Consider the following 57,671-nt stretch of genomic DNA (forward strand, 5'->3'; position numbering starts at 1 on the left):
GTCCGCAACATGGATGTTGCGGTCTAGGCCCCATGGAAGGGTTTACGCCGACCCCGGACAGGTACACCCGGTGCCTGGCACGGACCACCGGCAACATTGCAAACCCGAACTCCGAAACTTGAGTTACTGAACCGGCAACCATTGAGACAAGGCCAGCAGCGGTGGAGTCCGGCCGGGGTTTCGTGGATAATGCCCAGCATTCAAATTGCCTCCACCGCCCAGCCGGGTGAGCGCCCTCTGTACTGCCTACGACACAAACGGGAGTTTCGCACATAATGAAAGATCAGGTTGCCGAGTTACTGAACCAGGCTGTCAGCCAGTTGAAGTCCAGCGGCGTTATCCCCGAGCAACACCCGGTGCGCATCATGGTCGACAACACGCGCGACAAATCGCACGGTGACCTGGCCAGCAACATTGCCCTGACCCTGGCCAAGCCCTGCGGCCAGCCGCCGCGCGCCATGGCCGAACAGATCATTGCAGCGATTCCGGAGAATACCCTGATCGACAAGGTCGAAATCGCCGGGCCCGGTTTTATCAACGTCTTTTTGGCTGGTGCTTCAAGCGCTGAAATTGTGGCTGATATTCTGAACCAGGGATCCGACTTCGGCCGAAACAACACTGGCCAGGGCGAGAAAGTCCAGGTCGAGTTCGTGTCAGCCAACCCGACCGGCCCGTTGCACGTCGGCCACGGGCGCGGTGCCGCTGTGGGCGATTCGCTGTGCCGCCTGCTGGCCGCCAACGGCTGGGATGTGACCCGGGAATTCTATTACAACGACGCCGGTGCCCAAATCAAGAATCTGGCGCTGTCGGTGCAGGCCCGTGCCCAGGGTCTCGGGCCGGACGATCCGAACTGGCCGGCCGACGGTTACAACGGCAACTATATTACCGACGTCGCAACCAGCTATATGAACGGCGACACCATCCATGCAGACGACCAGCATGTCACCGGGGTAGCCGATGCTGATGATCTGGACGCCATCCAGCATTTTGCGGTCGCCTATCTGCGTCGTGAGCAGGATTTGGACCTGAAATCCTTCGGTGTGCATTTTGATGTCTTCTTTTTGGAATCCTCGCTGTACCGCGACGGCAAAGTCGACGCCACCGTTCAGCAACTGATCGACCGAGGCTTCACTTACGAATCCGAGGGTGCGCTTTGGCTGAAAACCACGGAATTTGGGGACGACAAAGATCGCGTCATGCGCAAACAGGATGGCGGCTACACCTACTTTCTGCCCGATGTTGCCTACCATAAAGACAAGTTCGACCGGGGCTTTGAACGCGTCATCAATGAACAGGGCGCTGACCATCACAGCACCGTAACCCGCGTGCGCGCTGGGCTGCAGGCGCTGCAACAGGGCATCCCCGCAGGCTACCCGGACTACGTGCTGCACCAGATGGTCTTGGTTACCAAGGGAGGGGAGGAGGTCAAACTATCCAAGCGGGCCGGTGACTACGTCACCCTGCGCGATCTCATCGACGAAGTCGGTTGCGATGCTACCCGGTATTTCCTGGTCTCCCGCCGCGCCGATTCGCAACTGACCTTCGATATCGATCTGGCTCGCAGCCAGAGCAACGACAACCCGGTCTATTACATTCAATACGCCCATGCCCGGGTTCAGGCTTTGCTGCGCAAGCTGGAGCAGGATGGTCACAGCTACAACCGGCAACAGGGTATCGACGCCCTGAGCCAGCTGGAACTGGACGATGAACGGGCATTGATGACCCAGCTACGGCGCTATCCGGATGTGGTTGCCCATGCTGGCCAGGCCCTGGAACCGGCGGGTATTGCGACCTTCCTGAAAGATCTGGCCAGCCAATTTCACGCCTATTACAACAACAACCGCATGCTGGTGGACGAGGCCGAGTTGCGCAACGGTCGCGTCGCCCTGGCCGTTGCGGTTGGGCAGGTGCTGGCCAATGGCCTGGATCTGCTCGGCGTCAGTGCACCGGAGAGCATGTAACCATGGCGCGCGATTTCGCCAACAAACCGCCACCGCAGCAGCCGGAACGCAGCCGCATTCCGCGCTGGGTGTGGGTATTCACTACTCTGGCCTCGGTGGCGTTTGTCGGCTTTCTAACCTATCTCAGTCAGATTCCGGCCGATAACCAGGGCGCGCAGGCGGTGCGCGACAGCGTGCAAAGTATTCCTATTCCGGCACGGCCCAAGCCCATACCGGAAGCAGAACCGGCCCCGAAAGAGCAGCCATCTAACAGCCCGGTGCCCTCACTTGAGCAGGCATTTGAATTCTATAAATTGCTGCGGGATGACGAAGTCCCAATTCAGCTACCTAAGCCTACAAATCCGGGCTCGAACTCCGATGCACCGACTGAAAACCGGACACCTTCGAATCCGCCTGCGGGCGAACGCTGGATCATTCAAGTCGCGTCCTTTTCCAAAGTAGCGGATGCCGATCGCCTGCGTGCCGAACTGATCATCAATGGCCTGACCGAAGCGCACCTGACCACGGTTGATCTCGGCGACCGTGGAACCTATCACCGCGTCATGGTTGGCCCGTTCGACAATCGTTCACGTCTGAACCGGGCTCAGGACGCACTGGTCGAGCTTGATCATCAGGTGATGGTGCGCAACCTCAACTGAGGCAGCAAATGCCAAAACGTCGACCCCGATGCCCATCGGGGTGGTCTGACTTTACGCCCCACTAACACTTTGAAATCCGCGGCCCGCCCCCACATACCCGACAAAGCCTCAATGGATGTAGAGATGACGACGATTGTTTCCGTGCGTCGCGACAACACCGTAGTGATCGGTGGCGACGGCCAGGTCTCCCTGGGTAATACCGTAATGAAAGGCAACGCCCGCAAAGTACGCCGCCTGTATCACGATAAAGTGATCGCCGGCTTTGCCGGCGGCACTGCCGATGCCTTCACCCTGTTTGAAAAGTTCGAAGGCCACCTGCAGCAGCACAGTGGCCACCTGACCCGTTCAGCCGTTGAACTGGCCAAAGAATGGCGCAGCGACCGTGCGCTGCGGCGCCTGGAAGCCATGCTGGTGGTCGCCGACAAAGAAACTACCCTGATCATTTCCGGCACCGGCGATGTGGTCGAACCGGAGCATGGCATCGTGGCCATCGGATCTGGCGGAAACTATGCCCTCGCTGCAGCGCGAGCCCTGCACGAAAACACCGAACTGGACGCTGACGCCATCGCGCGGCGGGCGCTGGATATCGCAGCCGATATCTGCGTATTCACCAACCACAACGCCGTTTTTGAAGCGCTGTAACGAGGTATTCGATGTCAACCATGACCCCGCGCGAAATCGTTCATGAACTGGACAAATACATCATCGGCCAGGACCAGGCGAAACGTTCTGTCGCCATCGCCCTGCGCAATCGCTGGCGCCGGATGCAATTGGACGAGCGCATGCGCGAAGAAATCTCGCCCAAAAATATTCTGATGATTGGCCCCACCGGGGTCGGTAAAACCGAGATCGCCCGTCGCCTGGCCAAACTGGCCAACGCGCCCTTTATCAAGGTCGAAGCCACCAAGTTCACCGAAGTCGGCTACGTCGGCCGCGATGTCGAGAGCATCGTTCGCGACCTGGCGGAGACCGGCATTAAAATGTTCCGCGAACAAGCGATGCTCAGTGCCCGACCCCGCGCCGAAGACGCCGCTGAAGACCGCATTCTGGACATTCTGCTGCCACCCGCCCGGGGCGGTTACAACGAAGACGAAGAGAAAGAAGCCCCTAAAACCGATTCCAGCACCCGCCAGGTTTTCCGCAAAAAGATTCGCCAGGGCGAACTGGACGACAAGGAGATTGAGCTGGAAGTCGCCGAGCAATCGGGCGGCGTTGAGATTATGGCGCCTCCGGGCATGGAAGAAATGACCAGCCAGTTGCAAAACATGTTTTCCAACATGGGCAAGCAACGCACCAAAAAGCGCAAAATGAAACTAAAAGACGCCATGCGCGTGCTGACCGATGAGGAAGCCGCCAAACTGGTGAATGAAGACGAACTGCGCCAACAAGCGGTGCAAGCGGTCGAACAAAACGGCATTGTCTTCCTCGATGAGATCGACAAGATCGCCAAGACCGAAAACCGCGGCGGCGGTGACGTCAGTCGTGAAGGTGTACAACGCGATTTGCTGCCGTTGATTGAGGGCAGCACCGTGACCACCAAATACGGCATGATCCGCACCGATCACATTCTGTTCATCGGCAGCGGCGCCTTCCACTTCGCCAAACCAAGCGATCTGATTCCAGAACTGCAGGGCCGCCTGCCGATTCGGGTCGAACTGAATGCCCTGACGCCAGAAGACTTCAAACGCATCCTGACCGAGCCGGACTACTGCATCACAGAGCAATACCGGGAGCTGATGCAGGCCGAAGGTCTGAACATCGAGTTCACCGACGATGCTATCGAAGCCCTGGCCAATACGGCCTACCAGGTCAACGAGAACACCGAAAACATCGGTGCTCGTCGCCTGCACACCATTATGGAACGCTTGTTCGAGGACCTGTCTTATCGCGCCAGCGAAATGGGTGGCGAGAAAGTCACCATCGACGCCGCCTATGTCGACAAATACCTGGGCGAGCTGTCGAAAAACGAAGACCTGAGCCGCTTCATCCTCTGACCGTCCGGCGGCGGAGCCCCACTCCGCCGCTCTGGAGACCCCGCCATGAGTACGGCCCCCAAACGCATCACCTACCACAAAGACGCTGCCGAACTCGAGCTCGGCTGGGCCGACGGCACCGAACACCGGCTCAGTGCCGAATTCCTGCGAGTTCACTCACCCTCAGCCGAGGTTCGCGGACACGGCGTCGGCCAGGAAGTCCTTCAAGTCGGCAAGCGCTACGTCGCCATCACCGGCATCGAACCCACCGGCCGCTACGCCATCAAAATTACTTTCGACGACGGCCACGACTCTGGCCTCTTCGACTGGGCCTACCTGCGCACACTGGGCGACAAGCAAGCCAACTACTGGCAAACCTACCTCGACAGACTGACCAAAGCCGGTGCCAGCCGCGAGCCCCAGTTCATTCAGGCCAAGCAGTTGTAATAAAGTCTGTGGTTGAACGTTGGGTTGGGCTGGTATCAAGCGTCCGTGCCGGATACCGGGTGAGCCTATCCGGGGTCGGCGTGGACCCATCCATGGGGCCTAGATCGCAGCATCCATGCTGCGAACTTCCCCGGATAGGCTCACCCGGTACCCGTCACTAAGCAGTGTGCAACCTCCCAATTCAGTGTTCTGAGTTAGAAATTCGCGCAGATTTAACCTCGGGTTACCCTGGGAGTGTTGGGTGCGCCTACTGGAGGTCGTTAGACAGCATGGATGCTGTCTTCGAGCCCCCATGGATGGGTTTACGGCGTACCTCCAGTAGGCGTACCCGACACTCCCTTTGGCACAACAGTGAGGGAAACCTCCTCAGCAAATTGATCACCGAATTTCTAACTCAGAACACGGACCCACCCACCGAATTCGTCATCCAGCCGCCAATGCATTAGCATTCGGTCTTTCCTTTTTAGCAGGCAATCCGGATCCGATGAAATACCGAGACCTCCGAGACTTTCTCGCCGGGCTGGAAGCGCGCGGTGAATTGCGCCGCGTGACTCAGCCGGTCAGTCCCCATCTTGAAATGACCGATCTTTGTGATCGGGTATTGCGCCAGAAGGGCCCTGCCCTGTTGTTTGAAAACCCGACGGGCTACTCCACACCGGTGCTTGGCAATCTGTTTGGTACGCCAGAGCGGGTGGCCATGGGGATGGGGGCCGAGTCGCTGGCTGACCTGCGTGAAATTGGCAAGGTGCTGGCCTATTTGAAAGAGCCGGACCCGCCCAAGGGGCTGAAAGACGCCTGGGACAAATTGCCCCTGGTCAGGAAAGTACTGTCAATGGCGCCGAAAACCGTTAAAAAAGCCGTTTGCCAGGAAGTGGTACTTGAAGGGCCCGATGTCGACTTGTCGCAATGGCCGATCTGGACCTGCTGGCCCGAAGACGCCGCGCCGTTGGTGACCTGGCCGCTGGTAATCACTCAGGGCCCCAATGGCGGGCGCACCAACCTGGGCATTTATCGCCAGCAGGTAATCGGCAAGAACAAACTGATCATGCGCTGGTTGTCGCATCGCGGCGGCGCTCTTGATTTTCAGGCCTGGAGAAAAGAGCGGCCGGGCGAGCCCTTCCCCATAGCCGTCGCACTGGGTGCCGACCCGGCAACCATTCTTGGCGCGGTGACTCCGGTGCCCGATTCACTGTCGGAATATGCGTTTGCCGGTTTACTGCGCGACAGCCGAACTGAGCTGGTGAAATGCAAAACGCACGATCTTATGGTGCCCGCCAGTGCCGAGATTATTCTGGAAGGTTTTTTATACCCTGACGATATGGCCGATGAAGGCCCCTACGGGGACCACACGGGTTATTACAACGAAGTGGAACGCTTTCCTGTGTTTACCGTTGAACGGCTGACGCATCGTACCGATCCCATCTATCACAGCACCTTTACCGGCAGGCCGCCGGATGAGCCAGCGGTGCTGGGTGTGGCCTTGAACGAAGTGTTCGTGCCGATCCTGCAGAAGCAGTTTCCGGAGATCGTCGACTTTTATCTGCCGCCCGAAGGCTGCTCTTATCGTATGGCCATCATCAGCATGAAGAAGCAGTACCCTGGTCACGCCAAGCGGGTGATGATGGGGGCCTGGTCGTTTCTGCGGCAGTTCATGTACACCAAATACGTTATTGTCGTTGACGACGACGTTAATGCCCGTGACTGGAACGACGTTATCTGGGCCATCACCACGCGCATGGACCCAAGCCGGGACACGGTGATGATTAACAACACGCCCATCGATTACCTCGACTTTGCCAGCCCGGTTGCGGGCCTCGGCTCGAAGATGGGGATGGATGCGACCAATAAATGGCCAGGCGAGACCGACCGTGAATGGGGCCGAGCCATCGTTAAGGATCCGGAGGTGTCTGCCCGGGTTGATACTCTGATGCAGGAATTAGGCTTTTAGCGCCGATTATTGAACACAGTGTTTCAGCCTGATCCCTTGGATCTTGCGTCAACTGCCTTTATAATCCTGACCATTAAGTCAACTTTATAATCTAAGGCACATTGATGAACGGTTTCGAACTGAACTGGCTGGAGCTCTACGGCTACCTGGGATCGGCGTTAATTGCCATTTCCCTGATGATGAGCGACATTCGCAAGCTGCGCTGGATCAATCTGGTCGGGGCGGGCTCTTTTGCCAGTTATGGTTTGCTGATCAACGCCTGGCCGGTGACCATTTTGAATGGCTTCATCGTATTGATCGATGTTGTGCACCTCTGGCAACTGTCGCGCCAGTCTACGGTGAGCCGTTCCATCGAGTTTGCTGCCAGTGATACCTATGTTCAAACGGTGCTCGCCGATGTCTGGCCGCAGCTTCACGAACTGCCTGATTCGCAGCGCCTGTGCGTCGAATTCGGCGGGGCACAGCCCAAGGCTTTTACTCTGATTACCCAACAGGAAAGCGCATCGGAACCCCGACTGGCAGCCTGATAGCCAGGGTTCCACCGGGGTTGATCCACTGTGTATAATGTCCATTGACATTAACCAAACGGAGCCGCCCTGTGCCCCAAGCGTCTGCTACCACCACCGCCACCCTGCACGATCTGAAAAAGCTCAGCGGTGGTGTCTGGATGGTTCAACTCAAGCCGCTCACCCCCTACTCCTATTGTGCCGGTCAGTTTACCGAGCTCAAAGTGCCCGGTTTTTCATCGCTTTACTACACCATTGCCAGCAGCCCGAGTAACCCTTGTGTGGAGCTGCACATCCAGACTGGCACCGATCAGGCAGACGCTCTGGTCGACTATCTGAAAGACGCTGACTCGGTTGAGCTCGCCGCTGCCGGTGGCGACTGTCGGCTTGAAGTGCTGCCGTACGAGTCGGGCCCGCTGCTGCTCATTGCCTCCGGTACGGGGTTCAGCCAGGTAAAGTCTATCGTTGAAGATCTGCTCTCCCAGCACAGTCGGCGTGCCATCCACCTGTATTGGTCGGGTCACCGGCTGAGTCAGTTGTATATGCTGCAAAAAGCCGAGAACTGGGCTGACCTGCACGACAATATCCACACCTCAGCACTGATTTCCGAACACAGTCACTGGGACGACAAACACCAGATGCTGGTGCACAGCATTCTTGGCGACCACAGTGATCTGAACCAGTGCCAGGCCATTTGCTGCGGCTCTCCGGCCATGGTTTATACCGTGTTCGACAGTCTGTGCAGCAAGGGGTTCCGGCGCGATGCCATGCTCAGTGATGTGTTTATGTTTGCCCCGCGGGAAGCACCATGAATACCGCCGATGTTCTGCAGATTTTCGGCCTCGAACCCCGGGAAACCCGGCTGTATCTGGCGCTATTACAATCCGGCCCGGCGTCGATCCGGGACATTGCCGATCGCGCGGGCATCAACCGGGGCACCACCCATGAACTGCTCAAGCGCATGCAGCAAAAAGGGGTGGTCAGTTACTTCCCCAAAGGCAAACGCAGGCACTTCAGTGCCGAACCGCCGCAACGCCTCAGGGAGCTCGCGCTCAGTCACCAGCAACAGGTTACCGAAGCACTGGAGCTGCTCGACGACAAAGTCATTCCCGAACTAAGCCATTTACGACCGGCGACCGGCAATGCCGATGTGCACTACTACGAAGGGGATGACGGCATCGAGCTGGTACTGAAAGACATACTCTCAACCGTCAGCGAGCAGGAAAACCGCAGCTACTGCATCTATTCGGCCAAGGCGATTCGAAAATATCTGTATCGGCCTTTCCCCAACTACACCCGCCAGCGGGTCAAGATGGGCATTAAGGTAAAGGTGATCGCCATCGGTGAAGGCGGTGAGGAAGCGGCCCTGGCTGATCGGAAATGGATCAACGAACCCTCCAGTGACCGGGCCGGCAGTTACATTGCCATCTACCCGCCCAAAATGGCTATGATCTCACTGAGTCACGGTGACTTGCCGACGGCCGTGGTGATTAATTCCCCGACCATCGCCAATACACAGCAGGTTATTTTCAATACGTTGTGGGAAAGTTTGTAGGGTGGACCGGCCGTTAACTCAAGTTGTGGAGTTTGCACAATGTGAGCGGCGGATGCCGGTGGTGCCTCTGCGGGGGAGTCCGCAACATGGATGTTGCGGTCTAGGCTCCATGGATGGATTCACGCCGACCCCGCAGAGGCACCACCGGTAGCCGAAGCGGACGATGGCCACTCGGATAACCTGAACTCCAAAACTTGAGTTATAAGCCCTAAACCGGCCTCACAACCCCTCGAAACTAAACCCGTCCGGCAGCAATTCCGCCACTGTCCAGCGCTTGTAGGCTTCGCCGTCATTCGTTGCCCAAACCACACCATCAGCTGGCATGAACTCGGCAATCACCTGACGGCAGCCGCCGCAGGGCGAAAACAAATGATCGCCCGGCATAAAGACCACCAGCTCATTGATGTCGCCAGGGCGCACGCCCGTAGCAGCCGCTGTGTTAATGGCGTTACGTTCACCACACATACCCAGAGGGTAAGAGCGATTTTCAATGTTGCACCCGGAGAATATATCCCCGCTGCGGGTTCGCAGGGCCGCGCCCACCGGGAACTGGCTATAGGGGACATAGGCATGGGCCGCGACCGCTTTGGCGGCGGCCTTCAAGTTAACAGCGGGCTGGCTCATTCGTCGATGCTCAGGGTGGCTTCCAGCGTCAGTTTGATCATGTCGTTGAAAGTGGTCTGGCGCTCTTCCGCCGACGTCGCTTCACCGCGAATGATGTGATCGCTCACCGTCATCACCGTCAGCGCCTTCGCACCGTATTCGGCCGCAACGCCATAGAGCCCTGCCGCTTCCATATCGACGGCCAGGATGTTCATTTTTTCCAGAGCAGGCATCAGTTCGCTGTCGGGTGAATAGAACAGGTCTGATGTAAACACATTGCCGACACGCACCGGAATGCTGGCTGCACTCGCTGCGGCAACCGCCTTTTCCATCAGCCCGAAATCGGCCAGGGCGGCAAAATCATAGCCGCGCAGGCGCAGCCGGTTGACGCCCGAATCGGTGCTGGCACCCATCGCGATAATAACGTCGCGCAGCTTGATATCCGCCGCGACGCCGCCGCAGGTGCCAACGCGAATGATGTTTTTCACGCCGTAATCGGTAATCAACTCCTTGGCATAAATCGACATCGACGGTACGCCCATGCCCGACCCCATGATGGAGATCGCCTTGCCTTTGTAGGTGCCAGTATAGCCATACATATTGCGCACATCAGCGACCCGGCGGGCATCCTCCAGGAATGTCTCGGCGATGTACTGGGCGCGCAGCGGATCGCCCGGCATCAGCAGGGTTTCGGCAAAATCGCCCGGTTTGGCGTTAATGTGGGGAGTGGACATGAGCACCTCTTGTAATCTGACCAATCGTTCAAGTTCTGTGACTATAGCCAATTGAAGCCGCCAAGCCAAGCTTGTGTTCGCTCTTGATCTCTCACCGGCGCGGCAGCAGCACCGCCGCCTCAAGGCCTGAACCGATGCGGTTGCGCAGGCGCAGCTGGCCACCGTGGGCGTGGGCAATGTTCCGTGCGATGCTCAGCCCCAGCCCGGCCCCGCCGGTATTGCGGTTGCGGGATGTCTCCAGCCGCACATAAGGCTCGAACACGCTGTCGAGCTTTTCCTCGGGAATGCCTGGCCCATTATCCACAATGTACAACTTCAATTCGTGACGACTGTCGACAATATCAATCCCCACCTGGGTTCCATAAAAGGCCGCGTTGTGAGCCAGGTTGGATAAACAGCGTTTCAATGCCAGCGGCTTACCGTAGTAGGGGTGCCGGGCTTCACCCCGGATCTCGGGGCTGTACCCGAGCAACTCAAGATCTTCGGCCAGCTCTCGCACCAGCTGATTGATGTCGATCGGCTGGGTATCCTCATGCACATCGGTGCTGCGCCCCAGATCCAAAGCGCCTTTAACCATGGCCTCAAGCTCGTCGAGGTCTTTAATCATGCGCGGTTTGGCGTCGGATTCCTCCATCATTTCAGCGCGCAGACGCAAGCGGGTTATGGGTGTTTTAAGGTCGTGCGAGATGGCCGAGAACATGCGCTCCCGGTCATCAACAAAACGCAGCACCCGTTCCTGCATCAAATTGAAAGCACGCGCCGTCTCCTTGACCTCACGGGTACCGGTTTCAGCCAGAGGCGCCAGGTGGATATCGGTGCCCAGCTCCCGGGCAGCCGCCGCCAGATTCGACAACGGTCGTGTCAGCCAGCGCACCACCACCCACAGAATCACCACCAGGATCACCATCAGAATTACCAAAAACAATAACTGTCCGCGATCCAGATATTCGGTTTGATCAAAAAAGAACGGATCCGGCAGTAACCCGGCCAGATACAGCCATTCCTGTTCACCAATAGGTACCTGGGCAACAATAACCTGGGGAGGGTCGGGCTCCAGTATCAGGGTGTTTTGCGCCCAGCGAGGCGGCAATTCCACCAGTAAAACGTCGTTTTTGTAGACGTTCAGCAGTCGCGGGTCGGCAAAGGTGACGCTCAGTTCCGACAACCGCTGACCCAGCTTCTCCTCAATGGCGAGATTGAAAGTCGCCAGAAAGCGGTCTTTGGCGCCGGAAGGTCGAACCGGATTAACGTCAATAAAAACGTCGTTGACCGAGACCAAAAACCGGGAACCGCCCATATCCCTGAGCTGATTGATGATCAGATGGCGGTATTCAGTCGGATAGGCGCGGATAAACTCGATGGTTGAGCCCATGGAAAACGCCAGGTCCCGAGCCATGGATTCGGCCTGGGACTCACGCTGATGCTCAAGGTAATACAACCAGACATAGTTACTGATGGCAAAGGCGCTGATCAGACCCATCACCATCAACACCAGCAGACGACTGTACAATGAGGTAAAACCCAGCATCAACCGTTGTCCACGACGACCGACACCGTAAGAATGTAGCCCGCTCCGCGTACCGTTTTGATCACCTGAGGGGATTTTCCATCGTCATTCAAGCGTCCGCGCAGACGGCTGATCTGTACATCAATAGACCGGTCAAACGGGCTGGCATCACGGCCGCGCAGGTGCAGGCTGAGGTCATCCCGGCTGAGCACTTCACCGGGGCGGGACAAAAACAGCTGCAGCAAATTGTAATCGGCACCGTTCAGAGACTGAATATCGCCTTCGGGGCTCGTCAGTTCACGGTTGGTCACATCCAGCGACCAGTTACCAAAACGCAAACGCTGCTGCCCATCCAGACCCGGCCGATGCTCAGCGCCTTCTTCGTAGCGACGCAGCACCGCTTTTATACGGGCCAGTAACTCGCGAGGATTAAAGGGTTTGCCCACGTAATCATCAGCGCCCAGTTCCAGGCCAATGATGCGGTCGGTCTCATCGGAGCCAGCCGTCAGCATGATGACCGGCACCCGTGAACGGGCACGAATCTCCTTGCACAGAGTAAAGCCATCGTCTCCGGGCATCATGATGTCCAGTACGATCAGATCGAGCCGCTGAGCTGGCCAGAACTGGCGCATAGCCTGTCCATCAGCGGCAGTAATTACCGAAAATCCGTTTTTTTCAAGGTACTCTTTCAACAGGTCGCGGATGTCTTCATCGTCGTCCACAACCAGGATGCGCTTTTGTTGTTCTGTCTGCATCTCTGATCCACTTCCCCGGCAAGACTGGGTTCAATCAATGCGCCCGCCGACTAGCGGTCGCCGCGCATCGGCGCTCGTTGACGCAGGCCAGAGTGTACCCCCTCAGCCTGGTCACCTTTGTAACAAAGTATAACAGCTGAGACGACAAACCGGAGTCCATCCCTTTAGGAAAACACCCGGTTTCGGCTAGACTGGAACCTATCTGCCGACAACCCTGCAGACCAGATGATTGGCAACGAGGAAGCCAACACTGCATTACATGCGCGCCAAACTGTGCCTCGAACAGCGCATTAACGATGCCATGCGACTTCTCTGAGCCAGCTGCGGGCTTAGTAAATTAATTGACCCTAGCGACCAGACCTTCCAGATATTCCAGATCGGGAATGCTGGCTTTGCCCAGCTGGGTGATTACCGCCATTTTCTCAGCCTCGGCCAGCGCCGCCTGGCTGTCTTCACGCACATCGGCTTCACCAAGTTTTACCATGCGCGGAATCCCCTGAATCAGCAGGCCGAAAAAACGATTGCGTGCCTGGTTCGACACCGCGTTAAACACGGCAATACGGGCATCCCGTGCGTCTTGCCCACGCACCTGACTGTTGGCAACTTCGAAACTGATGACCGGAATGCGTTCACCACGCCAGTGCATATGTCCCAGATGCCAGGGGGGGGCATTGTCGGCCTGGTCCAGCTCGGTGCGAGGAACCACCTCGGCAATGGAGACGTTGGGCACCAGCAGATTCTTTTGCTGCATGGGCACCAGAAGACTGGCGACAATGACGTCCTGATCGGTTTGCGCTACTGTTTTCATCGTTGTTCACCTTGTGGCCACGCCTGCGGCACTGTCTTCAGGCTATCTGAGTTACACGCTCAGCCAGCCAGATCAAAAGTTTTTCGGCCAGTTCCACTGGCGTTCCCTGCGCCTCGGCGGCCCCGACTTGCAGCACCGAATCAGGCATAGAGCTTTGTACGCAACTGTCGGATGACTGTACCCAGACCGTTCCTCCAGCCGCCCTGATATCTGCAGCGCCAATGGCACCATCGCTGCCCATACCACTGAAGACAATGGCATGCGCCCGGGCGCCAAATTGGGCCGCGACGTTGGTCAGCAAATGATCCAGACCGGGGCCATAGGGTCCAGACCAGGCATTGTTCTGCCAAACAATGCCATGGTTGTCGGTAAACCGGATTTCGTGATGCACCGGCACCAGATACACATGGCCGTTTTCCAGCTGACGGCCGTGTTCGGCATGCACCAGACTCAATTGGGTGTGTCGGCCGATGGATTGTTGCAAGGCATCCACACAGCCGGCATCAATGTGCTGGGCGTACAGAAAACTGGCGGGTACCTTTGCGGGCAACGCATCCAGAAACTCTTTGACCGACTCGGGGCCTCCCAGAGACGCGCACAATACCCAGATTGGGCCAAGCTCTGTTTTAGGAGCATTCTGCAACGATTCCGGTAACAAATATACCGGTGGTGGCCGGGTCGCCCGTAATCGCTCCAGATCAAACGTCGGGGCCGGAGCCGTTGGCTGGGCAGCCGGGGCCAGAGCGCGCAGTTTTTCCTGCATACGCCGCTGCCAGCGCGGGTAATCTTCATGGTTCCGGGCGGGAATGACCCCATCTCCGAACAGGATCGGAGATTCTGTGCTTTCCAGCAACGACTGCACAAAATCATCCCACTGATCGTGGCCTTCCAGTTCAACCACCCAGACCCGAATGGTTTCGTTGTGCATCAAGGCTGGCTTTAGGCGGTCCGGATCAGTATTGACGGCAACGTCATAACCAGCGCCGACCACTACATCCTGCAACAGATGCTGGACCAGAGGCGTGTCGGCAATGATACCGACCCGGCTATGCTGCGACGCAGTCCCGGACCCCACCACCACACTCATGGCCTGATCATGCCTCAATGCCCAGCAGACGCTTGATGGCATCGACCAGGGGCCCTTCCTGGAAGGGTTTGCCCATGTATTCATTGACGCCGATCGACAATGCCCGCTCGCGGTGTTTGGTACCGGTTCTGGAAGTAATCATGATGATCGGGATCTGTTTTAGTCGGCTGTCGTGCCGCACCCGCGAGGCCACTTCGAAACCGTCCATATAAGGCATTTCGATGTCGAGCAGCATGATATCTGGCACCCGGTCCTGCAACTGGGCTACGGCATCGGCACCGTGTTTGGCCAGAATCACTTCCATGCCCTGGCGTTCCAGCAAACGGCTGGTGACTTTACGCACCGTCACCGAATCGTCTACCACCATGACGGTGTAGGGGCTGTCTTTGTCGCGGACCTGTTTTTCCGGCGCTGATATTGCCTTTTTCGGTGCTGGCAGCGTGGTAACCCGGGAATGTTCGATGGCCAGCGTGCTGCGAATCAGAGCGGCAAGGTCGAGAATCACTACCACAGAACCATCACCTAGGATGGTCGCACCGGACACCCCTGGTACGGTGCTGAACTGGGGCCCGAGGGTTTTCACCACGATCTCACGACTGCCCATCAACCGATCGACGTGCAAGGCCATGGAGTGGTGTTCGTCACTGCCTTTCACCAGCACCAGCGGCACTGGCGCAGTCAGACCCTCGACGTTGGGTGTGGCCCCGGTACGCAGCAGGCCGCCCATATACTCCAGACGGTAACGCCCACCGGCGTATTCGAACGACGGCGCATCCGGCCGGTAATATTCCGCCAGTTGCTTGGGCGTTACCCGCACAATACCTTCGATGGAACTGAGCGGAATGGCGTAATGGTCTTCTTCAATGTTGACCATCAGCGCCCGGTTGACCGACACGGTGAACGGCAGACGAATGGTAAACTGGGACCCTTCACCCAGCCGCGAATCGATGGCCATATTGCCACCAAGCTGCTTCACTTCGGAGTTGACCACATCCATGCCGACGCCCCGGCCTGAAATCTGGGTCACTTTCTCGGCGGTACTGAAGCCAGCGTCGAGAATATACTGCAGAATTTCACGATCGTTCAGATCGGCATCGGCGGCCATCAAGCCACGCTCGATAGCCTTGTTGCGGATGCGGTCAACATTCATACCGGCCCCGTCGTCAGACAATCGCAGTACGATGTCACCGCCTTCGCGGGACAGATCCAGACGCACCGAGCCCTTGACCGTCTTGCCGGATTGCAAGCGCTGATCCGCATCTTCAATACCGTGATCCACCGCGTTACGCAGCATGTGCTCAAGCGGAGAAATCATGCGTTCCAGTACGGTACGGTCCACTTCGCCTTCGGCGTTGCCGACGATAAAATCGACCTGTTTACCCAGTTCACCGGCAACCTGACGCACAATTCTGCGCAATCGCGGTACCAGGCGGTTGAAAGGCACCATACGCGTTTGCATCAGGCCTTCCTGCAGCTCAGTGTTGATACGGCTTTGCTGCAGCAACAGAGTTTCCGCATCCCGGGTTTTGTCGGACAGTGAACCTTTCAACTCGGTCAAGTCGTAGGTCGCTTCCATCAAGGATCGAGACAGCTGCTGGATCTGGGAATAACGGTCCATTTCCAGAGGGTCGAAGTCTTCGTAGTTGGTTTCCTCGGCACGCTCCTGACGAAACAGAATTTGGGCTTCGGTTTCCATATCGAGGCGGCGCACTTGTTCGCGCAACCGGTCAATGGTGGAATCCATTTCCCCGAGGGTAAAACCAAAATCACTGACTTCCTGCTCCAGTCGGGCGCGGGCGATAGAGGTTTCACCGGCGAGATTCACCAACCCTTCCAACAGGTTCGCGTTGACTTTGACGGTCTCCTGAGGCTGGGCCCGGCGGCTGTCTGCCTTGTTGCGCTCGGCTTGCTTGCGTTTGAACGGCAAGACATTGTTGCCTGCTTCCGGGGCATCGGTGGCTGGCAGAGAGCTACCTTCGGCCGGAGCATCGGACACGCTGGGCGTTTCAGCAGCGTTTTGCCCGGTGCCGTCACCTGTATCGACCTGATCAGGGTCGTCCCAGGCATTTTCTTCCAGATCCCGGGCCATTTGAATAACGCTTGGACCAAACCCGGCACCGCTGCTGGCTTGACCATCGAGCAGCGCATTCATGGCGTCAACGCCCTGAACCAGTTGATCCTGGCGTGCCAGAATGTTGTTAAAGAAGGTTTCGTCCAGTGCCTCTTTGCTCTGTTGAGCACGCACGATAAAGGTTTCGAATTCGTGGCTCTGGTCACCCAAATCCTTCAACCGCGCCAGCCGGGCACCCCCTTTGAGCGTATGCAAAACCCGCTTCATTTCATCCGCATGGGTTTCGTTGCCAGGCTCTGCCTGCCAGTCTTCGATCGCCTGTTCGAGCTCATTGAGCAATTCACCGGCCTCATCGATGAAGATCTCCAGAATATCGAGATCAACATCGGCCGCCAGTTCAATCGCCGGTGACGGGTCCGGCACGTCTGTATCCGAATCGGTGTCGGGCTCAGCCGCGAGCTCCCCGGATACTTCAGTCGCTTCGCTCTCAAGGATCGAAGGCGCCGGGTTACTGGCGTTGGCGCCTTGCGTCATGTCTACCGGTTGCGCGGGCGCTCCCGGGTGCTTGCGAAAGTGATTGATCGCTGCTACCAGGTCCGGCGCCGACTCACAACTCATGCTGGATTCAATATCCTGCACCATTACCGCAAGACGGTCATGACACTGCTGGATCAGTTCAAGCAAGCCTGCTGATGCCTCGTACTTACCCTGTGCCAGACCTTCATATAGAAACTCAAGCTCGTGCGCCAGATCGCCCAGTGGCGATATCTCAGCCATGCGGGCACCCCCTTTCAGGGTGTGCAGATCCCGCTGCAAGCCTTCCACTTCGAGCGTGTTATTGGTGTCTTCACGCCATTTTTCCATCGATGACTGAATACTGTCGAGGATGTCATTGGCCTCTTCCAGGAAGATGTCCACCAACTCGGCGTCGCCTTCAACCCGGTACCGTTGCGCAGCTTCGACCTCAGGCATAGTCACCGCGTCCGGTGTAGCTGGCGGCTCGCCTGATTCAAGATCCTGACGAATCATGGAGTCGACCTGATCTTTGCCCGAGGCAGCCGGCTCGAGGGGAGTCGCTTCCGCGTCAGGCAACAACTGATACAGGTGTTCAACAAACAACGTATCCTGACGAATGCTCTGACCGGCAGCGAGCCGGTCCATCATCGATATCAGCGATTCCAGGCCCGTATTGGCCAGCTCGAAGAACCCCTCATCGGCCTCGCAAGATCCATCCCGCACGCCTTCTACCAACAAGGCGAGGTTGTGACTCAGGTTCGCCACCGGCATCAAATCCGCGGCCTGGGAGGCCAGTGCCAGAGTATGAAGCTCGCGGATCAGCGCATCGACCTCAGCGTCAGGCTGGCCAGTGTCTCGCCACCGGTTCAAAATGGTTTCGGCACCCAGTACCAGATCCATGCTATCGGACATAAAGATGGACATCAGGGCCGGATCATCCGGTTCCTGGCTGGGGTCTATACGCAACACCCGGTTGTATACGTCCTGCACCCGATCTTTAAACGCCGCAGTATCAACATGCTCACCCTGAGAAGCCGTGCGGATCAGCGCAACGCCCTCGATCAACAACGTCAGGAACCCGGCGTCCGCGACCTTCGCGCGCTCTTGCATATCCCTGACCAGTTGCTCCAGTGGTTGAACCAGCTCGGCCACCGGATCAACACTGGCCATATGAGCTGAGCCCTTAATGGTATGCAAGGCACGCTGCAGCGCATCAGGCAACAGGGAAGCTGCTTCAGCTTCGTCAATGTAGTGATCGATATACTCCAGATGACTGGCGAGTTCAGCCTGGAAAATTTCCAGCAGAGTATCGATACTGCCGCCTTCTAGCTCAAAGCGGTCTGAATCGAAGCCTTCGAGTTCAGCTTCCTCTAGCTCGGCCACCGGCAGTTCATCGAAGACAGCCCAGTCTATCTCGTCATTCGATTCTTCGGTCACGCCAGTTGGGGGTAACTCGATATCAACTTCAGCATCGGAAGGTTCGATCGTCGCCTGCGATTCGGGCGAAGCATCGCCCCAACTGACCGTCTCACCTCTAGCCAGCGCATCGGCGATGGCGGCCAGAAAATCAGCGCGGGCCGTGTCCGGTTTCAATTTTTTCTCAAACGCTGTCATCAACGCCGGTATTTCATCGGTGATTTCTTCAATCACCCGAAGCAGATCATCCGAATGGGCAATGTTGCCTTCAATCAGACAGTTGAGCATGTTTTCAATAGACCAGGCCGTCTCACCCACGACGCTGGCACCGACCATGCGACCACTGCCTTTTAACGTATGAAAGGCACGCCGAAACTCAGTCAGCGCAGCGTTGTCTGAAGAATCGGCTTTATAGCGCGGAAAGAATTCATGAATGGTATCGAGAACTTCGGCGGCTTCCTCAACGAATATCTCAAGGATGTCATCATCAATCAGGTCGTCATCAGCCGATTCATAGGCCTGGAGCGCGGCCGGGCTCTCCGGTTCAGAATCGTTCACAGCTTCGCTATCTGCCAGGAAAGATTCTTCTGACGCTGATGTCTCGCTTTCAGTCTGTTGCGTCAGCCAGTCAGTCGATTCGGAATCGGTCGCGGCACCATCCAACGTCAGCGCAGGGTCGAATGCGGGCTGCGCTTCAAAGCCTTCATCCCAGTCGGTCAGCGCCTCAAAGTCATCAATGGCCTCGAGATCAAGACCCGGATCATCCTCGACTTCGTCGTCAAGCTTCAGCTCCTGCACTGACAAATCGGGGACATCATCATGCCCGGGTTCAGCAGAGTTGTTATCGGCGCTGACGCTCGTCATCTCGCTGGCAGCTTCAACATCCGTGAACGGAGGAACGGTATAGCCAAGCTTGGCAATCGAGTCAGCGGCGCGCTGCAATATATCCAGATTGGTGCCGCTGCCGTCACGAGACAAGCGTTCGAGGTAATATTCGACGCCCATGATAGCATCGGCCAGTGCATCCAATTCATGCCATTCCGGCGTGCGCTTATTGCCCAGCAACTGGTCTTCTACATACTCTTGAGCGTATTTCAAAACCGTTGCGGCATGCTCCAGCGGAATCATTACCAGACCGCCGCGGATGCCACTGAGATTCCGAGGTACGGCTTCCAGTTTGCTGTGGTCCCAGTGCGACCCTATAAATTCAACAATGGCATCTTTGACCTGCTCCAGCCCGTTGCGGGCTTCACGCACCACCGCTTCCTGGGCGCCGTCGAGCCCTTCATCGTATTCATCGCGATCAAAGCTCGCATCATTGGCAATACCGGAGAGACTGGCTTCGACGTACAGCAGCGCACCGGCGATGTCCATCAGAACGCCGTAGTCTTTCAGCTCCGGCTCCTGTTGCGTGGTTTTAATCAGACTTAGTTGTTCGTTCAACACCCGGCGCGGATTACCCAGCCCAAGCACGGCCATGGTATCGGCCATTTGCTTGATGCCCGGTTCCAGGTCGGACAAACGACGTGACTCGGTGACCCGGGTGCGCACCATCAGATCCAGCGAATCCTTAAGTCGTGCCAGCTCTTCGAGCAAGGCCGACGCCACGCTGCCCACCGTTTCCCGGTCGGGGCCAGACAGGCGCTGCCGCTGCGTTTCGATTTCCGCTTCGTTGGGTAATGCCTGGCTAAGGTGATAGCTGTCCTGAATGTGCTGAACCCGGCTGAGCCCCGTTGCATCAATCTTGGCTAAGTAGTAAAGCAGATTCTTAAGCTGGTCTTCATGCGGGTACTGCCCGGCAACGCCACTGGGGTCGGCGAGTAAGCGCTTCATGGCGCCGTCGAGGTGACGCAGGATGACGGTAATGGCCGCCGAACGTTCAATACGTCCCGCTTTCATTGCCGATATAAACGCATCCGCTATCTGCCACAACGCGCCCATGGGGGTGCGTTCGGTTAATCCGACCAGTCGATAAACCGACTTGCCCAGGTATTCGAGGTTGTTTTCGGTATTTTCATTCCGCAACCAGCCCAGAAGCGCCAACTGGTACATCTGACGCAATTTACGCAGTAACTGAACCACACTCGACTGGCTAATACTGAGGGTATCCGGCTCACCGACAAAGCGGCGCGACGCGGCCAAATCAGGGGTAAACAACGCTGTTTCAGACAGCAGAGGTTCGCCGCGCGCTGCGCGTAAATCGTTCAGCAACGGTAGAATCAAAACCGGCAAATCACTCTGGCCGCGCTTCAGCTTTTCCAGATAATTCGGTAATTGCAGAATAGCCTGCATCAGCAACGCCAGGTTATCCTGACTGGGCGGAATGTCACCGTCCACGATCGACTGATTCAGACGTTCCATTTCTTCGGCGAGCAAGGCTGCACCGAAAAACTCGACCATCTGCAAGGTGCCGCTTACCTGATGAATGTAGGCCAGGCTAAACTGCAGACGAGTGGTATCTTCGGGCGTATCAACGTACGCTTCCAGGGCTTGACGCGCCTGTTTCAGCGTATCGAAGATCTCTCCCTTGACCCATTCCAGCGCGACATAATCACGGCGTTCTGCCATGCCTGTACCCCTTTGTATTCATTTGTGTTTCAAGTAGGCCAACGCCCGTTCACCGGGTACGCGCGTTAGTTCAGGCATCTTCCAGTCCACAACTTCGCCCAGGCCCAGTACCAGCATGCCGCCTTTGGCCAGTCGTTTGGCCAGATCAGACACGATTTCCTTGCGGCGCCACTTGCGAAAATAAATCAGCATATTCTGGCAATAAATCAGATCCAGCTCTTTCATCGGTGAACGAGCCAGTTCCAGCACATTAAGGCGCGTAAAACACACGCGTTCCTGCAGTGCCGGAGCAATTCGGTATTGTCCCGCCTGAGGCAAGAAGAAACGTTCGATCAGGCGATCGTCTATTATTTCAACCCGCCTGCCCGGATACAATCCCTGACGAGCTGCCTCCAGAGCGCGGGAGGATACATCGGTCCCGGTCACCCCGAAGTGCCTGACCTGATCAAACTCACGGCGCAGCAGATCGGCCGTCATCATCGCCAGGCTGTAAGTTTCTTCACCGGTGGAGCAGCCAACACTCCAGATACTCAGCGGTCGGGTGACTTCATGAACCCGGCGTGTCAAAAAATCTCGGGTCAGTGCGAAAGCGGCCGGGTCTCTGAAAAACCGGGTTTCCTGAACGGTCACCCGATCGATCAGACAATTCCATTCGATCAGCCCTGCGTCACCGCTGCGAATATAGCGGTAATAATCCATATAATCCGTGAACCCCAGTTCACGCATGCGTATCGCCAGGCTGGTTTTCAGGAAGCTGCGTCGCTGCTCTGGTATCTGCAACCCAAGACGCTTTTCCAGCAACTCCTGCCAAGTAAGGAAAGCACGGTCACTCAGTTCTGGAGCCTGATGTACGGAAGCATTCTGGGTCACCAAGTTACTGCCTCATCCACATCAGCGGTGCATCCTCGCACGGCCATCATAACAACCATACCTCTGAACTTCCCGAGGGACCCGACCAGCCGCTGTTAAGCGACCTCATCGTCCAATTCCGGGGCACCCAGCATACCCAAGTCATCGTCACCTTCCGGCAGCTTGAAACCAGCGACCGAAGAACGCAGATCGTTCGCCAACTGAGCCAGGTTACCAATCGACTTCGCGGTTGCCGTCGTACCCGCTGACGTTTGTGAGGTAATTTCCTGAATCACGTTCATCGTGTTGGAGATGTGACCCGCAGACGAGGCCTGCTGGCGTGCAGCGTTGGAGATGTTCTGAATCAGGTCAGCCAGGTTCTTCGATACCGACTCGATTTCTTCCAGTGCTACACCGGCATCCTGCGCCAGGCGTGCACCCCGAACCACCTCGGCCACGGTTTGCTCCATCGAGATTACGGCTTCGTTGGTGTCGTTCTGAATGGTTTTAACCAGCGCTTCAATCTGTTTGGTTGCCGCCGAAGACCGCTCCGCAAGACGCTGTACTTCGTCCGCAACCACCGCAAAGCCCCGGCCTGCATCACCGGCCATGGAGGCCTGAATCGCGGCGTTCAAAGCCAAAATGTTGGTCTGGTCGGCAATGTCGTTAATCAGCGATACGATGTCACCAATTTCCTGTGACGATTCACCGAGTCGTTTAATACGCTTCGAGGTTTCCTGAATCTGTTCGCGGATATTATCCATGCCATTAATGGTCGACTGCACCACATCGGCACCTTTCTTGGCGATCGCAACCGACCGCTCCGCCACTGCGGCTGATTCCGCAGCGTTCGCCGATACCTGGTCGATGGACACCGCCATTTCGTTTACCGCCGCCGAGGCACCGGCAATTTCCTGAGCCTGATGCTCCGAAGCTTCGGCCAAATGCATGGCGGTTGCCTGCGTTTCCTGAGCGGCCGAGGAGACCTGTACCGCCGTCGAGTTAATCGCCGATACCAACTGACGCATCTGGTCGATCGCGAAGTTAATAGAGTCAGCAATGGCACCTGTGAAGTCTTCGGTTACCGTGGCCTGCGTTGTCAGATCACCGTCTGCAAGGTCAGCCAGTTCATCCAGCAGTCGCAGAATTGCATTCTGGTTTTGCTCATTGGTTTCAGCTGTTTCACGCAAGTCTTTCTGGGTATCACGAATAACCACGAATACCGCGATGGCAATCAGCACCAGCGCCAGCGCACCCAGTGCGTAAATCACCAGGGCATTACTGAGTGGGCGGGTATCTGCCGATTGCTGAATCTGGCCAGCCAGTGTGGAGGCTTGTTCAAGCAATACCTGAGAGTCGGTAAAAATATTGGAGGCGGCTTCACGTACCTGGAACAACTCAGGGGAGGTCGCCATAATCTGTGTGACCGAGCCGGATACGATCTGGAACAGATTGGCAATTTCATCCAGCGCTTCACGCGCTTCGAGGTCGTCCACACGATCGATATCTAGGTTGGCGTTGCCGTTCAGCATGCCGTCCAGAACACGCTGGAACAGTGCCGCATCCCGCTCGAACGAGTCAGCTGCCATGACAGCGCCTTCACCCCCGACCAGAACCCGGTTAATCGACCGCACAATCCGTTCAGCCAGCCAGGCCTGACGCTGGGCAACCGCCACCTGGCCTGCGCCAGCATCCGTTTCGAGCAGAATCTCGACAACTTCGTCGTATTCAACCTGCAGCTCGGGAATCCGTTCAGACAGGGTGTTGGCCGTTTCGTGCAGATCGAGAATGGTTTCCTGGGATTCAACGATCAAATCCGAATTCTGGCTCACCCGGTTCCAAATACGCGACAGGCTGCTGATATCGACCTCTGGCGCATGCTGTGCCAGTGACGGTGTACCGGTAATGGAGTTGCCCTGCTGCACATAATTCCAGCGTACTTCGAACTCGGCGCGTGAGCGTTGCAACAACCCAAAGGCTTGTTCCTGACCACCGGATGCTTCCGAGGAGTTCTTCGCAATTTCCTGCGACAGTACCCGCATTTCACCCGCGTGTTCGAGCAACTCCTGGTCAAAGGCGCTCAATCTGAAATTCTGGTAGACCACGGCGAACAGGCCCAGTACCACAACCAGCAGCGCGGCCAGCAGAATACTGAGCAAGCGGTTGGTGCCCAGGATGGTTAGTAAATTTCCGGCTCTTTGTTTCATCGTTCGAACTCCAGTTCGGCCTCAGGCTGTGCTTCTGAAATAGAATCGTTCTGTTCGTCAATTGTGTAAGAATAGCGTCCCGGAAAGGCGTTCAAACAACGCAATTTCCGAACCAACCTTCTCCCGGGGTATGTAGCCTGACTGTATGGCTGCATCCATTCACCCGGTGACGGTCAGACCGCCACTTCCTGAAAAATATCGTGCTCATAAAGATCCCCCATGCTGATCACCGTCCAGATTTGGTTATCCCGGACGTAGTGGCCGCGCACAAAGGGTTTAATGGTATCGGGTAGTGCCGGGACATCGCCTGAAAAATCATCAACCGGAAAGTATTGCATGCCCTCGACTGAATCCACGATCAGCCCGTCTATCTGGTCGTGCTGTTCGATCACCAGAATGCGACGATTGCGCATGGATTCCTGACTGGGGGTTTCAAAAAGCAGATCCAGATCAATCAACGGAATCAGACGACCCCGGACATTGGATACACCCTGAACCCAGGGCTTGACGTTAGGCAGGCGAGTCACGGAAGGAACATTCAGGATCTCCGTGATTTCATCCATGGCAGCGACAAAGTAGTGATCGACCAGTCGAAACCCGATGCCACTCCAGGTTTCCCGAACCTCCTGCTGCTCGGGCAAACCCGCAGCCTGGGTACGACAGCGCAGCGCGATGTCACGCAGCAGCTGAATTGGAGTCATATCAGACATGAGTGTGCAGTCAGTCCTGAAGGTTGCCGGCGAGAACGGCCTCGACGGTCGACAACAGCTGATCTTCAGCGACCGGTTTGACCAGGTAGCCACTGGCGCCTTGCCGACGACCCCAAACCCGGTCTGTTTCCTGATCCTTGGTGGTCACAATCACGACCGGGATATGGGCGGTATCGGCACCTTTGGTAAGTTGACGGGTCGCCTGAAAACCGTTAAGGCCGGGCATAACAATATCCATCAATACGATATCAGGCAATTCCTGACGTGCCAGGGCGACTCCGTCAGCCCCGTTGTCGGCCGTCAATACTTCATGCCCATGCTTTTCCAGCATGCCCTGAAACGCATAGGTCTCAGTAGGAGAGTCGTCTACAATCAGAATCCGTGCCATGGTCCACCCATTTATTTTTAAACATTAAATCAACAACAACAAACCGCTCAGCCGAAGCGTGCGGTCATTATTTTACGTAATCCCGAATTGCGCCCAGCAGCTCTTCCTTACCGAAAGGCTTGGTCAGGTACTGATCGCTGCCGACAATGCGGCCTTTTGCCTTATCAAACAAGCCATCCTTACTGGACAGCATGATGACCGGCGTTTCCTTAAAGGCACTGTTATTTTTGATCAGTGCACAGGTTTGATACCCATCCAGTCGGGGCATCATGATATCCACAAAAATAATGTCCGGTTTGGTATCGGCTATTTTGGAGAGTGCGTCGAAGCCGTCCGTCGCGGTGATCACCTCACAACCGACTTTCTTCAACAGCGTTTCCGCCGTGCGCCGGATGGTTTTGGAGTCGTCAATGACCATCACCTTGAGGCTTTCAAAGCTGTTTTCCATAGGTCATCCCAGGGTTGAAAGCTATATTTTGAGTACCTGTCTATCAGGTACCGGGCTGCAAGTAGCGTACCAGTAATTGAACCCGCATGTCTGGCCCATGCTGGCACTGATGTGCTCTCTAGCGCACCAGGTTACGTCACTCGCAACCTGATGCGCAGCAAAAACCGCCATCTGTCTGGTAACACGGCGCTTACCCCGACAGCCAAAATCGGGATACGGATACGCTGTCGACCACTGTCATCAACAGAAGCGCTGTTACTGGCTGTCTAATACCAAGACTGGAACTTTTATCACAGAATCTAGCTATCCGCTATAAACGGCTGTAAAGAAAGTTGTTTTTGCTATACCAATCATCTATTACCATACCAGCCAATGATAACCTGAGGCTAGACATGAAATTAACGATCGGCATCGTGATGGACCCTATAGAGACCGTCACTTACAAGAAAGACAGCTCACTCGCCATGCTCTGGGCCGCGCAAGACCGAGGCTGGGAGCTGCTCTACATGACTCCGGCCGACCTTTATCTGGACGACAGCCAGGCCAAAGGCCTGATGCGGCCACTAAGCGTATTTCGTGACCCAGATCACTTTTATGAACTTGGCCCTGTCAAAGCGGCCCCTTTGGCGGATCTGGATGTTATCCTGATGCGCAAGGATCCGCCGTTCGACAACGAGTATACCTACGCCACCTACCTGCTGGAGCGAGCCGAGCAAGAGGGCACCCTGATCGTCAACAAGCCACAGGCGCTGCGCGATTGTAACGAAAAGTTATTCGCAACTCTGTTTCCAGAGTGTTCACCACCGCATCGGGTAACCCGCAACGCTCAGTTGTTGAAGGAGTTCCATGCCGAACACGGTGATGTCATCTTCAAGCCGCTGGACGGCATGGGTGGCAGTTCCATTTTCCGCTTGAAGGCGGACGACTCCAATGTCTCCGTCATCATTGAAACACTGACCGAACACGGTAAAACCCAGACCATGGCCCAGAAATACCTGCCTGAAATCAAGGATGGCGACAAACGCATCCTGATGATCGACGGCGAACCGATAGACTACTGCCTCGCCCGCCTGCCAGCACGAGGCGAAACCCGGGGCAACCTCGCCGCGGGCGGCACCGGCCGTGCCCAGCCGCTGACCGATCGGGACCGCTGGATTGCCGCCCAGGTGGGGCCAGAGCTTAAAAAGCGTGGCCTGTTGTTTGTTGGCCTGGATGTCATTGGTGATTATTTAACAGAGATTAACGTGACCAGCCCAACCTGCATCCGCGAAATCGATGCCGCCTACGACACCAACATCGGTGGACAGCTGATGGATATCATCGCCCGGAAGCGGGGAGCGGCCTGATGTCGACCGCTGCCAGCATAGGCGCCGCTGATCGACTCAGCTTTACGCTGTTTCTGGCGCTTGGCTTGCATGCCCTGCTGATTTTCGGGATCGGCTTTTCTGCTCCCGAGGCCCGCTCAATTCCTCCGACGCTGGACGTCACCCTGGCCCAACACAGCCGCAGTGAACCCACCCCTCTGGAGGAAGCCGACTTTCTGGCCGATGCCGACCAGGAGGGCAGCGGCACCCTGGATGAGGCCGCCCGGCTGACCTCCACCGAACAAGCTGAGATCGAGGACAATCAGATTTTCCGAACCACACCAGAGCTGCAAAACCTTAATTTTGCCGAGCTGGACGTGGCCCGCAAACGCATTCTGACCGCCCAGACTGACGCCAGCCGCACCGCCCTGGACCGTGCCGAAGAAGACGCGCCGCCCGTCGAGGAACTGGCCAGCAACGACCCGCTGATGATCAGTCAAATCAATGACGTTGCGACGCTGCGCGCCATGCTCGATGAAAGCCGTCAAAATTTTGCCAATCGTCCCCGGGTCAGAACCCTGACCGCGGTGTCGGCGCGTCGCTCGCTGGACGCCGCCTATGTGTTCAACTGGCTCGACGAGGTTGAGCGAATAGGCAACCAGAATTACCCGCAGGCCGCCCGCCAGGACCGGCTGTCCGGCAGTGTCCGTCTCGCTGTTAAAATGAAGGCAGACGGTAGCCTGGCATCGGTTGAAGTCACCCAGAGTTCCGGCCATGCCCTGCTGGACCAGGCGGCCAAACGCATCGTCTACATGGCGGCTCCGTTCGAGCCATTCACCAGCGACATGGCCCGGGAATACGACCAATTGGAAATTATCCGTACCTGGCAATTCCGCACCGACAACCGCTTCAGAAGGGATGCCTCATGACCCTGCCAGTTGGCCAATGGCTGGGGTTTGATTTCGGCCTCGCCTGGATCGGCGTCGCCGCCGGTCAGACCATCACCGGCACGGCAACGGGCATCACCACCCTGCGTGCCCGCGATGGCATTCCCGACTGGCAAGCCATCGACGCCCTCGTTGCTGAATGGCGGCCGGTCGGCTTTGTCGTCGGCATTCCCTACAACATGGATGGCAGCGACAGTGAAATGGGCACCCGTGCCAATAAGTTTCGCAAACGCCTGTATGGGCGCTATGGCTTACCCGCCGAGGCGGTGGACGAACGGCTTAGCAGTCGCGAAGCGCGCAGTCACCTGGGTTTGCAGGGCGCCAGTTTGACCAAGGCCCGTCAGGCTGACATCGACAGCCTGGCCGCCCAGCTGATTCTGGAAACCTTTCTCAGCCAGCCCGCGTGATACCTTCTTGTCCATGACTGAGCCCATCAAGATGCTCAGTGCTCATCAGGTCACAGCCGCACGGTAGCGCTCGTTGCACCTGTTTGCGGGCAAGACTTGAATCGTCACAGATCAGGACGGGTGTCGACATGGTTACTCGATCATGCAAATTGACATCAAAGAATCCGCAGCGCTACCGGGATACAAACGGCCATGGGTCCCCTGAGTAAAGGCAAGAAACAGCGCTCTGGCAAACCGGAATGCGGGCCCTGTTATCCTATTGCCAGATGCAGATGCCGATCCCAGTCTTTCCAGACAGGCTGATAGTCTAACCTTTGCACAGCGGCAACGACATCCTTCAGTGACCGATTATCGTCAATGCTGAACTGTTCCAGCGCCGCATCCGGCTCTACGGCATAGCCCCCGGGCCGGGTTGAAGACCCGGCACTCAAACTGGTCACCCCGAGCGGCAGCAAGTGCTCACGCAGTTGCGCTGGCTCCCGCGTCGACAGACTCAGCTCCAGATCCGGGCTGAACAGACGCCAGGCACAGACCAGTTGGACCAGATCGGCGTCGGACAACGGATGAGGCGCCTGAAACCCGCCCTCAGCCGGTCGCAGCCGTGGAAACGACAGCGAAAACCGGCTGCGCCAGCAGCGGCATTCCAGGTAGCGCAGATGATGAGCAGCCATAAGGCTGTCCAGGCGCCAGTCGGCGAGCCCAAGCAACACGCCCAGGCCCAGACGGTGAATGCCCGCGTCTCCGGCTCGCGCCAGGGCGGCCAGCCGGTTATCGTAATCGGCCTTGTTACCACGAGTATGATGCTGCCGGTAAGTCGGTCGATGATAGGTTTCCTGGTAGACCAGCACCGCATGCAGGCCCGCCTGATGCAGGCGGCGGTACTCTTCCGTCGACAGTGGTTGCACTTCAAGACTGATTTGAGCCATTTCCGGACCCAACTGCTGCAGCGCCCGTTCATAGTAGTCCACCCCGACCACACGTGGCGCTTCACCCGCTACCAACAGCAGGTGTTCGAACCCCTGTTGTTTGAGATAGGCCGCTTCAGTCGCGAGCTCATCGGTGCTCAGAACTTTACGCCTCACCCGGTTACTCATCGAAAAACCACAGTAGTCACATTCATTGGCACAGGCGTTACTGAGGTACAGCGGCGCAAACAGCTGCTGAACCCGCCCGAAGCGCTGCACCGTCAGGCGATGACTCAGTTGCGCCATGGTTTCCAGATACGGCCGGGCCGCCGGGCTGAGCAGCGCCATAAAATCATCGGTACTGCGACGCGGACTGGCCAGCGCCCGTTCGACGTCTGCCCCGGTTTTGGCATAGAGCGAGAGACCGCTGGTCTGCCAGTCCGGTGGCTGGAAATCGCGTTCATCGGTCATGGTCATCGCTCCCGAGTTCAAGAAACGCCGTCAGCGGGCTGGACGCCGATGCTCGCAGGTCCGGCGGCGCAAGCCCGGCCTGTCGTGCCTGGAAACCGGCCTCAACGGCCGCCCTGAATGCTGCGCCCATGGCGACCGGATCTGCCGAGGTGGCAATGGCGGTATTAACCAGCACCGCATCGGCACCGCGCTCCATCGCCTCGGCAGCCTGCGACGGCGCACCCAGGCCAGCATCGACGATGACCGGCACCCGCGACTGTTCGATGATGATGTCCAGAAAAGTCGCCGTGGCCAGCCCCTGATTGGAGCCAATCGGTGCCGCCAGCGGCATGACCGCGGCACAACCAGCTTCTTCCAGTCGCTTGCACAGCACCGGGTCTGCGTGCACATAGGGCAGTACGGTAAAGCCCAACCGTACCAGTTGCTCTGCGGCTTTCAGGGTTTCGACCGGGTCTGGCAGCAAATAACGCGGGTCCGGGTGAATTTCCAGCTTCAACCAGGGCGTCCCCATGGCTTCCCGGGCTAGCTGGGCCGCCTGAATGGCCTCTTCGGCCGTTCGTGCACCTGAGGTATTGGGCAGTAGCCGGTAGCCGGCCGTCTGCAGCGGTTCAAAAATGGCATCGCGATCGCGCCGGTCCAGGCGTCGCAGCGCCAGGGTGACCAGTTCGGTGCCACTGTTGGCCAGCGTGTCGAGCATGAGCCCGGGGTGACTGAACTTGCCGGTTCCGGTCAGCAACCGCGATGAAAAAGACGTATTGGCAATGGTTAACATGATCAGCCTCCGGCCACAGCAGTAAACAGTTCAAGCCGGTCACCTTCGGCCAGCAGCCAGTGTGACCATTGATGTCGGGGCACCACCTCGCCATTGCAGGCCACCGCCAAACCGCCCTGAGCAGCCGCGCCAGGACTGTTCAGATAATCCGACAAGGCCACATCCAGAGTTGTCTCTGAGGCGACTTCCAGATGATCGCCGTTGCACAGAATCTTCATGCCGCACCTCCGGTCAGGGCTTGCCAGTGACGATCCAGGTCGCGCCAGGCCTGCGGCGGCGACTCGGCCTCGGTAATCGCGGTTACCATGGCGACACCGGACACGCCGCAGGCGGCGACAGCGTCCAGATGCCGGGCTTTGATGCCACCGATGGCGACAGTCGGACATTGAGAGCCAATCAGACGCTGATACTGCGCTAAACGGTCCAGACCCTGAGGCTGACTGGACATAACTTTCGTTTCAGTCTCAAAGACATGACCCAGGGCGATGTAGTTTGGCAGCAGCCGCTGGGCCCGTCGCACCTCGGCAAAGCCGTGGGTTGAAACACCCAGACGCAAACCGCCACGCTGAATCGCCACCAGGTCCGCACTCGCCAGATCCTCCTGACCCAGGTGCACCCCATAGGCGCCAAACTCCAGCGCCAGCGCCCAATGATCATTGATGAACACCTGAGCCTGGTAGCGCTCCCCCAGCTCGACCGCCCGATTGATCTGCGTCGCCAGACGCTCGGTATCCAGCGACTTCAGTCGCAACTGCAGGGTGCTGGCCCCAGCCGCCAGTAAAGTCTCCAGTTGGGTCAGATCGCTCACCACCGGATAGATACCCAGCGGCCGGGTCAGGCCCGGAAAAGGTTTGGCCGGGGCCGGGGCGTCCCGTTCCCGGTCAATATCGGCAAACTCAAGTGATGACAGGTCAGTGACGGGTGCTCGCGCCAGCGTGCCAGCCCCCTGCCCAGTGGCATAGGCCTGTTTCAGGCCCCGGTACACAAAGGCATTGGCAATAGCGACCGCGTCCATCAGGTCATACCCCAGGGCGCGGGCCGTGGCCCAGGCACTGCTCAGGGTACAGCCGGTACCGTGCGTATGGGGGGTGCTTAACCGCGGCTGGCGCAATCGCCAGTGCCCGCTGTGGTCGAATAACTGGTCGGTCACCTCCTCGCCCACCGTGTCGTGGCCGCCTTTCAACAAGATGGCCGTGCCGGTATCGCGATGCAGCTTTTGGGCTGCTTCCTGCTGGGCGACCGGCTCGCCACCGCAGCCAGTGAGCCAGCTCAGTTCAGGCTTATTCGGGGTGACCAGATCAACCAGCGGCAACAGCCGATGCAAAGACGCATAGACAGCACGGTCGGTCAGTGCATCACCACTGGTGGCGATGGCCACCGGGTCCAGCACCACAGCGAGCCCCGGCCAGCGCTCACGCCAGACGAGCAGGGACCGGACCAGGTGACTGATCTGATCAACACTGGCGAGCAGGCCGATCTTGATCGCAACCGGTGGCAGATCATCCGCCAACGCCATCAGTTGCGCATGAAACGCCGCCAGCGACACAGGGTCAGCCATCACTAAGCCGAGACTGTTCTGCGCGGTGACCGAGGTTATGACCGTGGCAGCGTGACCACCCAGGGCGGTGATGGTCAGCGCGTCAGCTTGAATACCGGCACCTCCGCCACTGTCGCTGCCAGCGATGCTCCAGACAATGGCGCGCGGTTCACTCATGGTCAGCTCCTTGCGCGGGTGAATAGAGCTGCGCACCCTGGTCGCGGAATTCGGCCGATTTCTGCGCCATGCCCGCCTCGGCGTCAACTTGCAATGGTATCCGGGCCGCCTCGGCCCGATCTGCCGCCACGGTGTCGCGCACTTCCTGGCTGATTTTCATCGAGCAGAATTTGGGACCACACATGGAACAAAAATGCGCCACCTTGTGACCTTCCTTGGGCAGGGTCTGGTCGTGATAGTCACGGGCGGTTTCGGGGTCGAGCGCCAAATTGAACTGGTCTTCCCAGCGAAACTCGAACCGGGCCCGGCTCATCGCATTGTCGCGAATCTGGGCACCGGGATGGCCCTTGGCCAGGTCTGCCGCATGAGCGGCAATCTTGTAGGTGATCAACCCCTGCTTAACGTCATCCCGGTCTGGCAGACCGAGATGCTCCTTCGGCGTCACGTAGCACAGCATGGCGCAGCCATACCAGCCGATCATGGCGGCGCCGATGCCCGAAGAGAAATGGTCGTAGCCCGGAGAGATGTCGGTCGTCAGCGGACCAAGGGTGTAAAACGGCGCCTCGTCACAGCATTCAAGTTGCTTGTCCATGTTCTCTTTGATCAGGTGCATGGGCACATGGCCCGGCCCTTCGATCAATGTCTGAACATCATGTTGCCAGGCAATCTGCGTCAGTTCACCCAGGGTTTCCAGTTCGGCGAACTGGGCGACATCATTGGCGTCGGCAATGGCGCCCGGGCGCAGACCATCGCCCAGTGAAAACGACACATCGTAGGCCTTCATGATGGCGCAGATGTCTTCAAAATGGGTGTAGAGAAAGCTCTCTTTATGGTGCGCCAGGCACCACTTGGCCATGATCGACCCGCCCCGGCTGACAATGCCGGTCACCCGGTCCACGGTCATCGGAATGTGGTGCAAGCGCAAGCCAGCGTGAATGGTGAAGTAATCGACACCCTGTTCAGCCTGCTCGATCAGGGTGTCGCGATAAACCTCCCAGGTCAGGTCTTCAGCAACACCCCCGACTTTTTCGAGTGCCTGGTACAACGGTACTGTGCCAATCGGGACAGGCGAATTACGCAGTATCCACTCCCGGGTCTCATGAATGTTGGCCCCGGTCGACAAATCCATCACCGTATCAGCCCCCCAGCGCGTGGCCCAGATCAATTTGTCGACTTCTTCTTCGATGCCCGAGGTCACCGCCGAGTTACCGATGTTGGCGTTCACCTTCACCAGGAAGTTACGGCCAATGATCATCGGCTCCGCTTCCGGGTGATTAATGTTGCACGGAATAATAGCCCGGCCACGGGCGACCTCATCACGCACAAATTTCGGCGTAATCTGCGTTGGAATGGCCGCACCAAAGGCTTCGCCCCGGTGCTGGTGCGCCAGCGTCTGATCTTGCAGGCGCTCTCGGCCAAGGTTCTCACGAATGGCGATGTATTCCATTTCCGGGGTAACAATACCCTGACGGGCGTAATGCATCTGAGTCACATTGCGACCGGCTTTGGCTTTGCGCGCAACCCGGCTGTGGGTGAATCGCAACGCCGCCAATGACGGGTCTTCAGCACGCTGGCGCGCGAAATTTGAACCCAGTGCATCTTGCCATTCCGTATCATCGCGCTCCTCGATCCACGGCTCACGCAGCGCCGCCAGCCCGCGTCGCAAATCGATGTCCGAATCGGGGTCGGTATAGGGGCCAGAGGTGTCGTAGACAATCACCGGCTCATTAGCCCGCCACTGGGGCGTTGCAACGGTTCCACCGACGCGCGTGTCTGACAGGTGAATAGCTCGCATGCCGACCCGGATATCCGAACGGGAACCGGCCAGGTACAGACGTTCTGAGTTGGGAAAGGCAGCGATTGCATCAGCTTGCAATTCTTGAACACGCTCGCCAACTGGGGCGCCCGGTGTCCGTTTGATTGGCTGTTTCTGGTTTATCGCAGGTGTGGATATAGTCATTTTCGATCGTTCCTCGCAAAAGCGACGGAGCGAACGCAGGGGAGCTGGGGGTGTAGACGATCATTGGCAGACAACAGACGCCCGGGTCTGCTGTCTGCCAACACACACCCGAACAAGCCATTCAGAACCGGCCAATGCCCGGCTTGAATTGAAAATACCGGAATCCGGTGGATTCATAATATTCAGGGCATGGCCCCGAAACTGGTATTCCCCTTGTTTCCTTCGCGAGTACGAACTCGATCAGGTTCAACGGATCCCGCTAGTGCGATCTCAGCCAGGGTATTCCCCCGGCACTCCGACAAGACTTGGCAAGCCTACTGCGTAAGCGGGCTCAGTTCAAGGTAACCCATCGGCGGATTGCGCCCGAACGATCCGCCAATGGATCGTTCGGGCTGTGGAGTTCGCAGCTCGGACGTTTCATCAATCACTCTTTTGGTCTTTGTTCACCGTATTGACTGACTATTTTTTAACATAACCACCGGCCAGAGCTGGAAGGGGAGTCACCCTTTCTGTCGAACGGCGCCTTGTGGTGAACCTTTTGGGGAGATCTGGTATGGGCATTTAGTCTGTTAAAGTGCACCAGGAGGCTGTCGGACTTAGGGGGATGAAATAAATAGAGTTCCCGATTACCCTAAAAATTGCCTTCCTTCCCAGAGATATCAGGACAAATTCGCCTGAGGGCTAAATCTTTAATAATGCAACGCGAGTAATTGACGAACTATAACGCCCTTTTAGCAGAAGCATTCGTTTTCTTAAACACGCCCTTGCACCTACTGCTGCCCCCAAAAAACGGTCGTCCGTGTGATGTAGTTCTAAGCCGATTTCGAACTATGGCAAGCCAAGAGCCTCTTCGGTGTTTACATTTTTGACCATATAAGCTATAAACATAGATCATTATCCATTAAAAGCAAAGAAGGTGTGAATCCTATTCCAATCCGCCGACCTAGCCTTCATGAGAGGAGCATACCCATGAAAAACGAAACTCCAGACGTCTCACCCGGTATGGTTTCGTTCGAAATGATTGGCACTGTTGCCGTGCTGACAATCGACAATGCCCCGGTCAATGCCGGGTCTCATGCCGTGCGTGCGGGGCTGGTGCAGGGTATTGTACAAGCCACCGCTGCCAACGCGACTGGGACAGTTTTGATGGGGGCAGGCCGTTGCTTTGTCGCCGGATCCGACTTGCGAGAATTCGGCAAGCCGCTGGCACCGCCCGAGCTGCCGGAGGTCATCCGGATCATAGAAAATACAAATTTTCCGGTGGTTGCCGCTATGCATGGCGTGGCGCTTGGCGGTGGGCTGGAGCTATCTCTCGGGTGCGATTATCGCATTGCTGAAACGGATACAAAGCTCGGCTTGCCCGAGGTCGCGCTTGGCCTCGTGCCAGGCGCGGGCGGCACCCAGCGGTTGCCGCGCCTTGTGGGAAAACAACGGGCCATCGAGATGATCTGTAACGCCGAGCGCCTTCCGGCGGCGACAGCACTAGAATACGGTTTGATTGATGCAGTGACTGAGGGCGACCTTTTAGAAGAGGCTATTGCCTTCTTGAGGGCTCAAGACCGGCCTAAACGGCTCGCCATCCAGATACCGCCTCCGAATGAGTCACCCGATGCAATCGAAGCCGCGGCCGTTAAGGCATTGCAGCGTGGCAAGAAGCGACCGAACGTAGCCGAAGCAATCCGGCTAGTGATGTCCATTGGCGAGCATGATGCTGACACGGCGCTTGCGGACGAGCGTGCGGTATTTCAGCATCTGCGCTTCAGCGAAGACGCCTTCGCGTTGCGCTACCTGTTTTTTTCCGAACGCGCCGCCACTTCGGTCGACGGTCTGGACATGAAGCTGGCGCGAAATATCGAGTCGGTCGGGGTCGTCGGCGGCGGCACGATGGGACAGGGGATCGTGCGGGCGTTTCTTGCGGCTGGCTTGCCGGTGGTCTTGGTCGAACGCGATCAAGTAGCGCTGGACAGTGCAATCGACAAGATAGATGCCAGTCTTGAGGCATTGGTCGCCAAAGGCCGACTCTCAGCTGAGCAACGCAAGCAACGTTGCGCCGCGCTGGCTGGGGCAGTGGAGTTTTCCGCTATTTCCAGCTGTGACCTGGTGATTGAGGCAGTGTTCGAAGAGATGTCCATAAAGAAGGATGTGCTGAAACGGCTTGAGGCCGAGTTGTCGCCTGAAGCAATCATTGCCACCAACACGTCCTATCTCGATATCGACAACATGGTGAAAGATCTTGTGCGGCCTGAGCAGATCATTGGCCTGCATTTTTTCAGCCCTGCCGACATCATGCCGCTGCTCGAGGTGGTGCGCACCGCCAAGACCTCCGACCGTGTTTTGACGACAGGGATAAAACTCGCCCGCAAGCTCGACAAACAACCGATAGTGGCTCGGGTCGCAGAGGGGTTCATTGGCAATCGTATCTACGCGGCCTATCGGCGCCGAGCCGAGCTTTTAGTGCTCGATGGCGCGATGCCGGAACAAGTGGATGCGGCGGTAACCGGCTTTGGCTTTGCCATGGGGCCCTTCGCAGTAGCCGACATGTCTGGCCTCGACATTGCTTGGGCTATGCGCAAACGGCAAGCCCCCACGCGCGACCCCGAGGCGCGCTATGTGACCATCCCCGACAGCCTTTGTGAAGCCGGGCGGCTGGGGCGCAAGACGGGAAAGGGCTGGTACGATTATAGCGAGGGCACAGCTCGGCCCGACCCAGGAGTTGACGCCATCATAGCCGCAGCGCGCGCCGAGGCGGGTATTAGGGCAGTGTCTTACACTGCAGAAGCTATCCAGCGCCAGCTCATGACAACCATCGTTAATGAGGCCACATGTCTGCTGGACGAAGGCGTTGCGCAGCGGCCTTCTGACGTCGATGTGGCGTTGACCAACGGCTATGGCTTCCCGCGCTGGTGCGGCGGCCCACTTTATTGGGCGTCGAAACAGGAACGTTCGGTTCTGGAAGCCGATCTCGAAGCCCTGTCCAAGGCAATCGGTCACGGCTTCAAGGCCGGGCCAGTGGCCGATATTCTCAACCAAATCGATACCTTTCAGGAGAGCTGAACCATGCACAGCGTCTATATCTGCGATTATGTCCGCACGCCGATCGGTCGATATGGGGGCAGCCTTTCCTCAATTCGCACCGATGACTTGGGGGCGCTGCCCTTACGCGCACTGCAGGAGCGGCATACGAGTATCGACTGGGAGTCAGTGATCGATGTAATCTATGGCTGCGCCAATCAAGCGGGAGAAGACAATCGGTCGGTTGCACGCATGTCCCTTCTGCTGGCAGGGCTACCCGAGACCGTCTCCGGCACCACAATCAATCGGCTTTGCGGGTCTGGCATGGATGCGGTGCTGGCGGCATGGCGTCGACTGGCCGTGGGCGAAGGTGACCTCATCATTGCGGGCGGGGTGGAAAGCATGAGCCGTGCGCCCTTCGTGATGCCGAAGGCAACCTCGGCATTCTCGCGCCAAAATAGCGTTGAAGACACTACCATCGGCTGGCGCTTCATTAACCCGGCGATGCAACAGCGCTACGGTACGGACTCTATGCCCGAGACGGCGGAAAACGTGGCTGAGCACTACGGCATTTCACGCGAGGATCAGGATGCATTCGCCCTGCGTTCACAGGAACGTGCTGCAGCGGCGATAAAGACAGGTATTCTGGCCGATGAGATCATTCCGGTCAGCGTGCCACAGCGGCGTGGTGACCCAGTGATTTTCGACACCGACGAACATCCACGTGCCACGTCCATCGAGACACTGGCGTCACTAAGGGCGCCCTTCCGCGACGGTGGGTCGGTGACAGCAGGCAATGCCTCGGGCGTAAACGACGGAGCGGCGGCACTGATCCTTGCGACCGAGCAAGGGATCAAACGCCACGGTCTGATTCCGTTGGCCAAGATCACCGGCGGTGCCACCGCAGGGGTCGCGCCACGACTCATGGGGATCGGCCCGGCACCGGCGACGGAAAAGCTTTGCCTGCAGCAAGGGCTGTCCGTGCGTGATTTCGACGTCATAGAATTGAACGAGGCCTTTGCTAGCCAGGCGCTGGCCGTGACCCGACGCTTGGGACTCCCGGATGACGCTGCGCTTGTCAATCCCAATGGCGGTGCCATTGCCCTAGGACACCCGTTAGGCATGTCGGGTGCGCGGATCACTGGCACCGCGGCCCGAGCGCTGGCGCGCGGAGAGGGGCGTCGGGCATTGGCTACCATGTGTATCGGCGTCGGCCAGGGCATTGCCATAGCGCTTGAAGCAGTGTGAGGAGACACAAAATGATGAAACTACATTGGTCCCCACGCTCTCCGTTTGTGCGTAAGGTGATGATAGCGTTGCATGAGACTGGCCTTCTGGATGAGGTTGAACTGGTCAGGTCGGTGGTGGCTGTCCACCTGCCGCCTAATTCGGCAGTGCTGACCGACAACCCGCTGGGCAAGATCCCCACGCTGGTCACGGAACAGGGTCAGGCCGTTTTCGACAGTCGCGTCATTTGTGAATATCTCGACATGAAAGCGGGCACTGAGCTCTTCTCCGCCGATCCGGCGGCGCGGTTCAACCAGCTAGTCTGGCAGGCCTTGGGTGACGGGCTGACCGACATCCTGCTGCTCTGGCGAACCGAGCTCACACGCGAGTCAGGAGCCTGGACAGCCGTTACGGAAGGTTGGCATGCCAAGGTCAGAGCCTCAATGGCGCAGCTGGAAGAGGACGCCGAAGCCTTGGCTGCGGCACCTTTCGGTATCGGCCACATCGCCGTGATCTGCGCGCTCGGACAACTCGATTTTCGTTGGCCGGATTGTGCTTGGCGCGATTTCTTCCCGAAACTCTCAATGGCCGAAAAGGACTGGGCAGCTTGTGCCTCGGTCAGGGCCACCGCAATCTTTGATGATCAGGATAGCAACGCCGGCGAAGTTACCACAGGACAGCTTAGGTTCACGGGCTAAGGTGAAATTCATCGACGCAACACAAATGAGAAAAGCCTAGTTTTTTAATTGATAGCGTTATAACTCAGCGTTATCCTGAGGCAATACAAGTAATTGAGGTATCTTGAATGCCCAACGGCATAAACCAGAATGCGACGGTCAGAGCGATGCAAAAAAGCAATGTATCGCGTTACATTCAGTTGGCCAGCCTGTTCCGCCAACGGATCGAGTCTGGAGAATGGGACCTGGGCACCAAAATTCCGACCGTCAAAGAACTGGCCAGTCAATGCGGTGTGGCAACCATGACCATTCGGCAGGCCCTTGACATTCTTGAAGGTGAGGGGCTAATCGAGCGTTTTCGCGCAAAAGGAACGTTCGTTATCGAACGACCGAGCCGCGAACTGTGGTGCGAGGTCAAGACCGACTGGTCTGGCCTGCTCATCGCGCGCGACAACGCCACCATCGAAATCCTCAGCGAGGAGCGCAACGTATTATTGCCCCGGTATGAAAGTGCGATCGGCAAACCGGCGCCAGGCTACCGCCACCTACGGCGACGTCACAGCCGTGACGGCACAGCTTTTCTGCTGGCCGATGTCTATGTCGACGAGCGGCTGTGCTCGGCCATACCGGAGGAAGCCTACACCACCGTCACGGCCATGCGTTTGGTGTCTGACATTCCGGGCCAAACCGTGAAGAATGCCAACCAAATCGTGACCATCGGGTCGGCTGGTCTGGAAACAGCGACCGAGCTGAACGTCTCTATTGGAGATCCTGTGGCGAATGTGCAGCGGATGGCGGTGAACCAGGATGGCGATGTGATTCTGTTGGCCAACGGGATCTATCGCGGCGACATGATGAGGATCGAAGTGAAATTGCGGTAGCCACTGCTTTTGTTTTTACACTCGTCACAGAACCCGAAGAACAGCAGCTTGGCGTTTTGGCACACCCACCAATTCCAATGGTCTTCAGGGTTCTGCTCAGCTTTTGAAAACTGGCGAGCGTTTCCTGCGGAAGGCTGCCATTGCCTCGGCGGTGTCCTCAGAAGTAGACAAGGCCTTGGTCTGACCCTGCTCGAAACGGTAGCCATCGTAAATCGACACGCCCTCGGTCACCTGGAAGGATTTCTTTGCCGCACGCACCGCTGATGGGCTGGCCTTAGCGATATCCGCCGCTATACCTTGAGCCGTATTTAAAAGCTCCTCCGGTGTCGTGCAAGCTGATGCAACATTCATGCGATATAGATCGGCGCCGTAGAACCGGCGAGCCGTGAAGATCAGCAACCGAGCGTCGGATTCGCCAAAATGCCGACGTACATGGGCAACGCCTCCGGCAAGGCAGACCATCACCTCGGTCATCTGCAAAAAGCCCTTCTCGGCCACGACAAGAATATCGCAGCACAGCGCCGTCACACAGCCTGCTCCGATGGCAGCACCGTTCACCGCAGCGATGATCGGCTTGGGGCATTCCAGCAGACAGTCGAAACTGGCGCGAACACGGCGATTGTGCGCCGTGTAGTGGCCTGGGTCCTGCGTCGGACGTTCAGATAGGTCCGCCCCGGCAGAAAAAGCCTTACCCTCACCTGTCAATACGATGGCCCGCACATCCGTACGATCACCCAATTCGTCTATAACGCTCACCAGCTCTTCGCGGAACCGATTATTCTGCGCGTTCACTGGTGGGCGATTGATGGTGATGGTGGCGACGTATTCCGCCACATTCAGGGTGAGACTGTCATAATGGCTCATGCGTGGGCCCCTTAAGGTTTGTGTTTCGGGAGAGGTTGATGTCGATTCAGTCCAGTATGGGTCGCAGCATCTCGAAAGAGCGCGGGGGAACAGTGTATTCGCGATAACCCATCCGCCCGAGGGGCTTCAACAACTCTATATCGACAAGGCCTTCACGCAGGACCGACTCGTCGATATGGATACCGATTACCTCGCCAATGACCACACGGTTGGTGCATGTCGCGCCAGTCGAGGGCGTCAATGTGATCAGCTGTGACAAGCGGCATTCGATACTCACAGGGGTTTCCTTGACCCGGACACAGGGAATGTTGCGGCAAGGCTCAGCCGTCAGGCCCGACGCCTTAAATTCATCAATCTCGGGTGGGTACGCGGCGGAACTCTGGTTCATCGCTTCGCGCAAGGCATAGGTGGCAATATTAATACAGAATACGCCCGTCGCCTCTGCGTTGGTCACGCTGTCCTTGGAGCTATCAGACGAAAACATGACGAAAGGCGGCTTCGATGAGATCGCGTTGAAGCAGCTATAGGGAGCCAGGTTCGGCGTGCCGTCCACCGATAACGTTGACACCCAGCCGATCGGCCGAGGCACTATTAAAGCAAGCCAAGGGTTGTGGGGCAGGCCGTGTGATTCGGTTCGGGGATCGTAGAACATTAGGTATTATTCCTTCTTTTAACTTGCTATGAATGTACGGAAAGATGCCTTGTTAGTCTGTGAGCCGATCCGGCCCCGGCATCTGTGCTAATGTCAGTGCTGGACCGGGAAGCGATGCAGTCATCCCGTCAGGTAGGGGCACGCGGTGCGCGTTCAGCGTCATTGCGACCATAGAGTAATAGCCGATTACTGCGGTCAACTCGACAGCACCCACCTCTCCCCATCGCACGACGATGCTCTGATAGGCATCCTCCTCGACATCGCCCTGCTGCAGTATTTGGCGAGAGAATTCATAGATCTCACGCGCGGCTTCATCCTTGCCAAAATCGGGTAGCGAACAGGTACGGATCGCTGCGGTTATCTCCGGGGCTAGCCCCGCGCGGTCTGCATCCCCAGAATGGATCGCCCACTCCAATTCGCTGTTCCAACGGCGAGCAGTCACTAGGATGGCCAACTCGTTCAGATAGGTCGGGATCGAGGTTTCGAAACGCAGCACCTGACCCAGCCTTTGCCATCGGTCGGCCAGGGCGGGATTGTGCAGCGCTGCGCGCAGCGGCCCAACCAACGTTCGACGCGGTCCTGAGACGATTTGCTCATAAACTTCAAGCTGAGCATCACTCATTGTTTCCGGTGTAGGAAAGCTGATGCGTTCGCCGGTGTTGAGTTCGTTGTGGCCTGGTTGTTTACTCATTTTCGTTTACTTCCTAGTCCGAGCGCCTCGAGCACTTCTTTTGTATGCTGACCCAGCAGCGGCGGCGCCATATCGAAACTCAGCGGCGCGTTGCGGAAATTAAGCGGGCTGACCACTTGCTTGACAGATCCGCTGAGCGGATGCGAAATGTCGCGTAACATCTTGCGATGGATGACCTGCGGTTCATTGAAAACTTTGTCCACGGTATTGATTGGCCCCGTTGGCACGCCCGCCTCCGAGAACGCGCTCACCCAGTCGATGATCGTATCCGAGGCCAGAGCCTCAACCAGGATTTTCTCCAGCTCGGGCAGGTTCTCGACCCGCGCGGCATTGGTGGCGAATCTCGGATCGTCAGCCAGGTCGGGCTGACCGATCACCTCGGTTAGCTTCCTGAACTGCCCGTCATTGCCTACGGCCAGCACGATATAACCGTCTTTCACCGGGTAGACGTTCTGCGGCTGAATGTTGGGATGGCGATTCCCGCGGCGCACGGGGGGCTGGCCCGAGACCAGATAGTTCATCGCCTGGTTGGCGAGCATGGCGACTGAAACGTCGAGCATAGCCAGATCGATGTGATCGCCTTTACCGGTCTGGTCGCGATTAGCCAGCGCCGCCAAAACGCCGATAGTGGCGTACATGCCGGACATGATATCGATGATCGGCACGCCCACCTTTTGCGGGCCGCCGCCCGGGGCATCGTCCGGCCCGCCGGTGACGCTCATCAACCCGCCCATGCCCTGGATCATGAAGTCGTAGGCCGCGTCCTGCGCCATCGGGCCACTAAGACCAAACCCCGTGACGGAGCAGTAGATCAGCCGTGGATTGATCTCGCTCAACGCCTCATAGCCGAGGCCCATGCGATCAAGGGTGCCCGTCTTGAAGTTCTCCAGCAAGATGTCGCTTTCCGCCGCCAGTGCGCGCACGGCGGCGCGGCCCTCCTCGCTTTTCAGGTCGAGTTCCACCGAACGCTTGCCACGGTTGACGGACAGGTAGTATCCCGCTTCTTTAGTAGCGCCGCCCTCCTTGTCTTTCAGGAAGGGTGGCCCCCAGCGACGGGTGTCATCTCCTTCGCCAAGACGTTCGACTTTGATCACGTCAGCGCCGAGATCGGCCAGTACTTGACCGCTCCAAGGCCCAGCCATGATGCGGCTGAGGTCGAGAACTCGAATATGCGAAAGCGGGCCCGCCATCAGAATGTCTCCTTGGTAATTTCAGAGGCCGCCGCATCCAGGAAAGAGCCCAGCACGGCATTGAAAGCGTCAGGGTTTTGGTAGTTGGGCACATGGCCCGCTCCAGGGATTTCGGCAAACGCGGCACCGGGCAGGTCGCCAAATTGTTTGCGGATCGCCTCGGGCATGGCGCCGTCGTTTTCACCGAAAATGCCGAGGAAGCGGCAGGTAAGGCGGGAAACGACGGCAGCGTAATCATAGCGTTGCAGCGCGTGAGTGGCAGTAGCAAAACCTTCTACTGGCGTCGCCGCGACCATTGCCGCCAGAGCCTTTAGGGTAGGACTGTCGGTGGGCTCGCCCGGCATCCAACGTTCGGCGGTGACGGTTGCGATGGAAGCCAAGCCACTGGCGCGGGCAGTTTCGCGTCGCTCAGCCCAGAAGCCCTCACGTCCTGGGGCGCTGCGGGCAACGCCATCGACAGCGACGAAACCTTCGAACCGTTCCGGGGCGACGGCATAGGCGGCGAGACCCGTGGGCACGCCCATCGAAAGGCCAACAAAGGTGCAGCGCTCAATACCACAGGTGTCGAGGATAGCCAGCAGGTCGGCGCCGTAGCAATCGAAATCCATCGGGCACGTCGGAAGGCTGGAAGCCCCATGTCCCCGCACGTCATAACGCAGTAGCTGGTAGCGGTTGGACAATGCTCCGATCTGTCTTTCCCATATGCTGAGTTCGGTCATCACCGAGTTTGACATTACCACCCAAGGCGCGCCCTCAGGTCCGTCGATACGGAGGTTGAGCGTACCACCATCGGCTAGGGTGACTGTTTGTGTTTGTGTCATTATTCACCTTTCTGAGAGGAAGCCGCCGGGACTGCGACGGGGCGTGTTAAGAAGCCCACGCCCAAGACCAGAACCAGCGACGCCAGACCGGCGAGGTCTGATAAAGTTTCGGGGGCAAGTAGGCAGAGCCCACCAAACAAGAGTACCAGTGCTTCCCAGGCCTTAGCCTTGCGACTTAATCCATAGATGTAGCGCTCCGAGGCTGCCGCCAACATTAATATCGAGAGGATGGCGGTGGAAACCGCTAAGGCGCCCTCTACCGCACTGCCCTGCAAGATCAGGTTGGGATTAAGAACGAAAAGGAAGGGAAGAATGAAAAGAATCGCACCCAGCCTCATAGCAGTCATGCCGGTCTTCATCGCAGGGGCCTTGGCGATGGATGAGGCGGCCACGGCGGCCATTGCTACCGGTGGAGTGATGTAGGACAGCATTGCCCAATAAAGAATGAAGAGGTGGCTCGCCATTACGCTGAAGCCGCCTTCTACCAAGGCGGGCGCCAGCACCACGGCAAGAAAGATATAGCACGCGGAAACCGTCATCCCCATGCCAAGGATGAAGCTTGTCAGTGCCCCAAAGAGCAACAGCAGATAGGGATTTCCGCCCGCATATTGCACCAATTCGCGGCTAAAAGCGTTGCCGACTCCGGTGATCGCAAGCGAACCTACCACCATGCCAACCCCGGCCAATACACCCACGAGCAAGGCGATGGTAGTGCCAGCCTCCATGATGAGGATGATGATTGGCCGCAGCAGGTGTTGGCGCTTGGCACGGATCAGCGCCGTGATGATGAGAAGCACCGTAATGTAGAAAGGCGCCTTGGCTTCGGCATTCGTGGCCAACAGCAGGAACACCAGCGCAGCGAGGCTGATCAAGAAGATCCAGCCTGAGCGCAGCACCAGGAATAGCTTGGGAAGCTGGTCCTTGGGCAGTCCCTTCAGACCATTGCGTGCTGCATAACAGTCTGTCTGGATCAGCAGAACAAGGTAGAACAAAAGCGCTGGTACGGTCGCGGCGACCATGATGTCGGCATAGGGCACGTTCATGAACGAGGCCATTACAAAGGCTACAGAGCCCATCACCGGCGGCATCAGCGCGCCCCCGGTCGAGGCGCAGGATTCCACCGCCCCGGCATAAGTGGCCGGGTAGCCGCAGCGTTTCATCGTTGGGATAGTCATTGACCCGGTGGAGATCACGTTCGAGATCACGCTGCCCGACAGACTGCCGAAAAAACCGCTCGACAGGATCGCCACCTTGGCCGGACCGCCGCGAGCGTGACCCATAAGTGCGCTCGCGAGATCCATGAAGAAGACACCACCACCGGACACGGTCAGAGCCACGCCGAAGACAATGAAGCCGATCAGCAGGTCGGCGACGACCCGCATCGGGATACCAATGATGCTTTCGACACCCAGAGAATGACTCAACATGGTTTCGCTGAGGGACAGCTGCACGCCCCAGAGAAAGCCCGGCATGTGCCCGGTATAAAGTGGGAATGTGGCGAAGACTGCGCAGATAATGAAGAGAGGAAGACCGGCACACCGACGCACCGCCTCAAGTGAGAGCAGGACAAGTAGCCCCGAGAGGACTACCACGGGCATGGGGGCCTGGAATTCCCAGCCGCGGAACAGGATCTCATTGGTGTGAGCAGCGAAATACATGCAGACGCCAAAAGCCGCTGCGGCGAACACCCAGTCATACCAGTGCACCTGAGAGCTGTCGGCTTCGCGCATGGGTGTGGACAGGAAGGCCACAGGCATGAACAGACCGATCACGATGTAATAATACGATGTGCTGATCGGTCGGAAACCAAAGAGCTGTAAATTGAAAACCTGGTTGATGATTATCATCAACCCGACTGCGGAGAGCGCGAAGGTCGCGAACCAGGCTGGACCGGACAATCGCGCGCCTTCCTGCTTCCAGAGCTTCGTCGCAGAGGTGTTATCAGTGGTGAGTTCAGACTGCATGGGCCGCACCCGGTTGGTAGGTCGTTAATTGGAAAACTGCTGGAGGGCACCCGGACGATCAGCCTGGGTGCCGGCAAAAATACCCGCCTATAGGCGGGCAATACTGGCTCTCAGTTCAGCGCCTCGTCTCTATAGGTTTCCCAGAAAGCTGGCCAGTCATCCTCCGACAGGCCTTCGGCCCTAGCCTTGACGGCAGCGCTTTCCCACATAGCCTTGGTTTCTTCGATCTCGGCAATTCGAGTTTCGTTCCAAGTGTCGTCTTCTTCAGTCCAAACGTCGATTTCGCGCAGATACTTAATAGCGCCGGAATGAAACGGTGCGCCAGCCGGGGCCTTGCCCGATTGGTCTAGCTTCCAGCGCGGCATTACCGGGTTGGCATTCTTATAGAGCTCAAAGGTTTCATCCAAAGCTTTCACAAGGTTGTAGACCTCGTCCTCACTGGTGCCTGCAAGGGTGGTAAGCTGTGGGTAGCTATAGCCCAACAGGTCGGCTGGATCGTCTTCGGAGATGCTGACGCCAACGGTCACCGTTGTAGGCGAGAACAGGCTGGCCTCTGCGACCACGCGCTCCCAGCCCTCGGTGTCAGAAGCTGGCATGTCCAACCAGCGGACGCCACGGCCACCTTCGGCTTCGCGCAGGGCGGCGACTGTTGTGGTGACCGGCACGACGTCGATCTCGCCACCGATGAACCCCTGAACCATAGCGCCGTAAGAGGGGTAGATCACCTGTTCCACGTCTTCCTTAGTCAGGTTGCCAAAGGCGAGCGCGGCCTCTGTGTTCATCAAGGTTGAGGGGCTGGCCTGTACGAAACCTACCCTTTGGTCCTTCAGGTCATAGGAGCTTTGGATATCAGTATCCTGCCCGGTGACTAGGCCAACAGCGGCAGGACGCCCCATGAGGACGCGCAAATCCTGGGGTCCCCAGTCTTGAGCTGCAAATTCGTAGCTGGCATCACCCGCAAAGAGAATCTCGTTGCCCATAAAGCCATAGCTTGCGCGGCCGCGGATCAGCGGCAGCATTCGGCCGATTGCAGTACCCGACGGCGTCAAACGCACAGTGGTACCGAACTCCTTGTCCAGGGCGTCGGCCATGGCCGAGGCTTCGACATAACCTGTGGAGCCAAGGTCATAGGACGTCCAGACCATGGTTTGCGGAAGCGTCACGTCCTGCGCGAACGCAGACTGACCCACGAGAACGGCAACGGTCACGACCGTGCCTGTGATGAATTTTGAGCGTAGCATGCTGTATTCCTCATCTTAGTTTTTGCTTTTGTTTTTTTTCTCTACTGATACGGCATCGACTTGGGACCGATTCCACAAATTCTAGCTTCCAAAAATCAATAAGTCAATTTTATAGATCATAAGTTCTTATTTATTTTTGACGCTTAGAATTACGACGGCAGATCGAGTATCGCCTTGGACAGAACATTGCGCATGATCTCGGTAGAACCACCGAAAATGGTTGTCGGGCGCGCCGACAAATAGGTCGAGGCAGCGTGCAAGCGGCGATCGTCTTCGGGAGGCGCGCGAAGGCCCGATTCCTCAGCGGCAACTTCCAGAATTAATTCCGAGATGCGCTGGTAAAGCTCGCTCTGAAAGATCTTTAGCATGGACACGTCGGCGCCGATCGCCTCGCCGTCGCGTAGTTTATCGACATAGGTTTCGAACAGGTCCGATAAGTCCATAACGTCGCACTGCAAAGCAACGTAGCGATCTCGGAATACCGGATCCTCCCAGAAGCCCGCACGCTGCGCGATTCGCTTCAACCGCCCCATAGCGCTGGCCGACAGGCGTGGCGCGCCGATGAAAACGCGCTCGTGGCCGAGCAGCGCCTTGGCGGCGGTCCACCCTTCGTTGGCGCTCCCCACGATGTGGTCTGCGGGCACCCGGACATTGTCAAAGAATACCTCGCAGAACTCGGCTTCTAGTTCGAGGTTGAGAATCGGGCGGACGGTGATGCCTTTGGCGTCCATCGGTACCAACAGAAAGCTAATCCCGGCCTGTTTCTTCACGGTCTTGTCAGTACGGGCGAGGATGAAAATCCAATTGGCATCCATGCCCAAGGTGATCCAGGTTTTTTGTCCGTTAATCACCCAGTCATCGCCGTCGAGGACCGCTTCGCAGCGCACAGCAGCAAGGTCCGATCCGGCCCCCGGTTCGCTGTAGCCCTGCGCCCAGACATGCTCACCCGACAGGATCTTCGGCAAGAAATGACCCTTCTGTGCATCGGTACCGTATTTTAGCAGCAACGGACCAAGCATCACCGGGCCTATATCGTTTACACGAGCGCAGCCGAAGCGCTCGAACTCTTCGATCATAATTAGGTGCTTGCCTGCAGTTAGCCCCATGCCGCCGTGTTCGCGCGGCCAGGTGGGGCAGATCCAGCCCTTCTCCGCTAGCGTCAAATACCACGGCTTCACCTCCTCCCAATGCAAACGGCTCAATGCGTAACGCGGAAGGGCGGGATAGTTCTCTTCAACGAAATTGCAAACAGTCTGACGAAACTCTTTGTCGGACATCGAATTATAATCAGGAAGTTGTGTCATGAGGCATCCTCCAGTAGGTTGGCAAGAATCTGGCGATGTACGCGGGGGGGACCGAAGAAATTCACCTCGGTCATCGCCTTACGCACGTACAGGCCAATATCAGCCTCGTCGGTGATGCCCATGGCGCCATGCATCTGTACTGCCTCCCGCATCACCAACATAGTCATTTGGGCGGCCCGTAGCTTGCAGCGCGCAACGCTCTGGGCACGGGTCATTGGGTCAGCGCCGGTGTCGAACCGGCGAGCGGTGGCAAAGATTGCTGCGCGGGAAAGTTCGAGCTGTATCTTCATCTCGGTCGCGCGATGCTGCAGCGACTGGAAGCTGCCGATTGGTTGGCCGAACTGCTTACGCATACGCAAATAGTCGAGCGTAATATCAAGGGCGCGCTCCGCCAGCCCCATGAGGTAAGCGGAATGGCCCAGAGTTGCATCCTCCAGAACTTCCTTGATGCGTTCGCAAGGAAGAAACTCAACGTCGACTGAGGCGAAACTGAGCGAACCTATTCGGCCCCCGTCTAATGTCTCGGCACCTGTCACGGCCAGCCCTGCTGCATCGCGCGGCACCAGAGCGACTCCATTGGAGGTAATGACCGCGAATAAATCTGCCCCCTCGGCCCCAGGCACGTTCACTTTATGGCCGTCAATCGTGCCTCCCCTGGCTCCACCGGCCCAGGAAAGTGAACCTGTTTGATCTTGCCACGCCATGACTATCACTTCCTCGCCAGTTCTCACGGTTTCTGGGAGGGCGGATTGCAGCAAGGCACCTGACATCATCGACGACAGCACCGGCTCGGGAAGCAGTCCGCCGCCCAATACGCGCATTAGCTCGCAAGTCTCGCGCATACCGAGTCCGAAGCCGCCCTCATCCTCTTCTACCCGGATCAAAAAAAACCCCAGTTCGGCAACTTGCCTCATCACTTCTCGGTCGAATCCAGCACCTTGGAAGCGTGTCTTGCGCACGCGTTCAACCGAGCCGTCCCCCGGAACCACCGCGCGAGCACTGTCGACCATCATGCGCGCGTTTTCAATCCACTCTTCAGTCATTTTCCCGTCCCCCAGATTGTTTCTATTTTACGGCGCCAGCAGCGCGCAACTCAGCGATTTCATACTCACCAAGACCCAACTCGCGCAGCACCTCATCCGTATGTTCGGCAAAAAGTGGTGGGGGTCGTGCAGTGTCGGCGGCGCACCCCGAGAAACGCACGGGGTTAGCCACATAGCGCACGCGCCCCGCAGAAGGATGTTCTAGTTCCTTCAACAAGGCGCGCTCCTGCACCTGAGGCATGTCAAACGTGTCTTCAAATGAATTTAGCGGCCCGGCCGGGATGCCGATGGCTTCCAATTCGGCATAGCAGGTGTCTGCATCCTTGGCGATAAGCTTCGCGGCGATAAGCGGAATCAATGTATCGGCGTTCTGCACTCGTGCTAGGTTGATAGCATAGCGTTCGTCATCCGCCACACCGTCCAGTCCGAGATAATCGGCAAATCTTCGAAACTGTACGTCATTGCCGATGGCGATCATGATCGGTCGGTCGGAACAGTCAAACGCCTGCCAAGGACAGGTAATTTGTGATGCAGTGCCGTTGCGGCGCGGCAATTTGCCCGATGAAAGATAGTTCATTGCCATGTGCGAAGCCGCGTGTATCTGCGTGTCGAGAAGCGCGATGTCGATGAACTGACCTTCGCGCGAAATATTGTCGCGATGGTTTAGTGCGGCGAGTATGGCCGACACGGCATATTGACCAGCAGTAATGTCTGAAATCGAATAACCTACGAGGGCCGGACCTGAACCAGGCTGGCCCTCGCCCGTGCCGGTCATGCTAAGTAGCCCGCTCATGGCCTGAAAGATTGGGTCATAGCCAGGCAGGTGAGCCATTGGCCCGGACTGGCCAAAACCTGTGATTGAACAATAGACAAGCTGCGGATTGAGCTCTGCGACCGCCGCGTAATCGAGGCCAAAGCGCGCCAGCGTGCCTGTCTTGAAATTTTCGATAAGGACATCGGCCTCAGCGATCAGGCGACGGGCCAGTTCCTGACCTTCGGGTTTCGACAAGTCTACGGCCACAGAGCGCTTTCCGCGGTTCATAGCCAGAAAAGACGAGGTCTCGCTAGTGGGCTCACCGTCGGATCCGATATGGGGTACGCCCATGCGTCGTACGTCGTCACCGCCCTTTACATGCTCGACCTTAATGACATCCGCCCCGAAGTCGGCCAGCATCTGTGCTGCCCAGGGTCCCGCGAAAACCCTGCTGAAATCGACCACCTTGATGTGCTCCAGACACCCAGCCATAAATATCCTCCTACCTCTTCATTTATCTTTAGCATCCCTGAAATGGGTTGCTTGCACAAGATAAAAATTATAAATATACTTCAATGACTTTAATATAGCTGGAAAACAGCTTACACCGAACCCGACTCTTGCCCGGCATTTTAAGAATGTAGAGGAAATATAATGATTACTGTAGGCGAACCTCTGGACCTTAAGGCTAATGTGGGAAAATCTTTAGGCAGCACTGAATGGCAGAAAATTACACAGACGCATATCGACACTTTTGCTGAACTGACGGGTGACGACCATTGGATTCACGTCGATATAGAACGAGCTGCCCGCGAGCTGCCTCAAGGAAAAACTATTGCGCACGGACTGTTTTTGCTGTCTTTGATACCGCGCCTCCAGCGGCAACTTTTTATTATAGAGAAACGAGGCGCCGGGCTGAATTACGGCTACGAGAAAGTGCGCTTCACCGCCCCCGTTCCGGTCGATTCCCTGGTGTGTCTGACTCAAACGATTCTCGGTGTCAGGCCAAGGGGGAATGGCGTCCAGATAGAAATCCAATCGACGATCGAGTTGCAAGATAGCCTCAAACCAGCGCTTGTAGCACATGGCATCCTGTTGATCGAGAATTTAAAATGATGTGCGGTAGTCTTAATAAGACGCGCAATTGCGCCTTCTACCTATTGCTGGCGAATAGGGTGCAGGAGATCAAAAACAACCTGGTAGCTATTATGCCCGACGGTGAAGAGCGCACGCTCAGGCTGGAAGCCCTGATAAAGGTGGTGGAAGGTGAAGGCAATTGAGAGCCGGACTCAGGCTCGTCGTGCTGTTTTCCGTCTCCGGGCTTGCTGGTCTTGTGTTCAGTTGGATCGGCATACCACTGCCGTGGATGATTGGTCCTCTGGTATCGGTTGCCATTTTGACCGTGACCGGGACGCTTGAGAAGCGCGTACCGATCCGGATACGCTCTATTGGACAGGTCATCGTGGCCACCTTCATTGGTGCGCATTTCACACCCGACGCGCTTCATTCCATGCTGCGTGCGGCGCCATTGCTGATTGGGGTCAGTCTCTATATCCTCGTGGCCTCCCTCCTTGTGGCGCAGGTGCAGGCACGGCTATTCGGCACCGATCGGGTAACCGGCTTTCTGTCGGTCGTGCCGATCTCTCCAGTGGAAGCTGGAATTCTGGCTGAGTTGCATCACGTAGCGACAGCACCGATAATTTTCGCGCAGACCGTACGGATCGCGCTGCTCGTGATCTTCATCCCATTTATGCTCTACGTGTCGGACCCCGCTGTCCCGGCCATCGTCCCCCCTGTTGAAACACGCGGGCTTGTTGGCCTCGTCGTAACGCTCATGGGCGCCACTGCCGGCCCCTTACTTTTCATGGTACTGAAACTTAACAATCCATTCTTCCTCGGTCCGCTTCTGCTCGCCGCCGTGCTATCGGCATTGGACTTGCCCTCTTTCTCCACCCCACAACCAGTTCTGGCGCTGGCACAGGTCATTCTGGGCACTTGGCTCGGCTCCTGCTTCAGGCGCGAACTACTTGTAGAGCCCAGCAAGCTCGTAGCGTCGGTGCTACTGTCCACCGCTCTTCTTCTTATCCTCTGTTTGTTGGGAGCCAGTCTGGTCGCCGAGTTCACCGAACTACCCTTCGCCACGCTCGTACTGGGCTTTGCACCGGGAGCGACCACCGAAATGGCGCTGATGGCGGGGCTGCTTGGGTTGGATGTGGCCTTTGTCACCGCGATGCACCTGACACGTATTTTCATCATCATGCCGAACGTGTCGTGGATTACACGCATGTCACACCCTGCAGGTCTCCGCGCTGAAAAGCTGCGAACCCATCAACCATCCGATAGGAGAAAAATATGAGCAGAGCAGCCTGACCTCTAGGCTATCTGGCCGCTGAGGCCGCCGCATGCCAGCCTAATACACGTTCCGGGAGCGGAAAATTTGGGTCCCGGAGAGCGTCACATGCAGAGCGCTAAATTGTTCTGCGTTTCTTTAAGCAATGCGAAAAGGTTTTTATATGAAAATTCTCGTCGCGGTTAAACGTGTCATTGATTACAACGTCAAAATTCGTGTTAAAGCGGACTACTCTGACGTCGACCTTAGCAACGTCAAAATGGCCATGAACCCCTTCTGCGAAATTGCCGTAGAAGAAGCGGTGCGCCTCAAAGAGAAGGGCGTGGCCACGGAAGTCGTTGCCGTCTCGGTCGGCCCTAAAGCCGCCCAAGAGCAGCTGCGTACCGCGTTGGCGCTGGGCGCAGACCGTGCCATTCATATCGAAACCAATGAGCGGGCGGAATCTCTCGCCGTGGCCAAGCTGTTGGCCAAAGTGGTAGATGAAGAGCATCCAGGCTTGGTGATTTTAGGTAAGCAAGCTATCGACACCGACAATAACCAAACCGGGCAAATGCTCGCCGCACTAACTAACCTTCCTCAGGGAACCTTTGCTTCAGAAGTGACAGTAGACGGCGACAAGGTCAACGTCACGCGGGAAATCGACGGTGGCTTGCAAACCATAGCCCTGACGCTGCCTGCTATCGTCACCACCGACCTGCGCCTCAACGAGCCTCGCTACGCCAAGCTCCCCGATATTATGAAAGCCAAGAAAAAGCCAATGAGTGTCAAAACTCCTGCCGATTACGGTGTCGAGATGGCCTCCAAAGTCAGTCTACTGAAAGTGGAGTCTCCGACCGAGCGTAAAGGCGGCATCAAAGTCGCCTCGGTAGATGAACTGATCGATAAACTAAAAAACGAAGCCAAAGTACTTTGAAACAGTACTTTGAAAGGAGTTGATTCTATGAGCATTCTAGTACTCGCCGACCTCCATGAAGACCAACTGACGGGTGCAACGGCCCACGTGGTCGCAGCGGCCCAACTTATTCAAAATAACACCGGTGGCAATATTGACGTTCTCGTTGCTGGTGAAGGTATTCAAGCCGCTGCTGAAGCTGCCGCCAAGCTTGACGGCGTTACTAAAGTGCGCCTGGCGGATAACGCCGTGTACGCCAACCAGCTCGCTGAGCCACTGGGGGCGTTGCTGGTCGAACTAGCCAATGATTACACCCACGTGCTGGCCAGTACCACTACCACCGGCAAAAACGTGTTGCCACGTTTAGCCGCACTAAAAGACGTCAGCCAGCTTTCTGACATTATTGCCGTGGATAGCGCCGACACCTTCAAGCGCCCGATATACGCAGGTAACGCCATTGCCACAGTCAAAAGCGGCGATGCGCTGAAAGTCATTACTGTGCGCTCCACTGGCTTTGAGGCGGTGGGTGCAAACGGCAGCGCGTCAGTTGAAACGGTAGATACAGTCGTTGGAAATCGCCAGTCAAGCTTTGTCAAAGCAGAGCTGGCGCAGTCGGACCGCCCGGAGCTGAGCGCTGCCAAGGTTGTGATCTCCGGCGGACGCGGTATGGGTAGCGGTGAGAACTTCAAGCTGCTCAATGGCATTGCCGACAAGCTGGGCGCGGCGATTGGGGCCTCGCGGGCGGCGGTGGACGCAGGCTTTGTGCCTAACGACATGCAGGTTGGGCAAACCGGCAAGATTGTTGCTCCGGACCTGTATATTGCTGTTGGGATTTCCGGGGCCATTCAGCACCTGGCGGGCATGAAAGACTCCAAGGTAATAGTCGCCGTCAACAAAGATGACGAGGCTCCGATTTTCCAGGTAGCCGACTACGGACTGGTAGGCGATCTGTTTGAGATTCTGCCCGAGTTGGAACTGCGACTCTGATAACCAATGTTGTTTGAAGGAGGCCTCGACGGAGCAGGTTAAAAATGACGCCATCACTTCGATGTCGTCATCATTGGTACCGATCCCTCGAACCTGAACACGCCATGGCGGTTTCAGCAAACGCTGTCAAAGCGTCCGCCACGGCCTGTGGCTGTTCAGGAATTAAGGCATGTCCTGCATCTTCAATGACGTGAACGGCCACGCGGTCACCCAACTCGCGCTGGAGACCCAGGTGTGGCACGGACGGGAGAAAAACATCGCCTCTTGCCTGTACGTCCAAAATTGGCGCCACCCCGGCACACCACCACTCCTCCACCGTATTGCTGGCTGTCAAGCGCTGGCGACGTGCCAACTCAGGGTGCCAGCCGTACAACCACACCGAAGGGTCGTTTCCCGGTGCAAAATAAACCTTAGATAACGCCTCTAATCGCTCAGCTTCACTCCGCCGGTCATCCAGGCAACAATTGATGCCGTTACGCAACTCGGGGTCTATGGGTCCTTTTGGGGCCGCCGCCAGCAGGGCGATGCCGCTGACGCAACCCGGATAGCGAGTAGCCAAAGCCCGGGCAACCCAGTTGCCAAAGGCATGCCCGGCCACCAGCGCTGGCCCAAGTTGTTGCTGTTCAATAAGGAGAGCAACGTCTCCGGCAAGGTCAAACAGAGTTTCATTATCTGTTTGGGTATCGGTGAAATCGAGACCATAAGGTTGGGGACACAGTACTTGATAACCTTGCTTCTGAAGCAGTTCCGCCAGGACGTCGAAATCACTGTTATCCCGCGCCAAAGAAGGAATCAGCACGATCAACCTACCCGAGACCCCGCCGTTGCTGTTAGCCGCTTCGGTCATTTTAGGTTCCTTGTTCATTCGGTTTGGACCCCGGTTTCCGGCGAAGGGTCAGCACCACCAGTACGACCGTAATGGCTAGAAAGGTGGCACTCAGAGGGCTCTGAATGAACGTCATCGGATCGCCGCGGGACAACAGCAGTGCCCGGCGCAAGTTCTCTTCCATCAACGGCCCTAGAATAAACCCCAGCAACAGCGGTGCTGCCGGGTATTTGAGCAATTGCATGCCATAACCTAATATGCCGAACCCGAGCACCAGGAAAATATTGATGTGACTATTGGAAACGCTAAATACACCCGTACAGATAAAAAACAGTATGATCGGCACCAGTATATGATACGGGATGGCCAATATTCGTACCCATATTCCGATAAGCGGCAGATTCAATACCACCAACAGGACATTGCCAATCCAGAAGCTCGCAACCAGTCCCCAGAACAGGCTCGCTTGATCAATCAAGATGCGTGGACCGGGTGTAATGCCGTGAATAACCAGCGCCCCAAGCATCAGAGCCATAACAGCATTGCCTGGGATACCCAGCGTGAGAGTGGGAATAAAGGCAGCCTGAGCAGATGAATTATTGGCTGCCTCTGGCGCTGCCACGCCTTCTACAGCGCCCTTGCCGAACCGACTAGGATCTTTAGCTACACGCTTCTCGAGCGCATAGGAAAGAAAGGAGGCAATCGAGGCCCCAGCTCCGGGCAATATGCCTATTACTGCACCTACCCAGGAGCCACGCAGAATAGGCATCCAGGACGCTCGCATTTCCGAACGTGTTGGCACCAGAGATTTCCAGGTGATTGAACGGGCGTCAAGTGGAGGCGCCTTCTGGGCCGAACCCAGATTGAATAATATCTCTGATATCCCAAACAAGCCCATGGCAAGGACCACAACACTAAGTCCATCCAACAAATGCAGTGAGCCAAAAGTGAACCGAGAGACACCGGAATTCACATCAATCCCAACGACCCCCAACAGCAGGCCAGTCACTACCATAGCAATGCCCTTTAACTGAGAGCCGGTTGATAGCATGGTGGCTGCCAACAACCCCAGCACCATCATCGACACATATTCCACGGGCCCAAAATTGAGTGCCGCCGCCGCTAACACTGGCGCAAATATACCCATTAAAATAATGGCAAAACTCCCGCCTAGAAATGACGCAATGGTGGTTAAAAATAATGCCGCACCAGAACGGCCAGCTTTGGCCATAGGATAGCCATCCAGGCATATTACTGCTGACGCCGCCGTGCCAGGCAAGTTGAGCAAAATCGATGAGGTTGAAGAACCATATTGAGCGCCATAGTATATACCTGCCAACATCACTAGGGCCGCTGTTGGCTCCAGATAGAACGTGATTGGCAGAAGCAATGAGATACCAGCTAGAGGGCCAATGCCTGGCAGCACGCCAACAAATGTTCCCAGCGTAACCCCAAGCAGACAGGCCAACAGATTTTCGATCGTTAAGGCAGTTTCAAACCCCAACGCCAGATTGGCAAACATATCCACTTCAGTGTCCTCCGAAGAGCGTTATTGGAAGGCCCAGTGCAGCAACAAAGATAAAGGCAGAAAATAGAGAAAGGCTAATTGACACCAGCAAGGCGGATAAAAACCTCCACTTATCACCGCCCATTGAAGTCAGAAAAACCAGAGCGAACGTAGCTGGCACGACCCCTGCCGGAGCAATCAGCAAAGAAAAGGACAGCACGCCAGCGACTGCAAACAGACCGCCTTTCAATTTTATTTTCCCCAGAGCACTTGTAGTTCGCAGGCTTTGAATTGCGAGGGCGATACCCAATCCAATGAGTAGCACACTGAGTATCAGCGGATAAAATCCTGGCCCCATGCTGATCAGTGAACCGATCCTGTACCCGGAGGCAAGAAAAGCCCCCAGACTACCGACGAAGATGAGAAATACTGCGCCCGAGAGCTCAGGTAGGTAGCTATTTGGTGGGTTGTTCATAAGAAGCCCTTTGAAACCACAAGACTAAGTAACAAGTTCCCGACTCGAAAAACCAAGCCGGGCACTGTCTGTCATAGCATAGTCCGAGGAAAATTAGTTGGGTTGCAGATTCAGGTCTTCAATGACTTGGCCAAAGAA

At 57.1% G+C, this 57,671-nt stretch carries 51 protein-coding genes and 1 riboswitch (1 of these 52 running past the window's edge); of the genes, 20 read left to right on the plus strand and 31 right to left on the minus strand.

The window, feature by feature from the left end:
* Positions 1-275 precede the first annotated feature (275 nt).
* The 9 genes from argS to WEB54_RS06525 all read left to right on the plus strand — a co-directional run bounded on the left by argS (position 276) and on the right by WEB54_RS06525 (position 9,028).
* A complete protein-coding gene (gene argS / locus WEB54_RS06485; protein ID WP_368053917.1) occupies positions 276-1,961 on the plus strand; it encodes an arginine--tRNA ligase in 1,686 nt (561 codons plus the stop codon).
* Between the two features lie 2 nt (positions 1,962-1,963).
* On the plus strand, positions 1,964-2,599 hold the full coding sequence (locus WEB54_RS06490; RefSeq protein WP_368053919.1) for an SPOR domain-containing protein: 636 nt from the start codon (positions 1,964-1,966) through the stop codon (positions 2,597-2,599).
* Positions 2,600-2,722: 123 nt separating this feature from the next.
* Positions 2,723-3,241, plus strand: coding sequence for an ATP-dependent protease subunit HslV (gene hslV / locus WEB54_RS06495; RefSeq protein ID WP_368053920.1), 519 nt, complete (start codon positions 2,723-2,725; stop codon positions 3,239-3,241).
* Between the two features lie 11 nt (positions 3,242-3,252).
* On the plus strand, positions 3,253-4,593 hold the full coding sequence (gene hslU / locus WEB54_RS06500; protein WP_368053922.1) for an ATP-dependent protease ATPase subunit HslU: 1,341 nt from the start codon (positions 3,253-3,255) through the stop codon (positions 4,591-4,593).
* Positions 4,594-4,638: 45 nt separating this feature from the next.
* The gene (locus WEB54_RS06505) at positions 4,639-5,019 is read left to right on the plus strand and encodes a gamma-butyrobetaine hydroxylase-like domain-containing protein (protein ID WP_368053924.1); all 381 of its coding nucleotides are present in this window, start codon (positions 4,639-4,641) and stop codon (positions 5,017-5,019) included.
* A 484-nt stretch (positions 5,020-5,503) separates the two neighbouring features.
* Positions 5,504-6,967, plus strand: a complete 1,464-nt coding sequence (gene ubiD / locus WEB54_RS06510) for a 4-hydroxy-3-polyprenylbenzoate decarboxylase (protein WP_368053926.1) — start codon at positions 5,504-5,506, stop codon at positions 6,965-6,967.
* Positions 6,968-7,071: 104 nt separating this feature from the next.
* Entirely contained in the window at positions 7,072-7,494 is a 423-nt protein-coding gene (locus WEB54_RS06515; RefSeq protein WP_368053928.1) for a hypothetical protein, read from the plus strand.
* Between the two features lie 71 nt (positions 7,495-7,565).
* Positions 7,566-8,285 carry a hypothetical protein gene (locus WEB54_RS06520; protein WP_368053930.1) on the plus strand — a complete coding sequence of 240 codons (720 nt, stop codon included), beginning with the start codon at positions 7,566-7,568 and terminating at the stop codon, positions 8,283-8,285.
* A complete protein-coding gene (locus WEB54_RS06525) occupies positions 8,282-9,028 on the plus strand; it encodes a TrmB family transcriptional regulator (RefSeq protein ID WP_368053932.1) in 747 nt (248 codons plus the stop codon). The genes WEB54_RS06520 and WEB54_RS06525 overlap by 4 nt, the downstream gene beginning before the upstream one ends.
* Before the next feature lie 219 nt (positions 9,029-9,247).
* Here the strand turns inward: WEB54_RS06525 and cdd are convergent, their stop codons facing one another.
* The 12 genes from cdd to pilG all read right to left on the minus strand — a co-directional run bounded on the left by cdd (position 9,248) and on the right by pilG (position 25,695).
* Positions 9,248-9,652, minus strand: coding sequence for a cytidine deaminase (gene cdd / locus WEB54_RS06530; protein ID WP_368053934.1), 405 nt, complete (start codon positions 9,650-9,652; stop codon positions 9,248-9,250).
* Entirely contained in the window at positions 9,649-10,365 is a 717-nt protein-coding gene (deoD, locus tag WEB54_RS06535) for a purine-nucleoside phosphorylase (RefSeq protein ID WP_368053936.1), read from the minus strand. The genes cdd and deoD overlap by 4 nt, the downstream gene beginning before the upstream one ends.
* A 91-nt stretch (positions 10,366-10,456) precedes the next feature.
* Entirely contained in the window at positions 10,457-11,893 is a 1,437-nt protein-coding gene (locus tag WEB54_RS06540) for an ATP-binding protein (protein WP_368053938.1), read from the minus strand.
* On the minus strand, positions 11,893-12,627 hold the full coding sequence (locus tag WEB54_RS06545) for a response regulator (protein WP_368053940.1): 735 nt from the start codon (positions 12,625-12,627) through the stop codon (positions 11,893-11,895). Before WEB54_RS06545 ends, WEB54_RS06540 begins: the two co-directional genes overlap by 1 nt.
* Before the next feature lie 337 nt (positions 12,628-12,964).
* The gene (locus WEB54_RS06550) at positions 12,965-13,435 is read right to left on the minus strand and encodes a chemotaxis protein CheW (RefSeq protein ID WP_368053942.1); all 471 of its coding nucleotides are present in this window, start codon (positions 13,433-13,435) and stop codon (positions 12,965-12,967) included.
* 37 nt (positions 13,436-13,472) lie between these two features.
* Positions 13,473-14,522: a chemotaxis protein CheB gene (locus WEB54_RS06555; protein WP_368054344.1), complete on the minus strand. Its 1,050-nt coding sequence runs from the start codon at positions 14,520-14,522 to the stop codon at positions 13,473-13,475.
* A 7-nt stretch (positions 14,523-14,529) separates the two neighbouring features.
* Positions 14,530-21,093 carry an Hpt domain-containing protein gene (locus WEB54_RS06560; RefSeq protein ID WP_368054346.1) on the minus strand — a complete coding sequence of 2,188 codons (6,564 nt, stop codon included), beginning with the start codon at positions 21,091-21,093 and terminating at the stop codon, positions 14,530-14,532.
* Positions 21,094-21,111: 18 nt separating this feature from the next.
* A complete protein-coding gene (locus WEB54_RS06565) occupies positions 21,112-21,963 on the minus strand; it encodes a protein-glutamate O-methyltransferase CheR (RefSeq protein ID WP_368054347.1) in 852 nt (283 codons plus the stop codon).
* 95 nt (positions 21,964-22,058) lie between these two features.
* A complete protein-coding gene (locus WEB54_RS06570) occupies positions 22,059-24,149 on the minus strand; it encodes a methyl-accepting chemotaxis protein (RefSeq protein WP_368053950.1) in 2,091 nt (696 codons plus the stop codon).
* 173 nt (positions 24,150-24,322) lie between these two features.
* Entirely contained in the window at positions 24,323-24,859 is a 537-nt protein-coding gene (locus WEB54_RS06575) for a chemotaxis protein CheW (protein WP_368053952.1), read from the minus strand.
* 10 nt (positions 24,860-24,869) lie between these two features.
* Positions 24,870-25,247, minus strand: coding sequence for a twitching motility response regulator PilH (gene pilH / locus WEB54_RS06580; protein WP_028671182.1), 378 nt, complete (start codon positions 25,245-25,247; stop codon positions 24,870-24,872).
* 67 nt (positions 25,248-25,314) lie between these two features.
* A complete protein-coding gene (pilG, locus tag WEB54_RS06585; RefSeq protein WP_368053955.1) occupies positions 25,315-25,695 on the minus strand; it encodes a twitching motility response regulator PilG in 381 nt (126 codons plus the stop codon).
* 392 nt (positions 25,696-26,087) lie between these two features.
* On the opposite strand from pilG, the gene gshB reads away from it, so the two are divergent.
* From gshB to ruvX, 3 genes are read left to right on the plus strand one after another with little or no spacing between them, the layout of a single operon-like run.
* Positions 26,088-27,041, plus strand: a complete 954-nt coding sequence (gene gshB, locus WEB54_RS06590) for a glutathione synthase (protein ID WP_368053957.1) — start codon at positions 26,088-26,090, stop codon at positions 27,039-27,041.
* On the plus strand, positions 27,041-27,928 hold the full coding sequence (locus WEB54_RS06595; RefSeq protein WP_368053959.1) for an energy transducer TonB: 888 nt from the start codon (positions 27,041-27,043) through the stop codon (positions 27,926-27,928). The genes gshB and WEB54_RS06595 overlap by 1 nt, the downstream gene beginning before the upstream one ends.
* On the plus strand, positions 27,925-28,353 hold the full coding sequence (ruvX, locus tag WEB54_RS06600; protein WP_368053961.1) for a Holliday junction resolvase RuvX: 429 nt from the start codon (positions 27,925-27,927) through the stop codon (positions 28,351-28,353). Before WEB54_RS06595 ends, ruvX begins: the two co-directional genes overlap by 4 nt.
* 251 nt (positions 28,354-28,604) lie before the next feature.
* Here the strand turns inward: ruvX and thiH are convergent, their stop codons facing one another.
* From thiH to thiC, 5 genes are read right to left on the minus strand one after another with little or no spacing between them, the layout of a single operon-like run.
* On the minus strand, positions 28,605-29,729 hold the full coding sequence (gene thiH / locus WEB54_RS06605) for a 2-iminoacetate synthase ThiH (protein ID WP_368054350.1): 1,125 nt from the start codon (positions 29,727-29,729) through the stop codon (positions 28,605-28,607).
* Positions 29,719-30,501, minus strand: coding sequence for a thiazole synthase (locus WEB54_RS06610; RefSeq protein ID WP_368054352.1), 783 nt, complete (start codon positions 30,499-30,501; stop codon positions 29,719-29,721). Before WEB54_RS06610 ends, thiH begins: the two co-directional genes overlap by 11 nt.
* Before the next feature lie 2 nt (positions 30,502-30,503).
* The gene (thiS, locus tag WEB54_RS06615; RefSeq protein ID WP_368053965.1) at positions 30,504-30,719 is read right to left on the minus strand and encodes a sulfur carrier protein ThiS; all 216 of its coding nucleotides are present in this window, start codon (positions 30,717-30,719) and stop codon (positions 30,504-30,506) included.
* The gene (gene thiE, locus WEB54_RS06620; RefSeq protein ID WP_368054354.1) at positions 30,716-32,215 is read right to left on the minus strand and encodes a thiamine phosphate synthase; all 1,500 of its coding nucleotides are present in this window, start codon (positions 32,213-32,215) and stop codon (positions 30,716-30,718) included. The genes thiS and thiE overlap by 4 nt, the downstream gene beginning before the upstream one ends.
* Positions 32,208-34,175: a phosphomethylpyrimidine synthase ThiC gene (thiC, locus tag WEB54_RS06625; RefSeq protein ID WP_368054356.1), complete on the minus strand. Its 1,968-nt coding sequence runs from the start codon at positions 34,173-34,175 to the stop codon at positions 32,208-32,210. Before thiC ends, thiE begins: the two co-directional genes overlap by 8 nt.
* A gap of 200 nt (positions 34,176-34,375) precedes the next feature.
* A riboswitch (TPP riboswitch) is annotated at positions 34,376-34,483 on the minus strand.
* A gap of 661 nt (positions 34,484-35,144) precedes the next feature.
* On the opposite strand from thiC, the gene WEB54_RS06630 reads away from it, so the two are divergent.
* The 4 genes from WEB54_RS06630 to WEB54_RS06645 all read left to right on the plus strand — a co-directional run bounded on the left by WEB54_RS06630 (position 35,145) and on the right by WEB54_RS06645 (position 39,972).
* Complete coding sequence (locus tag WEB54_RS06630) at positions 35,145-37,229, plus strand: 3-hydroxyacyl-CoA dehydrogenase NAD-binding domain-containing protein (protein ID WP_368054357.1); 2,085 nt, start codon at positions 35,145-35,147, stop codon at positions 37,227-37,229.
* 3 nt (positions 37,230-37,232) lie between these two features.
* Positions 37,233-38,435: a 3-oxoadipyl-CoA thiolase gene (pcaF, locus tag WEB54_RS06635; RefSeq protein ID WP_368054358.1), complete on the plus strand. Its 1,203-nt coding sequence runs from the start codon at positions 37,233-37,235 to the stop codon at positions 38,433-38,435.
* An 11-nt stretch (positions 38,436-38,446) separates the two neighbouring features.
* Positions 38,447-39,112 (plus strand): glutathione S-transferase N-terminal domain-containing protein, encoded by a 666-nt coding sequence (locus tag WEB54_RS06640; RefSeq protein ID WP_368054360.1) that lies wholly within the window; start codon positions 38,447-38,449, stop codon positions 39,110-39,112.
* Positions 39,113-39,219: 107 nt separating this feature from the next.
* Complete coding sequence (locus WEB54_RS06645; RefSeq protein ID WP_368054362.1) at positions 39,220-39,972, plus strand: GntR family transcriptional regulator; 753 nt, start codon at positions 39,220-39,222, stop codon at positions 39,970-39,972.
* Positions 39,973-40,068: 96 nt separating this feature from the next.
* Here WEB54_RS06645 and WEB54_RS06650 read toward each other — a convergent pair whose 3' ends face one another.
* From WEB54_RS06650 to WEB54_RS06695, 10 genes are all read right to left on the minus strand, one after another.
* A complete protein-coding gene (locus tag WEB54_RS06650; RefSeq protein WP_368054364.1) occupies positions 40,069-40,836 on the minus strand; it encodes an enoyl-CoA hydratase/isomerase family protein in 768 nt (255 codons plus the stop codon).
* A gap of 46 nt (positions 40,837-40,882) precedes the next feature.
* A complete protein-coding gene (locus WEB54_RS06655; RefSeq protein WP_368054366.1) occupies positions 40,883-41,488 on the minus strand; it encodes a flavin reductase family protein in 606 nt (201 codons plus the stop codon).
* 52 nt (positions 41,489-41,540) lie between these two features.
* The gene (locus WEB54_RS06660) at positions 41,541-42,179 is read right to left on the minus strand and encodes a carboxymuconolactone decarboxylase family protein (RefSeq protein ID WP_368054368.1); all 639 of its coding nucleotides are present in this window, start codon (positions 42,177-42,179) and stop codon (positions 41,541-41,543) included.
* Entirely contained in the window at positions 42,176-43,369 is a 1,194-nt protein-coding gene (locus WEB54_RS06665; RefSeq protein ID WP_368054370.1) for a CaiB/BaiF CoA transferase family protein, read from the minus strand. The genes WEB54_RS06660 and WEB54_RS06665 overlap by 4 nt, the downstream gene beginning before the upstream one ends.
* Positions 43,369-44,190 carry an alpha/beta fold hydrolase gene (locus WEB54_RS06670; RefSeq protein ID WP_368054372.1) on the minus strand — a complete coding sequence of 274 codons (822 nt, stop codon included), beginning with the start codon at positions 44,188-44,190 and terminating at the stop codon, positions 43,369-43,371. The genes WEB54_RS06665 and WEB54_RS06670 overlap by 1 nt, the downstream gene beginning before the upstream one ends.
* Entirely contained in the window at positions 44,190-46,154 is a 1,965-nt protein-coding gene (locus tag WEB54_RS06675; RefSeq protein WP_368054374.1) for a TRAP transporter permease, read from the minus strand. The genes WEB54_RS06670 and WEB54_RS06675 overlap by 1 nt, the downstream gene beginning before the upstream one ends.
* Positions 46,155-46,264: 110 nt before the next feature.
* Entirely contained in the window at positions 46,265-47,395 is a 1,131-nt protein-coding gene (locus tag WEB54_RS06680; protein ID WP_368054376.1) for a TAXI family TRAP transporter solute-binding subunit, read from the minus strand.
* 149 nt (positions 47,396-47,544) lie between these two features.
* Positions 47,545-48,699 (minus strand): acyl-CoA dehydrogenase family protein, encoded by a 1,155-nt coding sequence (locus WEB54_RS06685; RefSeq protein WP_368054378.1) that lies wholly within the window; start codon positions 48,697-48,699, stop codon positions 47,545-47,547.
* A complete protein-coding gene (locus WEB54_RS06690; RefSeq protein ID WP_368054380.1) occupies positions 48,696-49,742 on the minus strand; it encodes an acyl-CoA dehydrogenase family protein in 1,047 nt (348 codons plus the stop codon). The genes WEB54_RS06685 and WEB54_RS06690 overlap by 4 nt, the downstream gene beginning before the upstream one ends.
* A 22-nt stretch (positions 49,743-49,764) precedes the next feature.
* The gene (locus tag WEB54_RS06695) at positions 49,765-50,988 is read right to left on the minus strand and encodes a CaiB/BaiF CoA transferase family protein (protein ID WP_368054382.1); all 1,224 of its coding nucleotides are present in this window, start codon (positions 50,986-50,988) and stop codon (positions 49,765-49,767) included.
* Between the two features lie 162 nt (positions 50,989-51,150).
* Here WEB54_RS06695 and WEB54_RS06700 point away from each other — a divergent pair, with 162 nt between their 5' ends.
* The 4 genes from WEB54_RS06700 to WEB54_RS06715 all read left to right on the plus strand — a co-directional run bounded on the left by WEB54_RS06700 (position 51,151) and on the right by WEB54_RS06715 (position 54,725).
* The gene (locus WEB54_RS06700) at positions 51,151-51,612 is read left to right on the plus strand and encodes a MaoC family dehydratase (protein WP_368054384.1); all 462 of its coding nucleotides are present in this window, start codon (positions 51,151-51,153) and stop codon (positions 51,610-51,612) included.
* 184 nt (positions 51,613-51,796) lie between these two features.
* Positions 51,797-52,852 carry an AbrB family transcriptional regulator gene (locus tag WEB54_RS06705; RefSeq protein WP_368054386.1) on the plus strand — a complete coding sequence of 352 codons (1,056 nt, stop codon included), beginning with the start codon at positions 51,797-51,799 and terminating at the stop codon, positions 52,850-52,852.
* A 157-nt stretch (positions 52,853-53,009) separates the two neighbouring features.
* Positions 53,010-53,759, plus strand: coding sequence for an electron transfer flavoprotein subunit beta/FixA family protein (locus WEB54_RS06710; protein ID WP_368054388.1), 750 nt, complete (start codon positions 53,010-53,012; stop codon positions 53,757-53,759).
* A gap of 27 nt (positions 53,760-53,786) precedes the next feature.
* The gene (locus tag WEB54_RS06715) at positions 53,787-54,725 is read left to right on the plus strand and encodes an electron transfer flavoprotein subunit alpha/FixB family protein (protein ID WP_368054390.1); all 939 of its coding nucleotides are present in this window, start codon (positions 53,787-53,789) and stop codon (positions 54,723-54,725) included.
* Positions 54,726-54,795: 70 nt separating this feature from the next.
* On the opposite strand, the gene WEB54_RS06720 is transcribed toward WEB54_RS06715, so the two are convergent.
* From WEB54_RS06720 to WEB54_RS06735, 4 genes are all read right to left on the minus strand, one after another.
* Positions 54,796-55,572 carry an alpha/beta fold hydrolase gene (locus WEB54_RS06720; protein ID WP_368054392.1) on the minus strand — a complete coding sequence of 259 codons (777 nt, stop codon included), beginning with the start codon at positions 55,570-55,572 and terminating at the stop codon, positions 54,796-54,798.
* 1 nt (position 55,573) lies between these two features.
* A complete protein-coding gene (locus WEB54_RS06725) occupies positions 55,574-57,073 on the minus strand; it encodes a tripartite tricarboxylate transporter permease (RefSeq protein ID WP_368054394.1) in 1,500 nt (499 codons plus the stop codon).
* A 7-nt stretch (positions 57,074-57,080) separates the two neighbouring features.
* Positions 57,081-57,533 carry a tripartite tricarboxylate transporter TctB family protein gene (locus WEB54_RS06730; RefSeq protein WP_368054396.1) on the minus strand — a complete coding sequence of 151 codons (453 nt, stop codon included), beginning with the start codon at positions 57,531-57,533 and terminating at the stop codon, positions 57,081-57,083.
* A gap of 93 nt (positions 57,534-57,626) precedes the next feature.
* Positions 57,627-57,671: the 3' portion of a Bug family tripartite tricarboxylate transporter substrate binding protein gene (locus tag WEB54_RS06735; RefSeq protein ID WP_368054398.1), read on the minus strand. It continues 954 nt past the right edge of the window; the window shows 45 of its 999 coding nt (coding positions 955-999); its start codon lies off the right edge, out of view; it ends in the stop codon at positions 57,627-57,629.

Source organism: Saccharospirillum sp. (assembly GCF_040881935.1).
Classification (GTDB): Bacteria; Pseudomonadota; Gammaproteobacteria; order Pseudomonadales; family Natronospirillaceae; genus Saccharospirillum.

Bases quoted from the DNA above. Each gene is read 5' to 3' on its own strand.
- WEB54_RS06715 (WP_368054390.1), top strand. From the start codon at position 53,787: ATGAGCATTCTAGTACTCGCCGACCTCCATGAAGACCAACTGACGGGT.
- WEB54_RS06575 (WP_368053952.1), bottom strand. From the start codon at position 24,859: ATGTCTGATATGACTCCAATTCAGCTGCTGCGTGACATCGCGCTGCGC.
- WEB54_RS06540 (WP_368053938.1), bottom strand. From the start codon at position 11,893: ATGCTGGGTTTTACCTCATTGTACAGTCGTCTGCTGGTGTTGATGGTG.
- thiH (WP_368054350.1), bottom strand. From the start codon at position 29,729: ATGACCGATGAACGCGATTTCCAGCCACCGGACTGGCAGACCAGCGGT.
- WEB54_RS06675 (WP_368054374.1), bottom strand. From the start codon at position 46,154: ATGCAGTCTGAACTCACCACTGATAACACCTCTGCGACGAAGCTCTGG.
- WEB54_RS06655 (WP_368054366.1), bottom strand. From the start codon at position 41,488: ATGTTCTACGATCCCCGAACCGAATCACACGGCCTGCCCCACAACCCT.
- WEB54_RS06555 (WP_368054344.1), bottom strand. From the start codon at position 14,522: ATGAGTGTGGTGGTGGGGTCCGGGACTGCGTCGCAGCATAGCCGGGTC.
- ruvX (WP_368053961.1), top strand. From the start codon at position 27,925: ATGACCCTGCCAGTTGGCCAATGGCTGGGGTTTGATTTCGGCCTCGCC.
- WEB54_RS06660 (WP_368054368.1), bottom strand. From the start codon at position 42,179: ATGAGTAAACAACCAGGCCACAACGAACTCAACACCGGCGAACGCATC.
- WEB54_RS06690 (WP_368054380.1), bottom strand. From the start codon at position 49,742: ATGACTGAAGAGTGGATTGAAAACGCGCGCATGATGGTCGACAGTGCT.
- WEB54_RS06680 (WP_368054376.1), bottom strand. From the start codon at position 47,395: ATGCTACGCTCAAAATTCATCACAGGCACGGTCGTGACCGTTGCCGTT.
- WEB54_RS06730 (WP_368054396.1), bottom strand. From the start codon at position 57,533: ATGAACAACCCACCAAATAGCTACCTACCTGAGCTCTCGGGCGCAGTA.
- argS (WP_368053917.1), top strand. From the start codon at position 276: ATGAAAGATCAGGTTGCCGAGTTACTGAACCAGGCTGTCAGCCAGTTG.
- WEB54_RS06650 (WP_368054364.1), bottom strand. From the start codon at position 40,836: ATGAGCCATTATGACAGTCTCACCCTGAATGTGGCGGAATACGTCGCC.
- WEB54_RS06665 (WP_368054370.1), bottom strand. From the start codon at position 43,369: ATGGCGGGCCCGCTTTCGCATATTCGAGTTCTCGACCTCAGCCGCATC.
- WEB54_RS06505 (WP_368053924.1), top strand. From the start codon at position 4,639: ATGAGTACGGCCCCCAAACGCATCACCTACCACAAAGACGCTGCCGAA.
- pilG (WP_368053955.1), bottom strand. From the start codon at position 25,695: ATGGAAAACAGCTTTGAAAGCCTCAAGGTGATGGTCATTGACGACTCC.
- deoD (WP_368053936.1), bottom strand. From the start codon at position 10,365: ATGTCCACTCCCCACATTAACGCCAAACCGGGCGATTTTGCCGAAACC.
- WEB54_RS06550 (WP_368053942.1), bottom strand. From the start codon at position 13,435: ATGAAAACAGTAGCGCAAACCGATCAGGACGTCATTGTCGCCAGTCTT.
- WEB54_RS06630 (WP_368054357.1), top strand. From the start codon at position 35,145: ATGAAAAACGAAACTCCAGACGTCTCACCCGGTATGGTTTCGTTCGAA.
- hslU (WP_368053922.1), top strand. From the start codon at position 3,253: ATGTCAACCATGACCCCGCGCGAAATCGTTCATGAACTGGACAAATAC.
- WEB54_RS06560 (WP_368054346.1), bottom strand. From the start codon at position 21,093: ATGGCAGAACGCCGTGATTATGTCGCGCTGGAATGGGTCAAGGGAGAG.
- WEB54_RS06685 (WP_368054378.1), bottom strand. From the start codon at position 48,699: ATGACACAACTTCCTGATTATAATTCGATGTCCGACAAAGAGTTTCGT.
- hslV (WP_368053920.1), top strand. From the start codon at position 2,723: ATGACGACGATTGTTTCCGTGCGTCGCGACAACACCGTAGTGATCGGT.
- WEB54_RS06700 (WP_368054384.1), top strand. From the start codon at position 51,151: ATGATTACTGTAGGCGAACCTCTGGACCTTAAGGCTAATGTGGGAAAA.
- WEB54_RS06720 (WP_368054392.1), bottom strand. From the start codon at position 55,572: ATGACCGAAGCGGCTAACAGCAACGGCGGGGTCTCGGGTAGGTTGATC.
- cdd (WP_368053934.1), bottom strand. From the start codon at position 9,652: ATGAGCCAGCCCGCTGTTAACTTGAAGGCCGCCGCCAAAGCGGTCGCG.
- thiS (WP_368053965.1), bottom strand. From the start codon at position 30,719: ATGAAGATTCTGTGCAACGGCGATCATCTGGAAGTCGCCTCAGAGACA.
- pcaF (WP_368054358.1), top strand. From the start codon at position 37,233: ATGCACAGCGTCTATATCTGCGATTATGTCCGCACGCCGATCGGTCGA.
- thiC (WP_368054356.1), bottom strand. From the start codon at position 34,175: ATGACTATATCCACACCTGCGATAAACCAGAAACAGCCAATCAAACGG.
- WEB54_RS06645 (WP_368054362.1), top strand. From the start codon at position 39,220: ATGCCCAACGGCATAAACCAGAATGCGACGGTCAGAGCGATGCAAAAA.
- WEB54_RS06545 (WP_368053940.1), bottom strand. From the start codon at position 12,627: ATGCAGACAGAACAACAAAAGCGCATCCTGGTTGTGGACGACGATGAA.
- WEB54_RS06610 (WP_368054352.1), bottom strand. From the start codon at position 30,501: ATGTTAACCATTGCCAATACGTCTTTTTCATCGCGGTTGCTGACCGGA.
- gshB (WP_368053957.1), top strand. From the start codon at position 26,088: ATGAAATTAACGATCGGCATCGTGATGGACCCTATAGAGACCGTCACT.
- WEB54_RS06570 (WP_368053950.1), bottom strand. From the start codon at position 24,149: ATGAAACAAAGAGCCGGAAATTTACTAACCATCCTGGGCACCAACCGC.
- WEB54_RS06710 (WP_368054388.1), top strand. From the start codon at position 53,010: ATGAAAATTCTCGTCGCGGTTAAACGTGTCATTGATTACAACGTCAAA.
- pilH (WP_028671182.1), bottom strand. From the start codon at position 25,247: ATGGCACGGATTCTGATTGTAGACGACTCTCCTACTGAGACCTATGCG.
- WEB54_RS06525 (WP_368053932.1), top strand. From the start codon at position 8,282: ATGAATACCGCCGATGTTCTGCAGATTTTCGGCCTCGAACCCCGGGAA.
- WEB54_RS06725 (WP_368054394.1), bottom strand. From the start codon at position 57,073: ATGTTTGCCAATCTGGCGTTGGGGTTTGAAACTGCCTTAACGATCGAA.
- WEB54_RS06695 (WP_368054382.1), bottom strand. From the start codon at position 50,988: ATGGCTGGGTGTCTGGAGCACATCAAGGTGGTCGATTTCAGCAGGGTT.
- WEB54_RS06640 (WP_368054360.1), top strand. From the start codon at position 38,447: ATGATGAAACTACATTGGTCCCCACGCTCTCCGTTTGTGCGTAAGGTG.
- WEB54_RS06515 (WP_368053928.1), top strand. From the start codon at position 7,072: ATGAACGGTTTCGAACTGAACTGGCTGGAGCTCTACGGCTACCTGGGA.
- WEB54_RS06595 (WP_368053959.1), top strand. From the start codon at position 27,041: ATGTCGACCGCTGCCAGCATAGGCGCCGCTGATCGACTCAGCTTTACG.
- thiE (WP_368054354.1), bottom strand. From the start codon at position 32,215: ATGAGTGAACCGCGCGCCATTGTCTGGAGCATCGCTGGCAGCGACAGT.
- ubiD (WP_368053926.1), top strand. From the start codon at position 5,504: ATGAAATACCGAGACCTCCGAGACTTTCTCGCCGGGCTGGAAGCGCGC.
- WEB54_RS06490 (WP_368053919.1), top strand. From the start codon at position 1,964: ATGGCGCGCGATTTCGCCAACAAACCGCCACCGCAGCAGCCGGAACGC.
- WEB54_RS06670 (WP_368054372.1), bottom strand. From the start codon at position 44,190: ATGACACAAACACAAACAGTCACCCTAGCCGATGGTGGTACGCTCAAC.